This is a genomic window from Brevundimonas sp. Leaf168, assembly GCF_001423685.1.
Taxonomy (GTDB): Bacteria; Pseudomonadota; Alphaproteobacteria; order Caulobacterales; family Caulobacteraceae; genus Brevundimonas; species Brevundimonas vesicularis_C.
On sequence record NZ_LMOY01000012.1, the window covers coordinates 111,400 to 157,917 of the forward strand.

The 46,518-nt window shown below is 64.4% G+C and carries 49 protein-coding genes, 4 tRNA genes and 1 pseudogene (1 of these 54 only partly in view); 40 read left to right on the forward strand and 14 right to left on the reverse strand.

What is annotated here, in order from left to right; genetic code table 11:
• On the forward strand, nucleotides 1–248 hold the 3' end of the coding sequence (locus tag ASF81_RS12975; RefSeq protein WP_055809177.1) for an NAD(P)-dependent oxidoreductase. 613 nt of this gene lie to the left of the window's left edge; 248 of the gene's 861 nt are visible here — the last part of the coding sequence; its start codon lies off the left edge, out of view; the stop codon is at nucleotides 246–248.
• Between the two features lie 3 nt (nucleotides 249–251).
• Here the strand turns inward: ASF81_RS12975 and ASF81_RS12980 are convergent, their stop codons facing one another.
• Together ASF81_RS12980 and hemB are read right to left on the reverse strand one after the other, a co-directional pair.
• The gene (locus tag ASF81_RS12980; protein ID WP_055809180.1) at nucleotides 252–743 is read right to left on the reverse strand and encodes a GNAT family N-acetyltransferase; all 492 of its coding nucleotides are present in this window, start codon (nucleotides 741–743) and stop codon (nucleotides 252–254) included.
• On the reverse strand, nucleotides 743–1,741 hold the full coding sequence (hemB, locus tag ASF81_RS12985) for a porphobilinogen synthase (protein WP_055809183.1): 999 nt from the start codon (nucleotides 1,739–1,741) through the stop codon (nucleotides 743–745). The genes ASF81_RS12980 and hemB overlap by 1 nt, the downstream gene beginning before the upstream one ends.
• 112 nt (nucleotides 1,742–1,853) lie before the next feature.
• Here hemB and ASF81_RS12990 point away from each other — a divergent pair, with 112 nt between their 5' ends.
• From ASF81_RS12990 to ASF81_RS13050, 13 genes are all read left to right on the forward strand, one after another.
• Complete coding sequence (locus tag ASF81_RS12990) at nucleotides 1,854–2,690, forward strand: class I SAM-dependent methyltransferase (protein WP_055809187.1); 837 nt, start codon at nucleotides 1,854–1,856, stop codon at nucleotides 2,688–2,690.
• 131 nt (nucleotides 2,691–2,821) lie between these two features.
• Nucleotides 2,822–4,048 (forward strand): 5-aminolevulinate synthase, encoded by a 1,227-nt coding sequence (gene hemA / locus ASF81_RS12995; RefSeq protein WP_055809190.1) that lies wholly within the window; start codon nucleotides 2,822–2,824, stop codon nucleotides 4,046–4,048.
• A complete protein-coding gene (locus ASF81_RS13000) occupies nucleotides 4,045–4,230 on the forward strand; it encodes a hypothetical protein (protein WP_055809193.1) in 186 nt (61 codons plus the stop codon). The genes hemA and ASF81_RS13000 overlap by 4 nt, the downstream gene beginning before the upstream one ends.
• 69 nt (nucleotides 4,231–4,299) lie before the next feature.
• Nucleotides 4,300–5,583 carry a serine hydroxymethyltransferase gene (glyA, locus tag ASF81_RS13005; RefSeq protein ID WP_055809196.1) on the forward strand — a complete coding sequence of 428 codons (1,284 nt, stop codon included), beginning with the start codon at nucleotides 4,300–4,302 and terminating at the stop codon, nucleotides 5,581–5,583.
• Nucleotides 5,584–5,590: 7 nt separating this feature from the next.
• Entirely contained in the window at nucleotides 5,591–6,061 is a 471-nt protein-coding gene (gene nrdR, locus ASF81_RS13010; RefSeq protein ID WP_039245113.1) for a transcriptional regulator NrdR, read from the forward strand.
• Nucleotides 6,061–6,681 carry a RibD family protein gene (locus ASF81_RS13015; protein ID WP_055809199.1) on the forward strand — a complete coding sequence of 207 codons (621 nt, stop codon included), beginning with the start codon at nucleotides 6,061–6,063 and terminating at the stop codon, nucleotides 6,679–6,681. The genes nrdR and ASF81_RS13015 overlap by 1 nt, the downstream gene beginning before the upstream one ends.
• A 65-nt stretch (nucleotides 6,682–6,746) precedes the next feature.
• Nucleotides 6,747–7,337 carry a riboflavin synthase gene (locus ASF81_RS13020; protein WP_055809203.1) on the forward strand — a complete coding sequence of 197 codons (591 nt, stop codon included), beginning with the start codon at nucleotides 6,747–6,749 and terminating at the stop codon, nucleotides 7,335–7,337.
• Nucleotides 7,337–8,473 (forward strand): 3,4-dihydroxy-2-butanone-4-phosphate synthase, encoded by a 1,137-nt coding sequence (gene ribB, locus ASF81_RS13025; RefSeq protein WP_055753613.1) that lies wholly within the window; start codon nucleotides 7,337–7,339, stop codon nucleotides 8,471–8,473. The genes ASF81_RS13020 and ribB overlap by 1 nt, the downstream gene beginning before the upstream one ends.
• Complete coding sequence (gene ribH, locus ASF81_RS13030; RefSeq protein ID WP_017503913.1) at nucleotides 8,470–8,931, forward strand: 6,7-dimethyl-8-ribityllumazine synthase; 462 nt, start codon at nucleotides 8,470–8,472, stop codon at nucleotides 8,929–8,931. Before ribB ends, ribH begins: the two co-directional genes overlap by 4 nt.
• Entirely contained in the window at nucleotides 8,928–9,452 is a 525-nt protein-coding gene (nusB, locus tag ASF81_RS13035; RefSeq protein ID WP_017503912.1) for a transcription antitermination factor NusB, read from the forward strand. Before ribH ends, nusB begins: the two co-directional genes overlap by 4 nt.
• Complete coding sequence (thiL, locus tag ASF81_RS13040) at nucleotides 9,452–10,441, forward strand: thiamine-phosphate kinase (protein ID WP_055809206.1); 990 nt, start codon at nucleotides 9,452–9,454, stop codon at nucleotides 10,439–10,441. Before nusB ends, thiL begins: the two co-directional genes overlap by 1 nt.
• Before the next feature lie 42 nt (nucleotides 10,442–10,483).
• Nucleotides 10,484–10,915, forward strand: coding sequence for a hypothetical protein (locus ASF81_RS13045; protein ID WP_055809209.1), 432 nt, complete (start codon nucleotides 10,484–10,486; stop codon nucleotides 10,913–10,915).
• Nucleotides 10,916–11,092: 177 nt separating this feature from the next.
• Nucleotides 11,093–13,240, forward strand: coding sequence for a sodium-translocating pyrophosphatase (locus ASF81_RS13050; RefSeq protein WP_055809212.1), 2,148 nt, complete (start codon nucleotides 11,093–11,095; stop codon nucleotides 13,238–13,240).
• Between the two features lie 75 nt (nucleotides 13,241–13,315).
• Here the strand turns inward: ASF81_RS13050 and ASF81_RS13055 are convergent, their stop codons facing one another.
• Nucleotides 13,316–13,795 (reverse strand): outer membrane protein assembly factor BamE, encoded by a 480-nt coding sequence (locus tag ASF81_RS13055; protein WP_017503908.1) that lies wholly within the window; start codon nucleotides 13,793–13,795, stop codon nucleotides 13,316–13,318.
• A 91-nt stretch (nucleotides 13,796–13,886) separates the two neighbouring features.
• Here ASF81_RS13055 and ASF81_RS13060 point away from each other — a divergent pair, with 91 nt between their 5' ends.
• The 7 genes from ASF81_RS13060 (at nucleotide 13,887) to ASF81_RS13090 (ending at nucleotide 18,027) form a co-directional block, all read left to right on the forward strand.
• Nucleotides 13,887–14,411, forward strand: a complete 525-nt coding sequence (locus ASF81_RS13060) for a ubiquinol-cytochrome C chaperone family protein (protein WP_055809214.1) — start codon at nucleotides 13,887–13,889, stop codon at nucleotides 14,409–14,411.
• Nucleotides 14,412–14,416: 5 nt separating this feature from the next.
• Nucleotides 14,417–14,935: a DUF177 domain-containing protein gene (locus ASF81_RS13065; RefSeq protein ID WP_055809217.1), complete on the forward strand. Its 519-nt coding sequence runs from the start codon at nucleotides 14,417–14,419 to the stop codon at nucleotides 14,933–14,935.
• A 139-nt stretch (nucleotides 14,936–15,074) separates the two neighbouring features.
• Complete coding sequence (gene plsX, locus ASF81_RS13070) at nucleotides 15,075–16,118, forward strand: phosphate acyltransferase PlsX (protein ID WP_055809220.1); 1,044 nt, start codon at nucleotides 15,075–15,077, stop codon at nucleotides 16,116–16,118.
• Entirely contained in the window at nucleotides 16,115–17,092 is a 978-nt protein-coding gene (locus tag ASF81_RS13075) for a beta-ketoacyl-ACP synthase III (RefSeq protein ID WP_055809224.1), read from the forward strand. Before plsX ends, ASF81_RS13075 begins: the two co-directional genes overlap by 4 nt.
• A gap of 77 nt (nucleotides 17,093–17,169) precedes the next feature.
• Complete coding sequence (locus ASF81_RS13080) at nucleotides 17,170–17,478, forward strand: integration host factor subunit alpha (protein ID WP_026108237.1); 309 nt, start codon at nucleotides 17,170–17,172, stop codon at nucleotides 17,476–17,478.
• Nucleotides 17,479–17,483: 5 nt separating this feature from the next.
• Nucleotides 17,484–17,885 (forward strand): MerR family transcriptional regulator, encoded by a 402-nt coding sequence (locus tag ASF81_RS13085; protein WP_055809228.1) that lies wholly within the window; start codon nucleotides 17,484–17,486, stop codon nucleotides 17,883–17,885.
• Between the two features lie 65 nt (nucleotides 17,886–17,950).
• Nucleotides 17,951–18,027 (forward strand) — tRNA-Pro (locus tag ASF81_RS13090).
• Nucleotides 18,028–18,104: 77 nt separating this feature from the next.
• On the opposite strand, the gene ASF81_RS13095 is transcribed toward ASF81_RS13090, so the two are convergent.
• Nucleotides 18,105–18,299: a DUF2842 domain-containing protein gene (locus ASF81_RS13095; protein WP_017503901.1), complete on the reverse strand. Its 195-nt coding sequence runs from the start codon at nucleotides 18,297–18,299 to the stop codon at nucleotides 18,105–18,107.
• Nucleotides 18,299–18,550 carry a hypothetical protein gene (locus tag ASF81_RS13100; RefSeq protein ID WP_017503900.1) on the reverse strand — a complete coding sequence of 84 codons (252 nt, stop codon included), beginning with the start codon at nucleotides 18,548–18,550 and terminating at the stop codon, nucleotides 18,299–18,301. Before ASF81_RS13100 ends, ASF81_RS13095 begins: the two co-directional genes overlap by 1 nt.
• A 134-nt stretch (nucleotides 18,551–18,684) precedes the next feature.
• Between ASF81_RS13100 and ASF81_RS13105 the strand changes: the two genes are divergently transcribed.
• Nucleotides 18,685–19,785: a COX15/CtaA family protein gene (locus tag ASF81_RS13105; RefSeq protein ID WP_055809231.1), complete on the forward strand. Its 1,101-nt coding sequence runs from the start codon at nucleotides 18,685–18,687 to the stop codon at nucleotides 19,783–19,785.
• Here the strand turns inward: ASF81_RS13105 and ASF81_RS13110 are convergent.
• Complete coding sequence (locus ASF81_RS13110; protein WP_055809234.1) at nucleotides 19,754–21,139, reverse strand: alkaline phosphatase PhoX; 1,386 nt, start codon at nucleotides 21,137–21,139, stop codon at nucleotides 19,754–19,756. The two genes, ASF81_RS13105 and ASF81_RS13110, sit on opposite strands and share 32 nt — an antisense overlap.
• A 261-nt stretch (nucleotides 21,140–21,400) precedes the next feature.
• Here ASF81_RS13110 and rplM point away from each other — a divergent pair, with 261 nt between their 5' ends.
• From rplM to msrB, 5 genes are all read left to right on the forward strand, one after another.
• The gene (rplM, locus tag ASF81_RS13115; RefSeq protein ID WP_055809236.1) at nucleotides 21,401–21,877 is read left to right on the forward strand and encodes a 50S ribosomal protein L13; all 477 of its coding nucleotides are present in this window, start codon (nucleotides 21,401–21,403) and stop codon (nucleotides 21,875–21,877) included.
• 2 nt (nucleotides 21,878–21,879) lie between these two features.
• Complete coding sequence (gene rpsI / locus ASF81_RS13120) at nucleotides 21,880–22,374, forward strand: 30S ribosomal protein S9 (protein WP_017503896.1); 495 nt, start codon at nucleotides 21,880–21,882, stop codon at nucleotides 22,372–22,374.
• Between the two features lie 311 nt (nucleotides 22,375–22,685).
• A complete protein-coding gene (locus ASF81_RS15110; RefSeq protein WP_156363269.1) occupies nucleotides 22,686–22,889 on the forward strand; it encodes a hypothetical protein in 204 nt (67 codons plus the stop codon).
• A 4-nt stretch (nucleotides 22,890–22,893) separates the two neighbouring features.
• A complete protein-coding gene (argC, locus tag ASF81_RS13125) occupies nucleotides 22,894–23,829 on the forward strand; it encodes an N-acetyl-gamma-glutamyl-phosphate reductase (RefSeq protein WP_055809240.1) in 936 nt (311 codons plus the stop codon).
• Nucleotides 23,830–23,868: 39 nt separating this feature from the next.
• The gene (gene msrB, locus ASF81_RS13130; protein WP_055809244.1) at nucleotides 23,869–24,372 is read left to right on the forward strand and encodes a peptide-methionine (R)-S-oxide reductase MsrB; all 504 of its coding nucleotides are present in this window, start codon (nucleotides 23,869–23,871) and stop codon (nucleotides 24,370–24,372) included.
• Here the strand turns inward: msrB and ASF81_RS13135 are convergent.
• Together ASF81_RS13135 and phaC are read right to left on the reverse strand one after the other, a co-directional pair.
• Nucleotides 24,369–24,746, reverse strand: coding sequence for a hypothetical protein (locus tag ASF81_RS13135; RefSeq protein ID WP_055809247.1), 378 nt, complete (start codon nucleotides 24,744–24,746; stop codon nucleotides 24,369–24,371). The genes msrB and ASF81_RS13135 overlap by 4 nt on opposite strands.
• The gene (phaC, locus tag ASF81_RS13140) at nucleotides 24,743–26,683 is read right to left on the reverse strand and encodes a class I poly(R)-hydroxyalkanoic acid synthase (protein WP_156363271.1); all 1,941 of its coding nucleotides are present in this window, start codon (nucleotides 26,681–26,683) and stop codon (nucleotides 24,743–24,745) included. Before phaC ends, ASF81_RS13135 begins: the two co-directional genes overlap by 4 nt.
• A 108-nt stretch (nucleotides 26,684–26,791) precedes the next feature.
• On the opposite strand from phaC, the gene ASF81_RS13145 reads away from it, so the two are divergent.
• The 9 genes from ASF81_RS13145 to ASF81_RS13185 all read left to right on the forward strand — a co-directional run bounded on the left by ASF81_RS13145 (nucleotide 26,792) and on the right by ASF81_RS13185 (nucleotide 32,068).
• A complete protein-coding gene (locus tag ASF81_RS13145; protein ID WP_200932968.1) occupies nucleotides 26,792–27,217 on the forward strand; it encodes a hypothetical protein in 426 nt (141 codons plus the stop codon).
• A 39-nt stretch (nucleotides 27,218–27,256) separates the two neighbouring features.
• Nucleotides 27,257–29,068 (forward strand): single-stranded-DNA-specific exonuclease RecJ, encoded by a 1,812-nt coding sequence (gene recJ, locus ASF81_RS13150; RefSeq protein ID WP_055809257.1) that lies wholly within the window; start codon nucleotides 27,257–27,259, stop codon nucleotides 29,066–29,068.
• Nucleotides 29,069–29,146: 78 nt separating this feature from the next.
• Nucleotides 29,147–29,221: transfer RNA gene (locus tag ASF81_RS13155), tRNA-Glu, on the forward strand.
• Nucleotides 29,222–29,442: 221 nt separating this feature from the next.
• Nucleotides 29,443–29,982: a cold-shock protein gene (locus ASF81_RS13160; protein ID WP_045811719.1), complete on the forward strand. Its 540-nt coding sequence runs from the start codon at nucleotides 29,443–29,445 to the stop codon at nucleotides 29,980–29,982.
• A 21-nt stretch (nucleotides 29,983–30,003) separates the two neighbouring features.
• Nucleotides 30,004–30,483, forward strand: a complete 480-nt coding sequence (locus ASF81_RS13165; protein WP_055809260.1) for a DUF192 domain-containing protein — start codon at nucleotides 30,004–30,006, stop codon at nucleotides 30,481–30,483.
• A gap of 45 nt (nucleotides 30,484–30,528) precedes the next feature.
• A tRNA-Pro gene (locus ASF81_RS13170) sits at nucleotides 30,529–30,605 on the forward strand.
• A gap of 77 nt (nucleotides 30,606–30,682) precedes the next feature.
• Complete coding sequence (locus tag ASF81_RS13175) at nucleotides 30,683–30,988, forward strand: ETC complex I subunit (protein WP_039245189.1); 306 nt, start codon at nucleotides 30,683–30,685, stop codon at nucleotides 30,986–30,988.
• 19 nt (nucleotides 30,989–31,007) lie between these two features.
• Nucleotides 31,008–31,084, forward strand: a tRNA-Arg gene (locus tag ASF81_RS13180).
• Nucleotides 31,085–31,111: 27 nt separating this feature from the next.
• A complete protein-coding gene (locus ASF81_RS13185; RefSeq protein WP_055809264.1) occupies nucleotides 31,112–32,068 on the forward strand; it encodes a rhodanese-related sulfurtransferase in 957 nt (318 codons plus the stop codon).
• A 7-nt stretch (nucleotides 32,069–32,075) separates the two neighbouring features.
• Here ASF81_RS13185 and ASF81_RS13190 read toward each other — a convergent pair whose 3' ends face one another.
• The 3 genes from ASF81_RS13190 to ASF81_RS13200 are packed head-to-tail and all read right to left on the reverse strand — an operon-like array spanning nucleotide 32,076 to nucleotide 34,260.
• Nucleotides 32,076–32,882, reverse strand: a complete 807-nt coding sequence (locus ASF81_RS13190; RefSeq protein ID WP_082503572.1) for a DUF1295 domain-containing protein — start codon at nucleotides 32,880–32,882, stop codon at nucleotides 32,076–32,078.
• A complete protein-coding gene (locus ASF81_RS13195) occupies nucleotides 32,879–33,517 on the reverse strand; it encodes a ChrR family anti-sigma-E factor (RefSeq protein WP_055809270.1) in 639 nt (212 codons plus the stop codon). Before ASF81_RS13195 ends, ASF81_RS13190 begins: the two co-directional genes overlap by 4 nt.
• A complete protein-coding gene (locus tag ASF81_RS13200) occupies nucleotides 33,514–34,260 on the reverse strand; it encodes a sigma-70 family RNA polymerase sigma factor (protein WP_235559368.1) in 747 nt (248 codons plus the stop codon). The genes ASF81_RS13195 and ASF81_RS13200 overlap by 4 nt, the downstream gene beginning before the upstream one ends.
• Between ASF81_RS13200 and ASF81_RS13205 the strand changes: the two genes are divergently transcribed.
• The 3 genes from ASF81_RS13205 to ASF81_RS13215 all read left to right on the forward strand — a co-directional run bounded on the left by ASF81_RS13205 (nucleotide 34,259) and on the right by ASF81_RS13215 (nucleotide 39,099).
• Entirely contained in the window at nucleotides 34,259–35,596 is a 1,338-nt protein-coding gene (locus ASF81_RS13205) for an NAD(P)/FAD-dependent oxidoreductase (protein ID WP_055809275.1), read from the forward strand. The two genes, ASF81_RS13200 and ASF81_RS13205, sit on opposite strands and share 2 nt — an antisense overlap.
• Nucleotides 35,593–36,393, forward strand: coding sequence for a DUF1365 domain-containing protein (locus ASF81_RS13210; protein ID WP_156363273.1), 801 nt, complete (start codon nucleotides 35,593–35,595; stop codon nucleotides 36,391–36,393). The genes ASF81_RS13205 and ASF81_RS13210 overlap by 4 nt, the downstream gene beginning before the upstream one ends.
• 738 nt (nucleotides 36,394–37,131) lie before the next feature.
• Nucleotides 37,132–39,099 carry a DUF3320 domain-containing protein gene (locus ASF81_RS13215; RefSeq protein ID WP_156363275.1) on the forward strand — a complete coding sequence of 656 codons (1,968 nt, stop codon included), beginning with the start codon at nucleotides 37,132–37,134 and terminating at the stop codon, nucleotides 39,097–39,099.
• 638 nt (nucleotides 39,100–39,737) lie between these two features.
• Here the strand turns inward: ASF81_RS13215 and ASF81_RS13225 are convergent.
• The gene (locus ASF81_RS13225) at nucleotides 39,738–40,982 is read right to left on the reverse strand and encodes an MFS transporter (protein WP_082503573.1); all 1,245 of its coding nucleotides are present in this window, start codon (nucleotides 40,980–40,982) and stop codon (nucleotides 39,738–39,740) included.
• Nucleotides 40,983–41,188: 206 nt separating this feature from the next.
• On the opposite strand from ASF81_RS13225, the gene ASF81_RS13230 reads away from it, so the two are divergent.
• Complete coding sequence (locus tag ASF81_RS13230; RefSeq protein ID WP_235559369.1) at nucleotides 41,189–43,045, forward strand: glycoside hydrolase family 9 protein; 1,857 nt, start codon at nucleotides 41,189–41,191, stop codon at nucleotides 43,043–43,045.
• A gap of 229 nt (nucleotides 43,046–43,274) precedes the next feature.
• Here the strand turns inward: ASF81_RS13230 and ASF81_RS13235 are convergent.
• Both ASF81_RS13235 and ASF81_RS13240 read right to left on the reverse strand, forming a co-directional pair.
• A pseudogene (locus tag ASF81_RS13235) lies at nucleotides 43,275–44,519 on the reverse strand (cation:proton antiporter); the annotation flags it as partial.
• 31 nt (nucleotides 44,520–44,550) lie between these two features.
• A partial coding sequence (locus ASF81_RS13240) for an exo 1,3/1,4-beta-D-glucan glucohydrolase (protein ID WP_055809323.1) occupies nucleotides 44,551–46,518 on the reverse strand: 1,968 nt, incomplete at its 5' end.

Consider the following 46,518-nt stretch of genomic DNA (forward strand, 5'->3'; position numbering starts at 1 on the left):
AGGGCGCCGCGCAAAGCTGGCAGATGGACAATCGCTGGAAGACGGCGGCCAAGGGCGAGTTCGACTTCGGCTTCGCCGTAGACTGGATGCGCAAGGACCTGGGTCTGGTGCTGGACGAGGCGCGCACGAACGGCGCGCGCCTGTCCCTGACGGCCCTGGTCGATCAGTTCTACGCCGAGGTTCAGGCCATGGGCGGAAACCGCTGGGACACGTCCAGCCTGGCGGCGCGACTGCAACCCCGCGACTGACGCCTAGAGCCGGCGGTGCATGATGTGCAGGCCGACCGGGCCGTGCGTCGGGTGATCGAACGCATCAGGAACCGTGCCGACGATTTCGAAGCCCAGCTTCTTCCAAAGGGCGACGGCCACGGTATTGGTCTCGACCACGGCGTTGAACTGCATGGATCGAAAGCCGGCATCCCGCGCGAAAGCAAGCGCGGCTTCGCCCAAACTGCGGGCCACGCCGCGCCCGCGCGCTTCGGGCGCCACCATGAAGCTGCCGTTGGCCACGTGGGCGCCGTTTCCCTGCTGGTTCGGAATGATCTTGGCGGCGCCCAGCACCTGGCCGTTCTCAACCGCCACCAAGGCTCCGCCGGGCGCCGGCGGCGTCCACAGGAGGCGCGCCTGATCCTCGGTCATGTCCAACGGATAGGTATAGGTCTCGCCCGCGCGGGTGACGGTCTCGATGATCGGCCAAAGGCCCGGCCAGTCGGCCTCCGTGATCGGCCGAATCTTCACGCCCATCAGCCCAGCAGCCGCGCGGCCTGCGGTGCGAAATAGGTCAGCACGCCCGCGCAACCCGCGCGCTTGAACCCGTGCAGGGTTTCAAGGATCGCACGGTCCTGGTCCAGCCAGCCATTGGCGATGGACGCCTGCATCATCGAATATTCGCCCGACACCTGATAGGCGAAGGTCGGCACGCAGAAGGTCTCGGACACGCGCCGGACGATATCCAGATACGGCATGCCCGGCTTGACCATCACCGCATCGGCGCCTTCTGACAGATCCATCGCCACCTCCTTCAGCGCCTCGTCGGAGTTGGCGTAATCCATCTGATAGGTCTTCTTGTCGCCCTTCAGCATCGCCGAGGAGCCCACGGCGTCGCGATAGGGGCCGTAGAAGGCCGAGGCGAACTTGGCGGCGTAGGACAGGATCAGCGTGTCCTGAAACCCGTTCGCCTCCAGCGCCTCGCGCACCGCCTGGATGCGGCCATCCATCATGTCCGACGGGGCCACGACATCGGCGCCGGCGTGGGCGTGGATGAAGGCCTGTTCGGCCAGGCGGTCCAGGCTAGCGTCGTTAGCGATGCGGTCGCCCTCCATCACCCCGTCGTGGCCGTGGTCGGTGTAGCAGTCCAGGGCGACGTCGGTCATGACGCCGATCTCGGGCGCGGCGTCCTTGATCGCCTTGATGCAGTCGGGGATCAGGCCGTCGGGGTCGGTTGCGCCGGTGCCGACCGCATCCTTGATCGCGCCGTCGACATTAGGAAACAGGGCCACCATCGGAATGCCGAGGTCGCGCGCCTCGACCGCCGCCGCCGCCGCCGCCTTGGGCGAAAGCCGAAACACGCCGGGCATGGAGGCGACCGGGACGCGATCCTCGGCGCCGTCATGGACGATCAACGGCCAGATCAGATCGGCCGGCGTCAGGGTCGTTTCCGCCACCAGCCGCCGTACCCACGGGCTGGACCGCAGGCGGCGCGGACGGGCGAGCGGGAAGGGGGCGGGCTGATAGGGAAGCATGGCGAGACCTTGGAAAATCCAGCGTCGGACTAGCGCCGCAACGACCGCTGCGCAAATCGCGTGATGCGTCGGATCGTTTCGTGCGTGATGACGGCTTGCGCGGATCGGCGAAATGCGAGCCTATCTCGACAATTCGATGGAGACGATGATGATCGGGAAATTGGCGGCGGGTGCGACAGCCCTGGTTCTGGCGGCAGGTCTATCCGGCTGCATCATCATCGACTCGGACGGCGGAGAGCGGACCGTCGTCGCCCCGGCGGCCGACGCGCAGCCGGCGGGCTATTCCAGTCTCTATGCCGATGCGGTCGCCGATCCCAAGCGTCCGGCCGAAGAGGTCGCGCGTGATCCGCTGCGCCATCCGGCCGAGATTCTCGCCATCGCCCAACTCGAGCCGGGCGACAAGGTCGCCGACATTCGCCCCGGCGCCGGCTATTTCACGCGTCTGTTCTCCGACGTGGTCGGCCCGACCGGCCGCGTCTACGCCTTCGTACCTGAGCGGACGATGGCGCGCGAGAACGCCGGGGCCGATGCTCTTGTCGCCGCCTATTCGAACGTGACGCGGGTCAACGGCCTGCTGGACTCGATGACCTACGCCGAGCCGCTGGACATGATCTTCATGAGCCAGGAATACCACGACTTCCACATCCCCGGCTTCAACACCGACGTGGCCAAGATGAACGCGGCGGTGTTTGCGGCGCTCAAGCCCGGCGGCCGCTACATCCTGATCGACCATGACGCCGCGCCCGGCACGGGCATCTCGGCGGTCCAGATCCTGCACCGCATCGAAGGCGACTATCTGAAGCGCGAGGTCGAGGCGGCCGGCTTTGTCTTCGAGGGCGAGAGCCAGGCCGTCGCCAATCCCGCAGACGACCACAGCCTGAACGTCTTCGACGAGAAGATCCGCGGCAAGACAGACCAGTTCGTCTACCGCTTCCGCAAGCCGGGCTGATCAATCTCGATACTGAGAACCGTTATCAATTAAGGGTTTGGGGCGTTTTGTCCATGCGGCGGACATGGACAAGCCCGCTTCGGGAGAGCAAACAACGCAAAGACATCGCCATAAGCGAAAGAACGCGTAGTTTGTTCGACTATAAGGCCGCCTTTAATAGCTCCGTTGAGCAGGTTCGCAGCGAGGGACGCTATCGCGTCTTCGCCGATCTGAAGCGCGTGCGCGGTCAGTTTCCGCAGGCTGTGCGTCGCCGCGAGGATGGCTCCGAACAGGACGTCGTCATCTGGTGCTCCAACGACTATCTCGGCATGGGCCAGCACCCCGTCGTGCTGGACGCCATGCATAGTGAGATCGACGCGGTGGGCGCCGGCGCCGGCGGCACGCGCAACATCTCAGGCACCACGCGTTCGGCCGTCGATCTGGAAGCCGAGCTGGCCCACTGGCACCAGAAGGAAGCGGCCCTGCTGTTCACCTCGGGCTATGTCGGCAACGAGGCGACGCTGTCGACCCTGCAGAAAATCCTTCCGGGCCTGATCACCTTCTCCGATTCGCTGAACCATGCCTCGATGATCGCCGGCATCCGCCACGGCGGCGGCGAGCGTCACGTCTTCATGCACAACGATCTGGAGCATCTGGAGGCCCTGCTGGCGGCGGCGCCGGCCGATGCGCCCAAGCTGATCGCGTTTGAGAGCGTCTATTCGATGGACGGCGACATCGCCGATCTGGCCGGCACTATTGCGCTCGCAAAGAAGTACGGCGCCCTGACCTATCTGGACGAAGTCCATGCGGTTGGCCTGTATGGCGAAACCGGCGCGGGCGTCGCCGAGCGCGACGGCGTGCTGGACCAGATCGACATCATCGAATGCACCCTGGGCAAGGCGATCGGCGTGATGGGCGGCTATATCGCCGCCGACGCCATGATCATCGATGCTGTGCGCAGCTGGGCCTCGGGCTTCATCTTCACCACCTCGCTCCCGCCGGCCCTGACCGCCGGCGCCTTGGCCTCCGTGCGTCACCTGAAGGCCCATCCCGAACTGCGCGTCCAGCATCAGGAACGCGCCGCGACGCTCAAGGCCCGCTTCGCCGCCGCCGGCATCCCGGTGATGGAAAGCGAGAGCCATATCGTGCCGGTGCACGTCGGTGATCCGGTCCACTGCAAGATGATCTCGGACATGCTGCTGGACGAGTACGGCGTCTATGTTCAGCCGATCAACTATCCGACCGTGCCCAAGGGAACGGAGCGCCTGCGCTTCACGCCCTCACCGAACCACACCGACGCCATGATGGATCATCTGGTCCAGGCGATGGACAAGCTGTTCGCCCACTGCAACGTGGCGCGCCGACCCGTCGCCGCATGACGACGGGCGACGACCTCGTGGAGGTCATCGTCGAATTCACCCGCAACGGCCCCTACCTCAAATGCTCGGCCATCCACGTTGCGACGGGCCGAGAGGTCAGCGCCATGGGGCCGGTCAATGAACCCAAGTCCGTCGAACGGGTCGCGATCGCCAAGCTGCGGCGGGCTCTGGGCAAAGGCTGACCACTAGATGTTGTGGTCGCGCGCGGCTGGGGATAGATAGGCCAGCTTCTGATTTCCGGGGATTCCAGCGTGACGGCCTTCACCCACGACGCCTATTTCACCAAGACGCTCGCTGACGCCGATCCGGATGTCTTCAAGGGCGTTCAAGGCGAGCTGGGCCGTCAGCGCGAGCAGATCGAGCTGATCGCGTCCGAAAATATCGTCTCCCAGGCGGTGCTGGACGCGCAAGGGTCCGTCCTGACCAACAAATACGCCGAGGGCTATCCCGGTCGTCGCTATTACGGCGGCTGCGAGTTCGTCGACGTGACCGAGGATCTGGCGCGCGAGCGGGCCAAGCAACTGTTCGGCGCCGCCTTCGCCAACGTCCAGCCCCACTCGGGCGCCCAGGCGAACCAGGCGGTCTTCTTCACCCTGCTTCAGCCCGGCGACACCTTCCTGGGCATGGACCTGGCCTGCGGCGGACACCTGACGCACGGTTCGCCCGCGAACCAGTCGGGCAAGTGGTTCCGCCCCGTGACCTACAAGGTGCGCGAAGACACCCACCTGATCGACTATGACCACGTCGCCGAAATGGCCGAGCGTGAGAAGCCCAAGCTGATCCTGGCCGGCGCCTCGGCCTACAGCCGCCACATCGACTTCAAGCGCTTCCGAGAGATCGCCGACAATGTCGGCGCCTATCTGATGGTGGACATGGCCCACTACGCCGGCCTGATCGCCGGCGGCGCCTATCCGGACCCGATCCCGCACGCCCACGTCGTCACCACGACCACGCACAAGACCTTGCGCGGTCCGCGCGGCGGCATGATCCTCTCGAACGACGTTGATCTGGGCAAGAAGATCAACTCCGCCGTCTTCCCCGGCCTGCAAGGCGGCCCGCTGGAACACGTCATCGCCGCCAAGGCCGTGGCTTTCGGCGAGGCGCTGAAGCCCGAGTTCAAGGGCTATGCCCAGCAAGTGGTCAAGAACGCCCAGGCCCTGTCCGGCGTCCTGATCGAGCGTGGCCTGGCCATCGTCTCTGGCGGCACCGACAGTCACCTGGCGCTAGTCGACCTGCGGCCCAAGGGCGTGACCGGCAAGGCGACCGAGCATGAGCTCGAAAAAGCGCTGATGACCTGCAACAAGAACGGCGTCCCGTTCGACACCGCCCCCTTCACCGTCACCTCGGGCGTCCGCCTGGGCACCCCGGCCGGCACCACGCGCGGCTTCGGCGAGGAAGAGTTCAAGCAGATCGGTCACTGGATCGCCGACGTCGTCTCGTCGATGAACGGCGGCGACGAAGCCGATCCGGCCGTGGTTGCGGGCGTCGCGGCCCAGGTGCGAGAGTTGACGCACCGCTTCCCGATCTACGGATAACCGCCTGATGAAGTGCCCTTTTTGCGGTCATCAGGACACCCAGGTTAAGGACAGCCGCCCGTCGGACGACGGCTCGGCCATCCGACGCCGCCGGTCCTGCCCGAACTGCAACGGGCGCTTCACGACGTTCGAACGCGTGCAACTGCGTGAGCTGGTCATCCTGAAACGCAACGGACGGCGCACGCCCTTCGATCGCGACAAGCTGGAACGCTCGCTGGGCGTGGCCCTGCGCAAACGCCCGGTTCAGGCCGATCAGGTCGAGCAGATGGTCAACCGGATCGTCCGCCAGCTGGAAAGCCTGGGCGAGACCGAAATCCCGTCCAGCACGGTCGGCGACTTCATCATGAAGGCGCTGAAGGGCGTGGATGAGGTGGCCTATGTCCGCTACGCCTCGGTCTACAAGGATTTCCGCCACACTGGCGACTTCGCCAAATTCCTGGGCGACGAAGGGTTCGACGAACCGTCCGGCAAGGCCTGATGCGGGTCACGCTGAAACTGGCGACCTCCCTGGACGGGCGGATCGCCACGGCCTCGGGCGAGAGCCAGTGGATCACCGGCGAGGCGGCGCGGCTGGAGGGTCACCGCCTGCGCGCGGGGCATGACGCCATCCTGGTCGGTGTCGAGACGGTTCTGCACGACGATCCCGAACTGACCGCCCGTCTTCCGGGCCGCAGCGTGGATCAGCCCTTGCGCGTCGTGCTGGACAGTCGTCTGCGCACGCCGCAGGCGGCTAAGGTCGCAAGCGAAAACACCCTAATCCTGACCGCTGCGGAGCCGCACAGTATCGGCGCCGCCAAGGTGGTGCAGGTCGCCGCCGAGGACGGTCGTCCGTCCATCCCGGCCGTGCTGAAAGCCTTGGAAGCCGCCGGCGCAACCTCGCTTCTGATCGAAGGCGGCGGTCAGGTCGCGGCGTCTTTCCTGCGCGCCGATGCCGTCGATGTGCTGGAATGGTTCCGCGCCCCGATCCTGCTAGGCGGGGAGGGGCGGCCCTGCGTCGCCGCCCTGGCTCTTGCAAAGCTGGCGGACGCCCCCAAGTTCCGTCGCCTGGGCGTCGAGCCCGTCGGGGACGATCTGTGGGAACGCTACGCCCGTCTCTGACGCCGTCCAATTAGACGATTAGACGAATTAGACGGTATTTTTCTCCCAAGGGGTCCAGAGTCCAAATGTTCACCGGCATCGTCACCGACATCGGCCGCGTCCGCGAGGTCCGCGAGACCGATCGCGACCGCCGTTACGAGATCGAGACCGCCTGGAACACCGACGGCATCGACCTGGGTGCCTCCATCAGCCACGCGGGCTGTTGCCTGACGGTGACCGATAAAGGCCCCGGTTGGTTCGCCGTCGAGGTGTCGAACGAGAGTCTGTCCAAAACCACCCTGGGCGCCTGGAAGACCGGCGACGGCGTCAATCTTGAGCGGGCCGCCAGGCTGGGCGACGAGATGGGCGGCCATGTCGTGTCCGGGCACGTCGACGGTCTTGGTCGGGTCGTTTCGATCACGCCCGAAGGCGGATCGCACCGGATCGAGGTCGAGGCCCCGGCGCCTCTACACCGCTATATCGCCGCCAAGGGCTCCATCACGGTGGACGGCGTGTCTCTGACCGTCAACGCCGTCGAGGGTCAGGTCTTCTCGCTGAACATCATCCCGCACACCTGGGACGTGACGACCCTGGGCCGCTTGCAAGTGGGCGATCCGGTCAATCTGGAGATCGACATGCTGGCGCGATACCTTGCGCGGTGGCAGGAGACCGCGTGATGCAAGCCCAGGCCGCAAACATGAACGACAGCCCCATCAGTCCCATAGAGGACATTCTGGAAGACGCCCGCAACGGCCGTCCCTACATCCTGGTGGACGCCGAGGATCGCGAGAACGAAGGGGACATCATCATCCCCGCCCAGTTTGCGACGCCGGACCAGATCAACTTCATGATTCGCCAGGCGCGCGGCCTGGTGTGCCTGGCCCTGACCGCCGAGCGCGCGCAGCAGCTGCGTTTGCCGCCGATGGCCGCCGACAACCGCGAGAGCATGAAGACCGCCTTCACCGTTTCGATCGAGGCCAAGGACGGCGTCACCACCGGCATCTCGGCCGCCGACCGCTCGCGTACCATTCATGTCGCGACCGATGCGTCAAAGGGCATGGACGACATCGTCTCGCCGGGCCACATTTTCCCGCTGGTCGCGCGCGACGGCGGCGTTCTGGTCCGCGCTGGCCACACTGAGGCGGCCGTGGACATCAGCCGCATGGCCGGCCTGACCCCCGCCGGGGTGATCTGCGAGATCATCAAGGACGACGGCGAGATGGCGCGGATGCCCGATCTGGTCGCCTTCGCCCAGTTGCATGGGCTGAAGATCGGCACCATCGCCGACCTGATCGCCTATCGCCGCCGCACCGAACGCTTCGTCGAGCGGATCATGGATACGCCGTTCGAGAGCGTTCACGGCGGCCCGTTCCGTCTGATGCTGTACAAGAACACCATCGAGGGCGCCGAGCATGTAGCGCTGGTGAAGGGGCGCATCGATCCGGCCAAACCGACCCTGGTGCGGATGCACCAGGTGGACTTTGCCTGCGATCTCTTGGGCCACGTCGAGGCGCGCCAGGATTATGTGCCCAGCGCCCTGAAACAGATCACCGAGCATGACGGTCCCGGCGTCGTCGTCTTCCTGCGCGACCCGTCGCTGAACTCGCTGGCCGAACGTCTGGCGGGCGCGGACAAGCCGGCGGCGATGGATCGATCGCTGCGCGCCTATGGCGTGGGGGCCCAGATACTGCTGGATCTGGGTGTCAGGGATATGATCGTGATGAGTTCGACGCGACCCGAACCGACGGCGTTGGAAGGCTATGGCCTGCGCATCGTCGGCTGGCGCGACATGGATGGAGAAACCAAGGCGTGACCGAAGCCCCCCGTATTTTGATCGTTGAGGCGCGCTTCTACGACGATCTGGCCGACGCCCTGCTGGAAGGGGCCAAGGAGACGCTGAAGGCGCGCGGCGCCGACTTCGACGTCATCACCGTGCCCGGCGCGCTGGAGGTGCCGCCGGCCATCGCCCTGGCCGAGGAGGCGGGGCGCTTTCCGACCGCCCCCCGCTATGACGGCTATGTCGCCCTGGGCACAGTCATCCGTGGCGAGACCTATCATTTCGAGATCGTCTCCGATCAGTCGGCGGCCGGCATCATGGCGCTGGGCGTCAAGGGCGTCATCATCGGCAACGGCATCCTGACGACCGAGGACGAAGATCAGGCCTGGTATCGGGCCCGTCTTTCGGAAGGGGATAAGGGCGGCGGCGCGGCCAAGGCGTGCCTGGACCTCATTGCATTGAAGAAGCGGTTGCGTCATGGCGTCGGCGCATGACTGAACCGAACAGCGTCAAAGCCGTCCTCGAACAACTCGCCGAAGCCGAAAAGCAGCGCGCCGAGCCGAATCTGAGCTCCAAACAGCGTCGCGCCCGCACAGTGTCGCGTCTCGCCGCCGTCCAGGCCCTGTATCAGATGGAACTGGCGGGCGAGGGCGTGGAGACGGTGATCACCGAATTTTCCAACTTTCGCTTCGACGCCGACATCGAGGGCGAGGCCCTGGCCGAAGCCGACGAGGCCTATTTCGCCGACATCGTGCGCGGCGTGATCGAAAGCCAGCGCGACATCGACACGGCCATCAAGGCCCGCCTGGCCTCCAACTGGAAGCTGGAGCGGATCGACGCCACCCTGCGCGCCCTGCTGCGGTCAGGCGCCTGGGAGTTGATCAAGCATCCCGAGACCCCGCGCGAGGTCGTGATCGACGAATATGTCGAACTGGCCAAGGCCTTCTTCGACGACGCCGAGGCGCGCTTCGTCAACGCGGCGCTGGACGGCGTGGCCAAAGACACCCGCAAATAATGCCGGCGCTCGACGTCGCGGGCGAGTTCGAGACGATCGAGCGGCTGTTCAAGCCCCTGGCCCATCCTGAGTGGGGCAGGGGGCTGGCCGACGATGTGGCGGCGCTGCCATCACGCCCCGGCTATGACCTCGTCCTGACCAAGGACGCCCTCGTCGAGGGCGTGCATTTCCTGCCCGACGATCCGCTGGACACGGTCGCCCGGAAGCTGCTGCGGGTGAACCTTTCGGATCTTGCCGCCAAGGGCGCTGAGCCGTTCGGCTATCTGCTGGCCTGCTTCTGGTCGGAACGCTGCGGCTGGCCCGAGCGCGAGGCCTTTGCTTCCGGCCTGGCCGAGGATCAGGCGCGGTTCGGCGTTCATCTGCTCGGCGGGGACACGGTCAAGACGCCCGGCCCGCTGTCCTTCTCTCTGACGGCCTTGGGGTGGGCGGCGACGGGCAAAGCCGTTTCTCGCGCAGGCGCACAGGTCGGCGACCTCGTCTTCGTCACCGGCGTGATCGGGGACGGCCTTCTGGGGCTCAAGGCGGCGCAAGGACAGTTGGCTCTGTCGCCTGAGCGGATCAAGGCCTTGATCAGCCACTACCGGATGCCGACGCCACGCACCGACTTCGCCGACATCGTGCGCGAGTACGCCACCGCATCCGTCGATGTGTCGGACGGCTTGGCCGCCGACCTAGCCCACATTGCGCAGGCCAGCAGGGTCGGCGTGTTGCTCAATCTGAACGTCCTGCCCCTTTCCGCAGCGGCCCAGTCCTGGTTCGACGACCGGGTCGATCCGCAGCTATCGCTGGAAGATCTGGCCAGCGGCGGCGACGACTATGAGATCGCCTTCACCGCTCATCCGCGCCACGAGGACGCCCTGCGTCGCGAGGCCGAGCGCCGGCTGATTCGCCTGACCCGCGTCGGCGAGGTCACCGCAGGTCGGGGCCTGACGGTCATTTACGACGGTCAGTCCGTGCCGATGTCCAGAAACGGCTGGACCCACGGCTGACCCGGCAAGGGAATCCTAACGCCCGTCCGGCATGATGTCGTGATGGACCGTAGAACCCTGATCGCCGCCGGAACCGCCGCACTGACCGGCGCCGCCGCCAATCGCGCCGCCGCCTCCGGCAGCGAAACGGACTCTGCGCCTGCGGCCCTGAGCATCGCAGGCCTCGGCTTGCCCGTCATCGAGGGCGGGCGTTTGCGGAACTACGTGTTCGTCGCCCTCCGACTCGAACTGGGCGCCGGCAAGACCGTCGAGCAGATGAAGCCCAGGGAAGCCTTCTTCCGCGACGCCGTCGTCCGCGCGGCCCACAAGACGCCCTTCACCGTGCCCGGCGACTGGACACGGCTGGACGAGCGGGCCCTGTCCGCGTCGCTGGTGGCGGCGTCTGCGGCGATCTCGGGTCGCGGCTCCGTGCGACGCGTCGAGGTCGTCAGCCAGTCGCCGCGTCGCCGAACGGGCATGCAGACCGCCCGCTGAACGGGCTGACCGACCGCTGTTGCGTCACTCCGCCTGCCATGACAGGCTCCCTTGGCAAATCCCAAAGAACGCACTGACGCGTTCGCCGCGTGCGGGGGGACCGGAAGGCGGACAGAGGCGATAACGCCCGACCGCGCCAAGGCCTGCGCGCCTGTTTGCAAGGGCATGGAAACGCCAATGACGAACTCACTTACGCTGGTCTTCGCGGCCGGTGTGCTGGCGGTGCTGTATGGCGCCGCGCAGACCGCCGTGCTGATGAAGGCGAGCACCGGCAACGACAAGATGCGAGAGATCGCCGCCGCGATCCAGGAAGGCGCCTCGGCCTATCTGAAGCGGCAATATCTGACCATCGGCATCGTCGGGATCGTGATCCTGATCGCCGCCTATTTCCTGATCGGCGCTTACGCCGCCGTCGGCTTCCTGATCGGCGCCGTCCTGTCCGGTGCGGCCGGTTACGCCGGGATGCTGATATCGGTGCGGGCGAATGTGCGCACGGCTCAGGCGGCGTCCGAAAGCCTGTCCAAAGGGTTGAACCTGGCGTTCCGCTCGGGCGCCATCACGGGCATGTTCGTAGCCGGCGGCGCCCTGATCGGAGTGTCAGGCTACTACATCGTGCTGACCCAGCATCTGGGCTTGGCCTCGACAGGCCGTGAGGTGATCGACGGGCTGGTGGCGCTGGGCTTCGGCGCCTCCCTGATCTCGATCTTCGCACGCCTGGGCGGCGGCATCTTCACCAAGGGCGCCGACGTGGGCGGCGACATGGTGGGCAAGGTCGAGGCCGGCATTCCCGAGGACGATCCTCGCAACGCCGCGACCATCGCCGACAATGTGGGTGACAACGTCGGCGATTGCGCCGGCATGGCGGCCGACCTATTCGAGACCTATGCCGTGACGACTGTCGCGACCATGGTGCTGGCCGCGATCTTCTTCAGGGGCCAGCCCTATGTAGATCTGATGATGGTGCTGCCGCTGGCGATCTGCGCGGTATGCATCGTGACCTCCATCATCGGCAGCTTCTTCGTGCGGCTGGGCAAGTCCAACAACATCATGGGCGCTCTCTATCAGGGACTTATCGTCACCGGCGTTCTGTCCATCGGCGCGGTCTGGTGGGTGATCGACCAGATGGTGACGGGGCCGATCGTGACGGTCAGCGGTCTGGAAATCCAGCCGATGGCGCTGTTCTGGTCCGGTATGGTCGGCTTGGCCGTGACGGCGGCGATCGTGGTCGTGACCGAATACTATACCGGATCCGGCTTCCGTCCGGTGCGATCGGTCGCCAACGCGTCGGTGTCCGGGCACGGCACCAACGTCATTCAGGGCTTGGCCGTCTCGCTGGAGGCGACGGCGCTGCCGGCGCTGACGATCATCGTCGGCATCGTGGCCAGCTTCCAGCTGGCCGGCCTGTTCGGCATCGCCATCGCCACCACGACCATGCTGGGTGTGGCGGGAATGATCGTGGCGCTGGACGCCTTTGGACCCGTGACCGACAACGCCGGCGGCATCGCCGAGATGGCCGGTCTGCCCAGCGATGTGCGGCATTCGACCGATGCTCTGGACGCCGTGGGCAACACGACCAAGGCCGTAACCAAGGGCTATGCGATCGGTTCGGCGGGCCTCGGCGCGCTGGTGCTGTTCGCCGCCTATACGTCGGATCTGCAGTTTTTCTCGGCCAACCCGGCGGACTACCCCTTCTTTGCGGGTATGGGAGAGATCGCCTTTGATCTGACCAATCCCTACGTCGTCGTCGGGCTGCTGTTCGGGGGGCTGCTGCCCTTCCTCTTCGGTGGGATGTCGATGATGGCGGTGGGACGGGCTGCCGAATCGGTCGTTGCGGAAGTGCGGCGCCAGTTCCGCGAGAACCCTGGCATCATGACCTATGAGGTGAAGCCGGAGTACGGCCGGGCGGTCGACATCCTGACCAAGGCGGCGATCCGCGAGATGATCGTGCCGTCGCTGTTGCCGGTGCTGTCGCCGATCGTCCTGTTCGTCGCGGTGCTGGCCATTTCGGACAAGGCGAACGCTTTCGCAGCCCTCGGCGCCATGCTGATGGGCGTGATCGTCACCGGCCTGTTCGTCGCCATTTCGATGACTTCAGGCGGCGGCGCCTGGGACAACGCCAAGAAGGTGATCGAGGAAGGCTTCACCGACAAGAACGGCGTCGTCCATGGCAAGGGTTCGGAAGCCCACAAGGCGGCCGTGACCGGCGATACGGTGGGCGATCCTTATAAGGACACGTCCGGTCCGGCGGTGAATCCGATGATCAAGATCACCAACATCGTCGCCCTGCTGCTGCTGGCGGTGCTGGCGAGCGGGACCATCGGCTAGGCTAAACCACAGCCATTACGAAAACGCCCCGGAGAGCGATCTCCGGGGCGCCTGTCTTTTGGGGAAAGAGCCGCTTTAGTCGGGGCGGCGCTGGCCGGGTGTATCGTCCTCGGTGCGGGGCAGTTGGCCACGACCGACGTTGCCCAGCAGTTGCTCCAGAACCGTCAGCTCACGACCGCGCGTCGGCGTCTCGTTACGGTTCATGGCGATCTGCTCGCCGTCCGTCAGGCCCAGGGTTCGCACCGACGCCACCTGATCGCCCTGTGGGACGAAGGTGATTTCAGTCACCGTGCGCGTCGAAACCTTGGGCAGGTTGTAGGTGTATTTCTCGGTCGTCTGACTGATGTAGTACCAGACCTGATCCGGCTCGAACGTCGAAGTGGTCGAAGGCGAACCCAGCTTGGCGAGGACGGTTTCCTTGGTGTCCGTGCCGGCGACCACGTCTTGGGGCTTGGCGTCGATGGCCTGGAAGCCGTTGGAGCCGATGGTCGGCGCGCAGGCGGCGGACAGGCCGGCCAGCGAAACAGCGACGAAAAGCGGGACGAAACGGGACATGGTCGGGCGCCTGCGAGAGAACAAGGTCTTTGACCTAGACGGACCTGCGTCCTAGTTCAACGGCGCGGCGGAAAAGGGGCCGTTGGAACCCATGCTGAAAAACCTGTTCAAACCCCGGTCCGGCGTCCGTCTCGGCGACGATCTCTACGCCAAGGCCGTCAGCCAGGCCCGCAATCCGGCCTTCTACACGCGCCTGGCGGTCGACGACCGCATCGACGCGCGATTCGAGCTCTACACGCTGCATGTGCTGTTGCTGGTGCTGCGGCTGCGCGATGAGAACACGGCTCAGGGCCAGGATGCGGCTCAGGCGGTGTTCGACGTTTATGTCTCGGCGCTGGATCACGTCCTGCGCGAGGAAGGCGTGGGCGACGTCGCCGTCGGCAAGAAGATGCGCAAGCTGGGCGAAGCCCTCTACGGCCGGATGAACGCCTATGAGCAGCCCCTGCGCGCCGGCGATGCGGCGGCTTTGGCGGAGGCGATGGCGAAGAATGTCTATGTGGACCCGCAAGCGCCCCATGCGGACACATTGGCGCGCTATGCGCTGACGACACGCGCGGCCCTGGCGGCGCAGGATTTCAACAAGGTGCTGGCGACGCCGGCCTGGGCGGAAGTTTGAAAGAGATGAGCGCGACGCTCCCCTACAGCGAAACGGTGCGGGTCAATCAGATCGGCGCGGGCCTGAGCCGCCGGCTGGAGCCGGATGCAGACACTCGCAAGCGAATCGCCCGCAGCCTCGATCTTCAAGGGCTGGACGATTTCGCCGTCGATCTGGAAATCAAGCCGACGCCGTCAACCAGCGAATGGACGATGAACGGCAGGGTGACCGCACATGCGGTGCAGACCTGCGGCCTGACGCTGGAGCCCTTGCCAGTCGATGTGGATCGCCGGTTCTCCATTCAGCTTGTCGAAGCCAAGCCCCAGGAAACCGACGAGATCGAGGTCACGCTGGATGAAGAAGACGCCGACGTGATCGAGGACGGCAAGATCGACCTGGGCCAATATGCGGTCGAGCAGTTGGTGCTCTCGCTTGATCCGTTCCCGCGCAAGCCGGGCGCGGAGTTCGTGCAACCTGAGGAGCCGACGGAGATTTCTCCGTTCGCTGCCCTGAAGGCGCTCAAATCCAAAGACGACCAAGGCTGAGGTTGACGTAGGGGCCGGGTGGTTGCATCCCCCGGCGTCGGCGCTATCGTCCAGCGCATCCTGCCAAGCGTCGCGCGACAAGACGACGCGGCCACAAGAGGTCCATTTGCCAGCCCCAGTTACGATCTCGCTTGACGCCATGGGCGGCGATCACGGGCCCTCCGTCGTCGTTCCCGGCATCCGCAGCTATATCCGGACCCATGACGGGGAGGGGGTTCGCTTCCTGCTGCATGGCGATGAGGCCAAGATTGTTCCGGAACTGGCGCGTTGCGGGCTGCCGGCGGACCTCTGCGAGATCCGCCACACCGACAAGGTCGTGGCCATGGACGAAAAGCCGGCCCAGGCCATGCGCCGGGGCAAGGGCTCCAGCCTGTGGAACGCCATCGAGGCGGTGAAGACGGGTCAAGCCGGCGGCGTCGTCTCGGCCGGCAACACCGGCGCCCTGATGGCGATCTCGAAACTGATTCTGCGGATGTCTGCGCCCGGGCTTGAGCGTCCGGCCATCGTCGCCAGTTGGCCCACCTTCAAGGGCCATACGGCGGTTCTGGACGTCGGCGCCAACATCGGCAGCGACGCGGAGCAACTGATCGAGTTCGCCATCATGGGCGAAGCCTTCCAGTCCGCAGTGCGCGGCATCGCCCGCCCGACAATCGGCCTGTTGAACGTCGGTTCGGAAGACATGAAGGGCAACGAACAGGTCAAGGAGGCGCACGCCATCCTGCGCGACGGGCCGTTCGATCTGAACTATCACGGCTTCGTCGAGGGCGACGATATCGCCAAGGGCACGGTGGACGTGGTGGTGACCGACGGCTTCACAGGCAATATCGCGTTGAAGACCGCCGAAGGCACGGCGCGCTATATTTCCGCCCTGTTGAAAGAGGCTTTGACCTCCAATCTGCAATCCAAGCTGGGCGCCGTCATCGCCATGCCGGCGTTGAAGAAAATGCGCCAGAAGATCGACCCCAGCGCCATCAACGGTGGCCCCCTGTTGGGCCTGAACGGTATTGTGGTGAAGAGCCATGGCGGCGCGGACGCCAAGGGATTCGGCAACGCCATCCGCATCGCTGTCGATCTGGCCCGCAGCGACTATATGAGCAAGGTGGGGGACAACCTGGGCAAGCTGGATACGGTGTTCGACCATGCCGCCAAGCCCGCCTCAGCCGTGGGAGAATCCCTGCAGTGACCGTCACCCGCAGCGCCGTGACAGGCGTCGGCTCTTATCTGCCGGACGAGATCGTCACCAATGCCGACTTGGCCAAGTTCGTCGACACCTCCGACGAATGGATCCAGGAGCGCACCGGGATCAAGCAGCGTCATAAGGCGCGTGATGACCAGCCGACCAGCGATCTGGCGGTCGAGGCCGCCAAGAAGGCGCTCGCCGACGCGGGCAAGGGGGCGTCAGACGTCGATCTGATTATCGTGGCCACCACCACGCCCGACATGACCTTCCCGGCCGTCGCGTCGATCGTCCAGGCCAAGCTGGGCGCGAGCGTCGGCATCGCTTTTGACGTGCAAGCCGTCTGCTCCGGCTTCGTCTATGCGCTGAGCGTCGCCGACGGCTTCGTGGCGCGCGGTCTGTCGAAATGCGCTCTGGTGATCGGGGCCGAGGAGATGACGCGGCTGATGGACTGGACCGACCGGACCACCTGCGTCCTGTTCGGCGACGGGGCCGGCGCCGTGGTGCTGGAACCGCGCGAAGGGCAGGGGACGTCGGACGACCAAGGCATGTTGGGCTTCGCCTTGCGCGCTGACGGTTCCAAGACCGATCTGCTCTACGTCGATGGCGGCCCGGCGACCACGGGGACCGTTGGCCACCTGCGCATGGCCGGAAACCAGGTCTTCCGTCATGCCGTCGTGAATATCGCAGAGGGCATCACCGCCGCCTGCGCCGCCGCTGACATCCAGATCGCGGATGTCGACTGGTTCGTGCCGCACCAGGCCAACCAGCGAATCATCAAGGGCGTCGGCGACCGGCTGGGTCTGGATGAGAAAAAGGTGATCTCCACCGTCGCCACCCACGCCAACACCTCGGCCGCCTCGATCCCGCTGGCGCTGGATGCTGCGATCCAGGATGGACGGATCAAGAAGGGCGATATGGTGCTGCTTGAAGCCATGGGCGGCGGCCTGACCTGGGGCGCCTGCGCGCTTCGGCTCTAATCGACATCGAGGCATTGATTTTTCGGGGGCATTGCGCCCCTATGGATGCGAGCGGATCGCATGACAGCGGGGATACGATGGCAGGCCAACAGACCGTGACGCGCGCCGACTTGTGCGAAGCCGTGCATGAAGAGGTCGGCCTGTCGCGTCAAGAATGCTCCAGCCTGGTCGAGCGCACCCTGGAACTGATCGTCGAATCGCTTGAGCGCGGCGAGACGGTGAAACTGTCCGGCTTCGGCGTCTTCCAGGTGCGTGAGAAGCGCGCAAGGATGGGCCGTAATCCCAAGACGGGCGAACCGGCGGCGATCAATCCGCGCCGGGTCATCAGCTTCCGCGCCTCACAGATCATGAAAAGCCGGGTTCACGACGCCGTCGTCGAGGCCTGATCGCGGTGGCCAAGAGCGCCGACGCCTTCCGAACCATTTCCGAAGCGGCCGAAGAGGTCGGTGCGCCGCAGCATGTCCTGCGGTTCTGGGAAACAAAGTTCGATTTCGTCACGCCGGTCAAACGAGCCGGCGGTCGGCGCTTTTATCGGCCTCAGGACATCGCGGTGCTGAAGGCGGTCAAACGTCTTCTGCACGACGACGGGCTGACGATTCGCGGCGTCCAGCGTCTGCACAAGGAGCAGGGGCTGAAAAAGCTTATCGGGGCGGAGGCCGCCGCATTGATCGACGACGGCGATGTCACGTTCTCTACGGCCATTTCCGATGTCGCGCGGGCCGAAACCTCGAAATTGCATCAGGTTCTGGCCGATCTGGAGCAGGCCAAAGCGCGTCTGGACGCCGTTCTTTGACGGTAGGTGGAAAAGTCGTTTTAGCGTTTGCGGACAGCGATCCCCCCGTCTATAGGGAGCGCCTTCGGAGCGTGGCGCAGCCTGGTAGCGCACTTGACTGGGGGTCAAGGGGTCGCAGGTTCGAATCCTGTCGCTCCGACCATTCTTGAAAGAGAATGATGATGGTGGGGTCGTCCTTATGGGCGGCCCCATCGCCGTATCTGGGCCCAGGTTAGACGCTCAGCCGCGCTCGGCCCATCGCAGCAGCGGGATGAGCGGCAGGCCCCAGGCGGTCCCGCCGATGCCGAAGAACAGGAAATCGATCCACTGCGACGGCGGCAGCATTCCGCGCAGGGCGATCAGGCCCCAGACCCAGAAAACGAGAAAGAGCAGCACGCCGATCGCGGCGACGAAGCGACGCAGACGCGGCGGCATCAGCGCTTGTTCCGGAACAGGAAGAAGGCGACCAGACAGATGCCCGATCCCACGAGCGCCCACGGCACCCAGACCCAACTGTCCATCGTGCTGACCGCGAAGACCCGCACCGCCAGAAACCATCCGCAGGCCAGTCCGATCCCGGACACCAGGCTTGTGCCGCCGAAGCCGCGCCGGCCCGTCAGAAGGTCCGCGATCCAGGCCAGCAGCAGGCCGCCTGCGACGGCGGCGGCGATATCGGCGTATTGCAACCCTGATCTCCTGCGGCGACAGCGCCGTTAACTCAATCCGACTCGATCTTGTCGCTTGGGGCGGGCATACCGCACCGGTCGCGTCTGGTCTTCGTTCGACGCGACACCATATCCGGGTCAGTGTCAGGCGTCGAATGAACCGTTTCGGAAATCCAGATCGTAACCGCGCCGTCGCCGTGTGGCTGTTCGCCACGGCCGCCGTCGTCTTCCTGATGGTGGTGATCGGCGGCATCACGCGGCTGACGGGCTCTGGCCTGTCGATCACGGAGTGGAAGCCCATTATGGGCGCCATTCCGCCTCTGAACGACGCGCAGTGGGCCGAGGCCTTCGAGAAGTACAAGCAGATCCCGCAGTACGCGCAGGTCAACGCCGGCATGAGCCTGGGCGAGTTCCAGGGTATTTTCTGGTGGGAGTGGCTGCACCGGCTGATCGGGCGTCTGGTGGGTATGGTGTTCGCGCTGCCGCTGATCGTCTTCCTGCTGTGCCGTCTGGCGCCGGCCCGGTCGGTATTCCACCAGTGGGCCATGCCCAACCGCCTGATCTGGCGTTGTGTCCTGCTTCTGGCGCTGGGCGGCCTTCAGGGCCTGATCGGATGGTGGATGGTGTCCAGCGGCCTGTCCGAGCGTGTCAGCGTGGCGCCGGAGCGTCTGGCGACGCACCTTGGTCTGGCGTTCGTCCTGTTCGCCGCCCTGATCTGGACGGGGCTAGAGGCCTGGAACGGTGAGGATCACGGCCGGCCGCCGTCGGGTTGGGCCAGGGGCGCCGGCCTCCTGCTAGGCGCGGTGTTCCTGCAATGTCTGCTGGGCGCCCTCGTGGCCGGCGGTCATGCGGGGCTTGTCTATACCGACTGGCCGCTGATGAACGGCGCCGTTTTGCCGCCGGCCGACTGGAGCCTGGGCGCGGCCGCCTTCCTGCATGATCAGGCGCTCACGCAGTTCAATCACCGACTGGTCGCCTATGGTCTGCTGATCGCCGTCAGCATCTATGCTTTCCAGGCATGGCGCTGGCGCGTCGCCGAAGGGATGGGCTTGGCGGCCTTTACCTTGGCGGGTGTGATCTGGTTCCAGGCTCTGCTGGGGATCGTGACCCTGGTGCACGCGGTTCCGGTGTGGCTGGGCGTGCTGCACCAAGCAGGCGCCGCGATCGTGCTGGCGACGGCCACCGTGAACCTTTGGCTGGTGCTGCGGGCTCAGCCGCGCATCTTCATGTCCGGACCGAGGACCATGGGCCTCTAATCGCCAGGGTCATGCCGGGGTACATGATGTTGACGAACAGCACTTCGCCATCCGGCGAGAAGCAGGCGCCGGCAAACTCCGAGTTGCCCGTGAAGACGTTGCGGGCGATCGTATAGACCTTTCCCTCTGGCGTGACGCCTTTCAGGTGATTGCGCACCTCGGAGGAATAGTTGTCCTCGCACAGGATCAGGTGTCCCCAAGGCGCGATGGTGATGTTGTCGGCCATGTTCATCGTCTTTGGATCAGTGCTCTCGACGAACAGCTGAAGACGATCGGCGGCGCCGTCGAAGCTGGGAACAAGGCGCAGCACCTGACCGCGGCGGATCGGCCCGCCCGAGGTTGCGGTGAAATACAGCTCGTCATCGCCCCACCAAACGCCTTCTCCTCGGGCGACCCAGGCCGCGCCGGCTGCATGACCGCGCTTGGCCAGGTCGCCATTGGGGGATTCGACGTCGTTCAGATCGATCCATTCGATCTCCCTCCAGTCGCCGACAGCCCAAGTGCGAGCGTCCTGATTGCGGGTGTCGGCCGAGGGTGCGCCTTTCCAGGCCATCGCCTGAAGCCGGCCCCCCTCGATCAGCTTGCCGGGCGCATTGGGAATGAAGCGATAGAAGAGGCCGGCGTTGTCGTCTTCGGTCAGATAGACGACGCCCGTGCGGTGATCGACGCAGACGGCCTCGTGATCGAACCGGCCCATCGCCTTGAGAGGCACGGGATCGACCAGGCCAGTCGCGGTCGCCGGCACTTCGAAGACCCACCCGTGGGCCTTGGTCACATCGGCGTCGGCCGGCGTCTCCAGCGTCTCCTCGCAGGTCAGCCAACTGCCCCACGGCGTCGGCCCGCCGCAGCAGTTGGTCGAGGTGCCGGCCAGCGTCAGATGCCGGCTGACCATCTGGCGGGTCGCCAGATCATAGATGATGGTGGAACAGCCGCCGGGCAGGGGGCGGCCATTCTTGTAGTTGTCGTAGCCCCTCGTTGCGTCCAACAGGTCAAGCCGTTCCTCCCGCAGGCCGCCTGGACCCAGGTTGCGATGCAGGCCGCTGGAGCCCTTCAGCTCGTGATTGACAACCAGGGCCACGCGAGACCCTTCAAGCGGGAAACAGGCCATGCCGTCGGGCTGTCCCGGAGCGAACAGGCCGTCGTCCATCGTGTCGCCGCTCTGGGCCACGACCTGATAGGAAAAGCCTTCGGGCAGATCGAGCAGTCGATTGGGATCGCGCAGCAGCGGGCCGTAGCCATGGACATCGTTGACGTAGGTCTCTTCACCCGCCGTCTGAGCGGCGGCGTGACGCGCCAGTCCCGAGAAGGCGGCGGCTGCGCCCGTGGCGATCAGACCACGACGATGAAGGATCATGAGGGGCTCCAAAGCTGTCGCCGTTGCGATGCCCGCCTATAATCATGGTTTGATGACGTTTTGTGTTACGCCGTAACGCTGCTCACGTTATTTACGCTGGGTATTTTAATACCGTATTTGAAAAACTGTGTTTGAACAATACGTTGTGGCACATGCGGTGTTATCGTGTGCGTTGACGCGACCAATCGTCTCCTGTATCAGCGCGCCTTCATTCGGTTCCCTCGGGGGCCGGACCCGATTTTCGTCTCCAGGAACCCCCTCATGCTGAAGAGCACTACGGCTTCGTTGAAGCCGGCCGAGGTCGAGAAGAAGTGGATCCACATCGACGCCGAAGGCGTCGTGGTGGGCCGCCTTGCGACCTTCATCGCCAACCGTCTGCGCGGCAAGCACCGCGGCGACTACACCCCGCACGTCGATTGCGGCGACTATGTCGTCGTCACCAACGTCGACAAGGTGGTGTTCACCGGCAAGAAAAACACCGACAAGATCTACTATCGCCACACCGGTCACCCGGGCGGCGTCAAGTCGACCACGCCTGAGAAGGTTCTGGGCGGCCGCTTCCCCGAGCGCGTGCTTGAAAAGGCCGTCGAGCGCATGCTGCCCAAGGAAAGCCCCTTGGCCCGCAAGCAGATGACGCACCTGCGCCTGTTCTCTGGCAACCAGCACGACCACGAAGCCCAGCAACCGGAAACGATCGACTTCAAGTCGGCGTCGCCCAAGAACACCCGGAGCGTCTGAGCATGACCGACGTGACCAACACCGAAACCGCAACCGGCTTCGACGCGCTGAAGGGCCTGAGCTCTTCGGTCGAGAACGACGCCCCCGTCTATGTCCAGAAGCTGGACGCCCAGGGCCGCGCTTATTCGACCGGCAAGCGGAAGAACGCCATCGCTCGCGTCTGGGTGAAGCCCGGCACTGGCAAGATCACCATCAACGGCAAGGACCAAGAGCAGTATTTCGCTCGTCCCGTGCTGCGCATGATGATCGCTCAGCCGCTGACCGTCTCGGACCGCGCCACGCAGTATGACGTGATCTGCACCGTCGAAGGTTCGGGTCTGTCGGGACAGGCCGGCGCCATCCGCCACGGCCTGTCGCACGCCCTGACGCACTTCGAACCGGAACTGCGCAAGGTCCTGAAGCCGCACGGCTTCCTGACCCGCGACAGCCGCGTCGTCGAGCGCAAGAAGTACGGCCGCGCCAAGGCTCGCCGCAGCTTCCAGTTCTCGAAGCGCTGATCGCGTTTACGCGGTTTGGATTTGGGGCGCTTCGGGGAGACCCGGAGCGCCCTTTTTCTTGAGTGCATATCTAGGAAGTCACGCAAACGTGACAGATCGAATGGAATTCGAACCCATGGCCGGTCATTGGCTTTGAGAGGGAGGTTGAGGTTCCGCTCTAAGCATCAAACCCTGAAAGCACCTCGGTTCTATGGTTCTGCGCTTGACCGCTTTGCACATTTGCGCCCCCATACCCGAAGGGATTGCACATCAGTTTCGCTAATGCGGAGATGTGCCCAGTGTCCAGAAATCGCAAACTGCAAGACCGACCTATGCATTCGGTTTCGCTGAAGGTGCTTGGCCTGAGCATCGACGGCAAAGGTCTGGCAGGCGTGATAGCCGTACCTGTTGTCCTTCTGATCATCTGCTTGGCAGGCGTGACTTTGGGGAATGGCGCCGCATGGCTTGCCAGATTGTCCACACAGTCCAACGCCATTACTGAAAACGCCCCGGCAGTGGCCGGAGTGAAGGATTGAGTAGTTGACCCACACTATCTTCATCGACGGCGAGGCCGGCACCACAGGGCTGGAGATCCGTGAGCGGCTGGAGGCGCGCCCGGATCTGGAGCTCATCCTGCTGGGCGATCGTCGGCGCGATGTGGATGCGCGGCGCGAAGCCCTGAACGGCGCCGACGCCGTGATCCTGTGCCTGCCCGACGATGCGGCGCGTGAAGCTGTGGCCATGATCGAGAATCGGTCAGTCAAGGTGATCGACGCCTCGACCGCCTATCGGGTCGCGCCTGGCTGGGCCTATGGATTCCCCGAAATGGATGCGGGACAGCGCGATCTGATCGCACGGTCGTCGTTCGTGTCGAATCCCGGCTGCTATCCCACCGGCTTCATCGGCCTGATGCGACCGCTGGTGAAGGCGGGGCTGGTTCCGACGACCTATCCGGTCACGGTCAATGCGGTCTCGGGCTACTCCGGCGGCGGCAAGGCGATGATCGCCGAGTTCGAGGCGCCGGGGGCGGCAACCGCCTATCGCGCCTATGGTTTGTCGCTGAAGCACAAGCATGTGCCGGAAATGACAAAACACACGGGGCTCAGCCGCGACGTGCTGTTCGCCCCTGCGGTCGGAAACTATCGTCAGGGCATGCTGGTTGAGGTTCCGCTGCATCTGGCCGCCTTGCCGGAGACGCCTTCGGTCGAGCGCATCCACGGCGCGCTGGTCGAGGCCTATGAGGGGCGGCAGTTCGTCGAGGTCGCAGACCTGGAAGAGACCGAGGCCCTGTCGGGGCTGGAGCCCGAGGGCCTGAACGGCACCAATCGCTTGCGCCTGCACGTCTTCGGCGACCGCAACGGCGAACAGGCGCGGCTGGTCGCTTTGCTCGACAATCTGGGCAAGGGCGCGTCGGGCGCGGCGGTGCAGAACCTGAACATCATGCTGGGCCTGGATGAGGCGACCGGTCTGATCTGAGGTCTGAAACCATTCGGCGGCGTTCGTCGTATCAGGGACATGACCCAGTCCCTGATCCTGCATCGCCGGGGCCTTCTGATGGGCGCCGGCGCGCTCGCCCTGTCCGCCTGTTCGCCTGAGACGTCCGAAGCCGGGGAGGGGCAGTACGCAGCCTCGCCCTATCGTCGGGTGTCCGATGCGGATTGGCGACGACGCTTGGGCGACGCCTCCTGGCGCGTGATGCGGCACGAGGGGACGGAGCGTCCCTATTCCAGCCCGCTCAACGATCAGCATGCGCGCGGGACGTTCGTCTGCAAGGGCTGCGATCTGCCGCTGTTCCGATCGCAGTGGAAGTTCGATTCCCACACCGGCTGGCCCAGCTTCTATGACGTCATCGCCGCCAATATCGGCAAGAAGCGCGACCTGGCCATCGGCATTCCACGCACCGAATACCATTGCGCACGCTGCCTGGGACACCAGGGGCATGTGTTCGACGATGGTCCGCGTCCGACGGGGCTGCGCTACTGCAACAACGGCGTGGCGCTGAAGTTCGTCTCGGCCTAGGCGCGACGGGCGCGCACGGCTGAATCGACGGTCAGGCCGAAGATGACCGAGGCGATGATCACCAGCAGCCCATAGTCGTGACCGGCGAAGAAAACGGGCGCGCAGGCCATGGCGATGACGATCAATGGAAACAGTCCGGCCCACACCGCCGTGCCCGGCGTGCTGACGTGGATCAGCGGCTGAGCGACCGGTCGTTTCATCGCGCGCGCCATCCGTTCGTTAAGCAGGACGAAAGCGGCCGCGCAGATGACGGCCGAGATCACGTATTTGACCGTGTTGCCCGGTTCTCCGAACAGGCTGGCCGTCATGATCAGCAGGATCAAGGCGACGCCTGTGCTGACGGCGAGCAGGGCGTTGGGTTCGAGACGGTTCAAGACTTCACTTTCACATAGCTGCCCGGCGCCGGCTCGATGGGCTTGAGCGGGCCCTTGGCGGGGTCGCGGGCGGGGATTTGAGCGCCGGAACGCGCGCCGAGCCAGGCCGACCAATGCTCCCACCAGCTGCCGGGATGTTCGACGGCGTCAGCCTGCCATTCGGCCAAGGTTGCGGGCAGGGCAGGGTTGGTCCAGTGCTGATACTTCTTTGCGGCGGGGGCGTTGATGACGCCGGCGATGTGACCTGACCCGGCCAGGGTGAAGGTCACATCCTTGCCGCCAAACAGTTTGGCGGACCGGTAGACCGAGTTCATCGGCGCGATGTGATCCTCGCGACTGGCTTGGAAATAGAGCGGGATCTCGACCTTCGACAGGTCCGCCGTCAGGCCACCGATCTCGAACTGCCCCTTGGCCAGGGCGTTTGCCCCGTACATCTGACGAAGATAATCGAGATGCAGGGTCTTGGGCATGCGCGTCTGATCGGCGTTCCAGAACAGCAGGTCGAAGGCGGGCGGATCCTTGCCCAGCAGATAGTTGCTGATGAAGAAGGACCAGATCAGGTCGTTGGACCGCAGGGCGTTGAACGTTTCCGCCATGGCCGCGCCCGGCAGGACGCCGCCCGCGGCATCCATCTGACGCTCGATCTCGGCGATCCAGTGCTCGTCGGTGAACAGAAGCAGGTCGCCGGCCTCGGCGAAGTCATGCTGAGCGGCGAAGAAGGTGGCGGCGGCGATGCGCTTGTCGCCCTTGGCCGCCATATGCGCCAGACCAGCGCCAAGCAGGGTGCCGCCGATGCAATAGCCCACGGCATTCAGCTGCTTGGTTCCCGCCTGCTCCAGCGTCTTCTCGACCGCGCGATAGATGCCCTTTTCCAGATAGTCGTCGAAGCCGAAGCCGGCCTTGTCCTTGTCCGGATTGACCCAGGAACAGACGAAGACCGTGAAGCCCTGAGCCGACAGCCAGCGGATCAGCGAGTTCGCCGGCTGCAGGTCCATGATGTAGAATTTGTTGATCCAGGGCGGGAAGATCAGCAGCGGGATTTCGTGCTGACTCTCAGTTGAGGGTGCGTACTGGATCAGTTCGAACAGCTCGTCGCGCCAGACGACCTGGCCCGGCGCCGTGGCGAGGTTCTCGCCGACGACGAACTTGCCATAGTCGGCCTGGCTGATGCGCAGCGATCCGCCGCCACGTTCCAGATCGGCGGCGAAGTTCTGCATGCCCTTCACCAGCGATTCCCCGCTGGTCTCCGCCAAGGCCTTCAGCGCGACGGGATTGGAGGCCAGGAAGTTGGACGGCGAGAAGGCGTCGGTCAGCAGGCGGGTGAAGAACTGGGCGCGACGTTTGAGAGTCGGATCGACGTCCTCGACCCCAGCGATCAGGCCGTTCATCCAGTCCGACGTCAGCAGATACGACCGCCGCATCATGTCGAACATCGGGTTTTCAGACCAGGTAGGGTCTTTGAACCGCTTGTCGACCGGCGCGGGATCGGGCTCCTTGCCGGCCGCCTGACGCGCCGTCGATGACCAGAGCTGCATATAGCGGCCAAACAGGTCAGCCTGGGCCTGAATCATCTTGTCGGGCTGGGCGGCTAGGCTGGTCATGACTGACGTCATGGCCGGCGCGACGTTGAAGGGATCGGCGGAAAGGGCGGCCGGGCGATCGGCCTGGGTCAGCGCCGCCTCGGCGATCGCGCTCTGGGCCATCATGGCCGCCTTGGCCAAGTTCATCGACAGGGTTTCGATCAACTCGGCCTGGTTGGGCGTCGCAGCAGTCGGCTCAGGGGTCGGCTGTGCATGGGTTTCAGAGTTAGCTTCCCGCGTTTCGGCAGGTTTCGACTTGGGTTGACGAGGCGGGCGGGGCTTGGCGGACGTCGGACGTCCGACCTTGCGTGCGGGGCGGTCGGGGGCGTCTGTCGGCGTTCTGGGAGTCTTGGCCATGATCGTCCTTCGCGCATCCTGCGCCAGAGGGTGGTTCATCCACCCTTCCGCGCACCGCGATGATGGCATAAGACCATCAAGGAAATGAACGCGTCGCACTCGAAAAAGATGATCCTGATCGCCGCAGCCGCGATCGCGACGCCACTGAGCGGCTGTGTCGGCGCATCCGCCTCCAAGACTAAGGCTGTCTCGCCGCTTGCGCCACGTATCCAGGAACTGGTCGACGCCAATCGGCGCTATCCGCGCTGGGAGGACTTTCCGGCCGCGCCGACCGATCTGCCGCCGGTCACGCAGGTCGCGTCGAATGTGCAGCGTCTCCAGGGCGATAGCGCGACGCTGACCAGCGAGATCGCACGCATCGACTGGACGCTCGGCGACGCCGAGGCGCTCGCCGCCGAAACACGGGCGGCCGTGAACGCCATTCCGGTGTCGCCTGACGCCGTCCGAACCCAGGCGGATATCGAGGCCTTCGCTCAAAGCCTTCGTGACAGGGCCAAGGCTCCGCCGCCGCTCGACCGCCGCCCGACGCGATGACCGGTCGCGCGGGGGGCAGAATCCCGCGATAATGCGCTGATGGCAGACGACTGCGGCGCAAAGACCCTGAACGCATTCCTCGGCGTGTCTCGATCCCTGTCCGGGCGCGCCTGGCGTCAACGTCCGGCCGACGCCGCAACGACGCGCGCGCACATGCAGACCCTGAACTTGGAAGAACCGCTGGCCCGGGCCTTGGCCTCGCGGGGTGTTCGCGCCGACCAGGGCCAGGATTTCCTCACCCCGACCCTGCGCGCTCTGTTTCCCGATCCGTCCAGCTTTATGGACATGAACGCAGCGGCCGATGCGATTCTGAACGCGCTTCAGGCCAAGGCAAACATTCATGTCTTCGCCGACTATGACGTGGACGGGGCCTCTAGCGCGGCGCTGCTGGTGCGTTGGTTTCGGGCGATGGGCCACGAACTGTCGATCTATGTCCCGGACCGCCTCACCGAAGGTTACGGCCCCAGCGCCAAGGCCTTCGACACGCTGAAGGCGTCGGGCGCAGACCTGATCATCACGGTGGATTGCGGGGCTGCGGCGAACGAAGCCCTCGCCCATGCGGCCGCCATCGCCCTGAACGTTGTCGTGATCGATCACCACCTGATGCGCAGCGAGCCGCCGACGGCGTTGGCGGTCGTCAACCCGAACCGGCCGGGCTGCAACTCAGGTCAGGGAAATCTGGCGGCGGCAGGCGTCGTCTTCGTCCTTCTCGCGGCGCTGAACCGGGAGGGGCGGCGTCGGGGCCTGTTCGCCGAGAGGCCTGAACCGGACATTCGCCAGTGGCTGGATCTGGCGGCCCTGGGCGCCATCTGCGACGTGACGGGTCTGACCGGCTTCAATCGTGCCCTGACCGGCCTTGGCCTGAAGGTCATGAGCGACTGGCGTAATCCAGGTCTGCGCGCGCTGCTGACGGCGGCCGGCGCCGAACCGGGACCGGCCAAAAGCAATCATGCCGGTTTCATCCTGGGGCCGCGCATCAATGCCGGAGGACGCATCGGTCGCTCCGACCTCGGCGCACGGCTGCTGTCGACGGACGACCCGGCCGAGGCGGAGGCCCTGGCGATCGAACTCGATGCCCTGAATCTATCGCGGCGCGATGTGGAACGGGCCGTCACCGACGCCGCCATTCGTCGAGTCGAGGCGACCGGCGCCCATGCCGACGAGAGCGCCGTCGTCGTGGTCGCGGGCGAGGACTGGCATACGGGCGTCGTCGGGATCGTCGCCGGCCGTTTGCGCGAGCGCTGGCGCAAGCCGGTGATCGTCATCGGCGTCGATCCCGTGACCGGTCTTGGGAAGGGCTCGGGCCGGTCACAGCCAGGCATGAACCTGGGACGCGCGATCCAGGCGGCCTGGGAGAGCGGTATCCTTCTCGCTGGCGGCGGTCATGCCATGGCGGCAGGCCTGACGATGGACGGTGCGCGCGTGTCCGAGCTGACAGCCTTCTTGAACGAGAGACTCGCTACCGAAAGGGTCGAAGCTGTCGCACAGGACGTGCTTGAGATCGACGCCCTGATCGACCCAGCGGCGGCGACGCGCGATCTGTTCGAATCGTTCGAGCGTCTGGCCCCATTCGGCCCCGCCAACCCCGAACCCAGCTTCGCCTTGAGCGGGGTTCAGGCCCGCGAACCCGTCGCCATGAATGGCGGTCACGTGCGGTGCCGACTGGTCGGCCTGGATGGCGCTTCGGTCAAGGCCATCGCCTGGCGCTGCGCCGATCTGCCGACGGGCCAGGCGTTGCTGTCGGGGCAGGGCGGGCTGAGCGTCGTGGGCCGGCTGAAGGCTGACGACTGGAATGGCCGCAAGGGCGTGCAGTTCGAGATCGAGGATGTCGCCGATCCTCGAATGATCTGACGACGGCTTCAAAAAACTGAAAATCCACGCTTGCACGGCCCCGAGGGCGCGGCTATATCGCCGGCTCTCCCGCGCAGCGGTCCCTTCGTCTATCGGTTAGGACGTCAGGTTTTCAACCTGAAAAGAGGGGTTCGACTCCCCTAGGGACTGCCACGCGGGCAGGACGATGATTGAGCCTTTTGAGGCTCCCGAGAAACAGCCCCAATCAAGATTGCAAACGAACAGGCCGCCATTCACCGGCGTCCACGACGCGCGTCTGCGCGCCCCCCAAACGCAAGCTTCTGCATAGACGCGCATTTTCCGCTTTTCAAAATTTCGCGGAACGGTGTTAAATATAGAACGAGTCCGCTGGAGGCGCGGGCGGGGGTTTTTAAGTGTCTGACTTTAGAGAGACGGAAACGGCGCAGACCGTTCGCGTCACTGGGCGCGTGAAGTGGTTCGACGCCGTCAAGGGCTATGGGTTTATCGTCCCTGACGATCCGACCCTGACCGAAACGAGAGACGTCCTGCTGCATATCAGCAGCCTGCGCGATCTCGGCCGTGACGCGGCAGATGAAGGCGCGACCATCACCTGCGACTGCGTCAAGCGCGCCAAGGGCTGGCAGACAATCGAGATCCATGACCTGGGCGAGGGCGAAGCGACGCCCGCCGTGCGTCGACCCGTGACTTCGCCGCCGCCGCGGCCGGTCGCCGAAAGTGACGAACAGCTGGAGACCGCCTTGGTCAAATGGTTCAATCGGACCAAGGGCTACGGATTCGTCGTGCGTGATCGTGAGCCGGGCGATATCTTCGTCCACATCGAAACCCTGCGTCGCTGCGGCCTGGATGATCTGATTCCTGGCGATGCGGTGCGGGTGCGATTCGCCAACGGGCCCAAAGGTCTGGTGGTTGCAGACATCAGAACGGGCGACTGATCGAGCGCCCAGGAGAGGCGTATGATCAAGGCGACGAGACGTTTTGCACTGGCGGGCCTGGTTATGCTCGCTCTCGCAGGATGCGCGGCCAAGGCGCCTGTCGGCCCCAATGGCGAACCGCTCCAGAAGCTGGCCGTCGTGACCACGTCGGGCGAGCATCAGTTCTGGGTCGAAATCGCCGACGAAGAGCCCGAACGTCAACGGGGATTGATGTTCCGTCCGCCGCTCGAGGCAGACCGCGGCATGCTGTTCCAGTGGCCGGGCGAAGCACCGCGCGAGCAAAGCTTCTGGATGCGCAACACGCCGAGCTCCCTGGATATTCTGTATATCGATCCGCAGGGCCGGATCGTCTCGATCGCTTCGCACGCCACGCCCTTCTCCGAGGCGCCGATCCCTTCCAATGGCGCCGCCAACGGCGTCTTGGAACTGCGGGCAGGGCGGGCGGCCGAAATCAACGCCAAGCCCGGCGACAAAGTTTTACATCCTTATTTCAAGCCTTGATTGCGGATCGCCTCGCGAAGTGCCAATAGAGCGCTCCGTTCGGTCCGGGGTGTAGCGCAGCCTGGTAGCGCATCTGGTTTGGGACCAGAGGGTCGGAGGTTCGAATCCTCTCGCCCCGACCAACGGAAGGCCGCTGGATCATATGTCCAGCGCGCGTTATGGCAGGGTCACAGACCCCGCCGTCACTGAGGATTTCGCCATGTTGGCTCGCATCTACCGCCCGGCCAAAACTGCGATGCAGTCGGGCAAGGCCAAGAGCCGCGACTGGCGGCTGGAGTTCGAACCGGCGTCGGCGCGCACCATCGATCCGCTGATGGGCTGGACCAGCTCCACCGACATGAACGGCCAGGTTCGTCTGAGCTTCGAATCAAAGGAAGAGGCGATCGAATACGCCGAGCGTCACGGCATCGCCTTCCGTCTGCACGAGCCGAACGATCCGCCGGTGATCATCAAGGCCTATGCCGACAATTTCGCCACCAACCGCAAACAGTCCTGGACGCACTGACGCCTGACGTCTTGCCAGAGCGCCCATAGCTCAACCGGATAGAGCACCCGCCTTCTAAGCGGGATGTTGCAGGTTCGAGTCCTGCTGGGCGCGCCATCTCCGGCGCCTTCGAGGGGCTGATCCATGACCGACCATCAGACCTCGTGCGATCAAGCCGTCCGTGTCGCCGCACTCTACCGGTTCGCGCCGGTGGCCGACCCCGAAGCCGTACGCCAGACGCTTCAGGCGGTCTGCGACGCTGGGCAGGTGAGAGGGACCCTACTCGTCGCGCCGGAAGGTCTGAACGGCACCATCGCCGGATCAGAGGCGGCCATCGCAGCGGTGCTGTCCGCGATCCATGCCATGCAAGGCTTCGAGACGCTGGAACTCAAATACGCCTGGACAGACGCCCTGCCTTTCCACCGGATGAAGGTGCGCGTCAAACGCGAGATCGTCACCATGGGACAGCCGGATCTGGACCCTGCGAATCAGGCGGGAGTCTACGTTGCGCCCACGGACTGGAATGCCCTGATCGCCGATCCCGAGACCTTGGTGATCGATACGCGCAACGACTACGAGGGCGAGATCGGCGCATTCGAACGGGCTGTCCAATCTAATACCCGCAGCTTTCGAGACTTTCCCGACTGGTTCAGGAGCGAAGGTCGCGCCCTGCTTGAGCAGACCGGCGCCAAGCGCGTGGCCATGTACTGCACCGGCGGCATTCGCTGCGAAAAATCGACCGCCTTCCTGAAGGCCGAAGGCGTGGAGAACGTCCACCATCTGGAGGGCGGCATCCTTCGCTATCTTGAGACGGTGGATGAGGATCAGAGCCTATGGCATGGAGCGTGTTTCGTCTTTGACGAACGCGTCTCGGTCGGGCACGGGCTAAGCCAAGGTCATCATACCTTGTGTCGGGGATGTCGTCTGCCAGTGGACGAGGCCGGTCGTGCTTCGCCTCACTATGTCGAAGGCGTAAGCTGCGAGCGCTGTCACAACGCCCGCGACGAGGTCCAGCGGCAGCGATATGCCGAGCGGCACAGGCAGATGGAGATGGCCCGCGAACGCGGAGAAACGCATCTGGGAAAAGCCCAGACGGACTGAGATCGCCTCAACGACGGGGCGGGCGAGGGAAGAAGGCGCTGGTGCGGGCGGCATAGGCCTCGAACGCCTTGGGTCGCGACTGTCGCATATGCTCTTCCAGCAAGGGCACGCCGGACACTTGGGTCAGCAGCCAGTACATATAGGCTGGCCCTGTCAGCGCGAGCCAACCCCAGGGCCATTCACCGCTCAGGTTGATGGCGAACACAGGCCAAGCGCACCAACTTACCCATTCGAAGAAATAGTTCGGGTGGCGTGACCAGGCCCAAAGACCGACATCGCAGATTCCACCCTTGTTGGCCGGGTTGCGTTTGAAGGCCGCCAGCTGGCGATCGGAAACGGCTTCTCCAACCAGGGCTCCGACAAAAATCAGTGTCGCCACGGCATCTTGCAGCGTCAGGCCCGGCGCCGGGTTGCGCGCCGCCGCCATCACACTGAGCGCTAGGAAGGCGGCGGCTCCGGCTTGCAGCATCAGGAAGCCAAACATCTTGGCCTGAAAGCCGGCGCCCCAGTTCTCTCGCAGACGCGCGTAGCGAGCGTCCTCGCGCTCCTCGTGGGCGGCGCGAACAGCGATGTGGGATCCCAGCCGCAATCCCCAAAGGCCAATCAGAAGCGCTGCGAGATACTGGCGCAATGACGGAGCGGCGCCGTCGATCTGGAAGAGCGCGACGCCGACACCGGCCGCTCCCAGTCCAAGCGACCAGAAGGCGTCTGCCCAACCGCCCTGGCCGGTTCGTTTCTGAACCAGCCAGGCCGCAGACATGACGACAACGAGAAATAGGGCGGCGACACCCCAAATGGCCGCGAGAGCGGTCACAGGCGAACGAAGGGCTGGATCAGCTTGCCGACCCATCCATCCAGTTGAATCTGACCGTCAAGCGCGACGACGCACAGGCACGGCTCGTCCGACACCACACGGGGTTGGTGCAGCACCTCCGGATCCGCCTCTTCGAAATCCCCCACATCGAACCGCTCGGTTTCGGTCGCATAGGCGCCGGAGATGACACAGGTCAGCTCGACGCCGCCATGCGTGTGCTTGGGCGTCTCTCGACCTGATCCGATCTTCAGCAGAATGACGCGGCAATCACCATCCCGCGGCGCATGGACGTCACGCACGCGCATGCCGGGCCCGACCCAGCGCCATGGACCCAGCGCATAGCGTCGCAGCGGCTCGGGCAGCTCGGGCATGTCGTTCAGGGGCGCGATGTGCCTGGCATTGCCGGCATCCGTCTCGATCCGCGCCATCGCCAAGGCGAGCGCATCATTCGACAAGGGGGAGGGGGGCGTCTCGTTCAGGAACTCGCCGCCGACGGACTGCAGGTCGCGCACCCAGGCGTCATTGGCCGGCCGCATCGCCAGATGCGCCGCCATCACCACCGCCTCCGGCGGGCTGAGCGTGCCGGCCGCATAGGCCAGCAAACGTTCCTCGGAGGGATTGCGCTGAGGTTTCATCGCGCAGCCTCCTCAGACGGCGCGAGGATCAGACGAAGCTTGGTCATGGCGTTACGAATACGGGATTTGACGGTGCCGAGCGGCAGGCCCAGATGTTTGGCGATCTCGGAATGAGAGTTGTCCATGAAGAAGGCCAGACGCAGAACCTCGACATGGTCGGCGCTGAGCCGCGCCAGAGCGTCGCGCACGCGGTCCGCGTCTTGCGACATCGACAGCAGTTCATCGGGCCGGCGGACGTCGTCCCCCGCCAGCTCGATTTCGGGCGTCGGCAGGGGACGCGCGTCACGGCGTAGCATGTCAAGCCGACGGTTGCGAGCGATGGTGAAAATCCACGTGGCGGCGCGCGCCTTGGACGAATCAAACAGATCGGCCTTGCGCCACACGGTCAGCATGGCGTCCTGCGCGAAGTCTTCCGCCGCTCCGGGCGTCGCGCCCGACTTGATCAGCCAGGCCTTCAGCCGCGGTGCGAAATAGGCGAAGAGCGCAGCGAAGGCGTCACGATCGCGCCTCAGGGCGATCTGTTCGATCAGCCGATCGTGCAGCAGCGGATCAGGCAAGCTGTCGAGCGCCTTCACGCGGTTGGACCGACATGGCGTTGATGCGAAGGATAACGGCTCGGCATGCATGAACACTAATACGCTCAGCGGAAATGTCTGGATCAATCGCGATCCGAACATGACGGCGACCCGTAATCTGTTCATGCCGTAGCGATTGCGTTGCGGCGTATCTTTCGGAGTTTTCATGTCTCTGTCGTCCGCGACGCCCTGCGCCGAACGTCAAAAGATCGCTGTGGTCGGATCTGGCGTCGCCGCCCTGTCTTCGGCCTGGCTTCTGTCGAAACGCCATGACGTGACGCTTTACGAGAAGGGCGATCGCCTGGGCGGGCATTCGAATACGGTGATGGCCAGCGTGCCTTCTGGCGACATCGCAGTCGACACTGGCTTCATCTGCTTTAACGACGCGACCTATCCCAATCTTATAGCCCTGTTCGAGCATTTGGGGATCGCGACACGCGCGACGGATATGTCGTTCGCTGTCTCACTGGATGACGGACAGTTCGAATATGCCGCGCCAGGCTTGTTTGCTCAGCGTCGCAATGCCCTGCGTCCTCGCTTCTGGTCTATGCTGTGCGAAATCCTGCGCTTTTATCGCGACGCGCCAAAGGATTTGGCTGCGATGTCCGATACCTCGCTGACGCTCGGTGACTATCTAAAGCGGGAAGGGTTCAGCGAGGCGTTCCGCGACGATCACCTGTTACCTATGGCCGCCGCGATCTGGTCATCGCCGGCGCACACGCTGATGGACTATCCGGCCGAGTCCTTCATCCGCTTCTGCGGCAATCACGGCCTGCTGAAGCTGGTAGGGCGGCCGCTCTGGCGAACCGTCGAGGGTGGCAGCCGCGTCTATGTCGAACATCTCGCTCGTGCCATCCAGGACATTCGGCTGGACCACGGCGTCACTTCCGTGCGGCGTAGCGACCAGGGCGTCTTCGTTCACGACAGCCAAGGCGGGGTCGAGTGCTACGACCAGGTCGTGATCGGGTCCCATGCCGACCAGGCTCTGGCGATGCTGGCCGAACCGACGGCGCGCGAGAAGGCGCTGCTCGGCGCTTTCCGGTACAGCCGAAATCTGACAGTCCTGCATACCGACTCCGGGCTGATGCCGCATCGTCGTCGCGCCTGGGCCAGCTGGAACTATATCGGCGCGGACGACGGCCTCTGCGTCACCTATTGGATGAACCGTCTGCAAGGTCTGCCGGGCGACGACCTGTTCGTCACCCTGAATCCGCCGCGTCCGCCGCGCGCGGACACGATTTTGCGTAGCGAACTCTACGAGCATCCCATCTTCGATCCCGCCGCCATACAGGCTCAAAAGCAGTTGTGGAGCCTGCAAGGGCAAGGAGGCGTCTGGTTCTGCGGGGCCCACTTCGGTGCGGGCTTCCACGAGGACGGCTTGCAATCGGGGCTTGCGGTCGCGGAGCAGCTTGGCGGCGTGCGTCGCCCTTGGTCCGTCGCCAACGAAAGCGGGCGCATTCATTTGACGACGCCGATGGGCGCGCAGCTGGAACGCGCCGCGTGAAACTCAGCTCGGCCCTTTATCGCGGCCGGGTCATGCACCGACGCCTTCGCCCCAAGATCCATAAGCTGAACTATCGCGTCTTCTGGCTCCTGCTCGACCTGTCGGAAATCGATGATGTGGACGCGCGCCTGCGCCTGTTTTCGCGCAATCGGTTCAATCTTTTGTCTTTCCACGACAAGGATTACGGAGACGGTTCTGGCGCGCTGCGTCCTCAGGTGGATGCGTGGATGGCTCAAGTCGGCATCGACTTAAAAGGCGGAACTGTCCGCCTGTTAACCATGCCACGCGTCCTCGGATACGTTTTCAACCCGATCAGCATCTACTATTGCCATTGGCCCGAGGGACGGTTGGCCGCCATGGTGTACGAGGTGACCAGCACCTTCGGCATCCGCCACGCCTATGTCATTCCGATCCCGATCGAAGATCAGGCCGCAGGCGTCATTCGTCAGGGCGCAGCCAAGGCGATCTATGTGTCGCCATTCATGGGCATGGAGATGGATTACCAGTTCCGTGGCCATACGCCGGGCAATCGGCTCGACATGACCATCGACGGGTTAGATGCCGAAGGCGTGCTGATCACGGCCGCCATGGCGGCGAAGCGAGAACGTTTGGAAGATCGCAACATCGCCGCCGCGACAGCCGCGATCCCGCTGATGACGTTCAAGGTCGTCGCGGCTATCCATTGGGAGGCGCTGAAGCTATGGCTCAAGGGCGTCAGGCTGACACAGCAGCCTAGACCGGCAGACACGCCAGTGACCATTCAAAGCCAAGCTCAAGAGAGCCGTTTACGACCTTGAGCAGCCAGGTCACTCCGTCGCCTAAGATATATTATGTGAAGGCCGCCCAAGTTCGAAAGTTTTGCAGAGCTAGCTTGCCCTGGAGCGCAAAGCCCCGCAGCGCAGCTATCAAAACGCGCAGCAGCGGGGCTTTAAGCGGTCCGCATCCACCGCTTTTCGCTTGATTCAAACTCTGCCTTACGGGACATGCCGGCTACCTTGCCAGCATGTCTTTTCCTTGATGCATCTCGATCTTCCCGCGACCCTCACGGGTCCGTTCTGTGCCGATCATCGCGGATTACCTCGATACTGCTCGACGATATGGATCGACGTGCTGAACGGCCATCTCGCCCCAACAACTCGTAACCGATACGCCAGCGCTGCGAATAGTCTCTACCTGCAAGCGGCCGCGCTGGTACCGAGTGTTGATCTAGACGCCGTGTTGTTAGCGCCAGATTTCCCGGAGATTGAACGCGTCCTCTCAAGTAGCCTGCTGGCCCGACAAGCCGATCAGAATCTACGCCAATGGCAGCTGGCCTGCGGTTTCGCGTTTACCATTCTCGAAAACTTGGTTGGCGTCGATGACCTTGCAATGAAGCAACGTCTGAGGGTCATGCGCCAACGCTATGCCCAGTTGCGGATTCGTCCCAGGCGCCCTTCCAACCCGGGCCGTTCACTGCCTTCGCTAGTAGTCGAAGATCTCTACGAAATCTTTGATCCAACCTCTCACCGCAACCCTTTCCGAACCCCGTCCAATCGGTGGCGAAACACTCACTGGGCGTCGTCGCGTTCTCATCAGCGCAACGCAAGGCGATCATGGAGCAACTCGAGCTTCTGCGCCGTCAGCTTTCCCCAGAGGAGGAGGCGTTCTTCCAGTCCCACCCCTCAGAGCCGTTCTTCGTCAAGAACCTTGAAAACGTTCAGGGTGACGAGCGAGACGTGATCCTGATTTCGATCGGCTACGGCCCGACCACACTTGGCGGCAAGCCGCCGATGCGGTTTGGGCCGGTTGGCCAGGACGGAGGCGAGCGGCGGCTGAATGTCCTGATCAGTCGTGCGAAACGGCGGTGTGAGGTCTTCTCGTCCATGACTGACGAAGACATCGACCTAGAGTTTGCCTCGACACGGAAAGGCGTTTTCGCGCTGAAGCTCTTCATGCATTTCGCGCGCACGGGCCGGATGTCTCTTGCCGAATCCGTTGGGCGGGACACCGATACCGTGTTCGAGGCTCAAGTCGCCCAAGCGCTGCATGAACGGGGCTACCAGGTTCACCGTGATGTCGGCGTGTCCGGCCTATTCATCGATATCGCTGTGTCGGACCCCGATCAGCCAGATCGCTATCTTCTTGCCATCGAATGCGACGGACCGTCGTATAGCAAGGCCCGGTCTGCGCGAGACCGTGACCGTCTGCGACGCAGCGTTCTCGAAAGCCAAGGTTGGTTCGTCCACCGCATCTGGAGCGGTGATTGGTTCCAACGTCCCCAGGAACAGTTGGAGCGGGTTGTCGCTGCTATCGAAGCGGCGAAGGTTGAGTTGGCTCGGGACGAGCATTCGCAGGAGCGCTTGCCTGCCTACGAAATCGTTTCGGTCGAGCGCGAGACGGTCACCGAAATGGGGCTGGCGGGCGTAGAGGAAACCCATGCGCTCTCCGTCCCCTACGTCGAAGCAGAGCTGCTGAGACCAAGTCATCTTCTCGGGGACCTCCACGAAGCGCCCACCGGAGTGCTCTCACAGCTGTCGGAAAAGGTTATCGCGACAGAAGGCCCAGTCCATTTCGACGAGATTGTTGCAAGGCTGCGTGGCGCATGGGGGCTAGGCCGGGCAGGGTCGCGGATCCGAGACGCTATACAACGGGCATTGGATGTTTCGCAAAGACAGGGCCGGGTGCTTGAAGACGGCGGGTTCTACAGTCAGCCCGGCTCGCCCGTGATCGTCAGAGACCGTAGCGGCGCTATTTCTCCCACGCTTCGCCGTCCGGAAATGTTGCCGCATGCCGAGATCGAGACCGCCCTGCTGAGCGTGGTGTCGAAGAATTTTGGTGCCACCGAGGATCAGGCGGTTCAAGCCGTTGCGCGAGCCTTTGGGGCGAAGTCCACATCGGCGCAGCTCAAGGATTTGATCTGTGCGGTTTTGAACTCAGCAGTGGAACGAGGCGTGCTCGCGCGGCGTGACTCGTTGATTGATGCGGGGCCGAACGCCCCGAAGCTGGAACGAGAGCCTCAGAAGCTGCCGATCGAACTGCTTGTCGCCCAGGGCGAAGGTGTGATGCTTGAGTTCAAGGAAACCTTGCGCTGGGATTTGCGTCAGGGCGTCCTCAACAAGAAGATCGAAGACCAGTCGCTGAAAGCCATTGCAGCGTTCACCAACTACAAGGGTGGAACTTTGCTGATCGGGGTGCGTGACGACGGGACTGCGCCGGGTCTTGATCCCGACCTCAACACGGTCGGCGCAAGTCGGGACAAGTTTGTTCTTCACCTCACGAACCTGATCAAGCACCGGTTCTCGGAGAGCTTCAGGGCCGGCTGCGTGTCGGTGTCCTACCCGGTGATCGACGGCAAGCTCATCTGCCGAGTGGACGTCAAACGCTCACGCAAGCCTGTGTATTTGAAGATCGCAGATGGAGCGGGAACGCCGACAGACCGACTTATCGTAAGAGCGGGAGCTTCGTCCCCCGAAATTCCGCTAAGCCAGATCGCGACCTATGTTCGCGAGCATTTTGAAACCTGATGGGGAACCGCATTTATGGTCACCGGCCATAGATGCGGTTGCATGCTGCATGTGCGCTTCATGGCATGGGTAATTCGCCTCAGAGCAGACTTCGCGAACCGCCCCTTTGAGTCAAAAGCGGCGCTTGGAAGCGAATGTCTGAAAAGCGCCAGAAGCGGACGTTGGCACCCACGCGCAAAGCGGACATCCTATCCGTTCGGGGGCCGATGTTGTTTCCCGTGCCCTAGTGGTATCGGCGAGCTGTCCAAATGGGTTCCACCCACTCTGTGATCAAGCTTCTGAAGGAGCGGTTCTCACGATCAGGCGGAACGCTAAGCTTCGATGTCTTGATCCGTGATCTCTCCATACTTCTTCAGGACGAGTCCCTCTTGAGGATAGTCAGATCCTTCTGGATTCAATCTCCCCCTGAGAGTCAAACACGCGATCAGACGTGGATGTCGATGATCGACCGGATCTCTATCCGTCTGCAATCCTTGAGACATCTGATGACCTGCCCCACCCTTCGTAGCTGCCGCGCCGAAGCTCAGGCAGCATCGGTGGCGGCCACCACCTGAGATTTTATGTGTAGGGGCAAAGTGTGTCCTGCCTTGGTCAGCCTGACAGCACGCTTCAGCCCGTGCAGGTTAATCCGACAACGCTCATGTCCGGGCTGACCGAAATAGACTCATGACGACCGCAGCAGCAGCGAAACACGCTGCCGCAGCGACGTAGAGGCCTCGGATATCGAAGCCCACCTGTTCCAAAATGAGGGCGGCGATCGGGGCCATCGCCTGAGGTAAGGCGACCGCCAGATTGTTGAGGCCCATATCCCGACCACGATTGTCTTGTGTGGGAAGGGCATCCGCCATCAAACCCATTTCCACGGATCCATAGGCCCCTTGCCCCAAACCGTAGATCGCGAAGGCGAAAACCACGACTGTCCATGACGGGGAGATCGCCAAGGCAACGGTCGCCACACAAAGGGCTACCGCTCCCGCCAGAGCAATGGGTTGCCGCCGCGAAATACGCGTCCCAACAATCGCCAGTAAACTAGCGATGATTACGACACTCACGAAGGCGACGCCCGTCAGCACGGCATGTGACCGTTCCGGACTACGCCCTGGCCATCCAACGGCATCGGTGACGAAATACAGCAGGTAAGTGCTGACGAGAGCATAACCGGTCGCAATCAGGAGGCGAGCAGTCCAGACCGTCGCGAAATTGCGGGATTCGAACGGGGCTAGCAGATGTCCGGTCCTGCCAGAGTAGGCTGACGGCGCACTGCCTTGTCGTTCCGAAGACGGCTCGTCGAAAACGATGAGGAAGAAAGCGGCCGCACCGATAAGAATACCCGCCAGAAGCGCTAATCTGCCGGGTTCGTGCTGCGGACCGAGCGCCATCAGACTGGAGCCCAGAGCGACAGCGAGCGGATACGACAGTCCCAGCATCGCCGAGACTGTACTTCTCAGCAAAATCGGTACGCGATCCGCAAACACAGCTGAGAGCGGAGCCATGAGCACGTTGAACGCAAGTTGAAATCCGACCAAGGCCCATACGAATTCGTCCGGCGTCGACGACCGCCATATGCCAACGTAGCTTAAAACCGTCAGCACCGCTCCGAGCGCAATCCAAGGTCGGCGACGCCCAAACCGCGAACGCGTCCGGTCGCTGATCGCGCCCATGGCGATATTCGCCACGGCGGCCGTGATCGCGCCCCAGACCATGGCCCGGCTAAGGATTTCCGTTTTACCTCGGGCGTCAAGAGCGGCGGCGTGGAGCGGAGCGACGATTTGGAACAGGGGCGCTAGACCGATGAAGGCGGCAAGGAACAGCACCAAATACGCCGCCAACACCAGAGACGTGCGACGGGTTTGAGAACGGTTGGAAACTTCACCCTCCTCCATCGAGCGGCGCCGCCTCTATGGCACGTGGCCCGACGCGCTTGCTAGCGCGATCATCGCGTCATCCGGTGTGAGTAGCTGCAACAGAATGCGATCAGCAAATCACTTGTGACAACGCTGTCAGATGCTAGGGTTTTTGCGAGGATCGTGCGGCACGTCGGCGTATGGGCGTCGCTCATGAAAGTGCACAGGCCTTGAGGGAGGTTGGGGTGAGAAAGAGATCGAGCGCGAGCGTCGCGGCCGTGGCCCTGGCGGCCGCCTTCGGTGCGGCACAGGCGGAGACGGAGACCAGCGCCGTCCGGATGAGCCAGATCGGGTTCGAAACCCAAGGGCCGAAGACGGCAACGGTCGAGGATCGGGCCACCCGCCCCCTGCCTTGGCGCGTGGTGGACCCGGCGGGCGCTAACGTGGCCCAAGGCACGTCCAAGGTCTTCGGCCAAGACGCCGCCTCGGGCCAAGCCGTGCATACGGTTGACTTCCAATCTCTGCAGACCGTTGGCGAAGGCTATCGGCTGATCGTGGGATCGCACGAGAGCCGCCCCTTTTCGATTCAGCAGCATCCGCACGCGCGACTGAAGTACGACGCCCTGGCCTATTTTTATCAGAATCGAGCGGGTGTGCCGATCCTGGCGGATCATGTCGCGCGGCCGGATCTGGCGCGTGCGGCCGGGCACCAGCACGAGGTCGCGGCCTGCTTCTCGGGCGCGGACACGGCCGGCGTGGTCTGGCCCGGATGCGACTATACGTTGGACGTCACCGGCGGCTGGTATGACGCCGGCGACCACGGAAAATACGTCGTCAACGGCGGCATCTCGGTCTGGATGTTGTTGAACGCCTATGAACGCGCCACGGCCAAGGGCGGCCCCGGCGCAAGCGCCTTTGCGGACGGCAAGGTCGACATTCCCGAGGCCGGAAACGGCGTCAACGATCTGCTGGACGAGGCGCGTTACGAGATCGAGTTCCTGCTGAAGATGCAGATTGCCGACGGCGTGAAGCTGAAGGTCCCGGTCGGCGCCCAGGTGCCGGGTCAGCCGCTGACCCTGACCGAGATCGACGCCGGCGGCATGGTCCATCACAAGGTGCATGATGCGCAGTGGACGGGCCTGCCTATGGCCCCGGCGGACGATCCACAGCCGCGCCTTCTGTATTCGCCCAGCACGGCCGCGACGCTCAATCTCGCTGCAGTCGGCGCCCAATGCGCGCGGATCTGGCGTGACATCGATCCGGCCTTCGCGCGCCGATGTCTGACGGCGTCGCAACGGGCCTTCCGCGCGGCGCTGCGCAATCGCGACGTTCGGGCCGGAGAGAATTTCGCCGGCGGCGGCGCCTATGGCGACAACGACTTCTCGGACGAATTCTATTGGGCCACGGCCGAGCTTTTGGCCACCACGCGCAATCCGGCCTATCTGACCGCGCTGAAGACCTCGCCCTATTATCTGGGCGGACCGCTGTCGGGCAAAAGCGCGACTGGCGATCCGGGCTTTTCTTGGACGGCGTCGCTGGGATCGCTGACGCTGGCGACTGTGCCGGACGTTCTGCCGCCAGAGGATCTGGTCACCGTGCGCGCCAACATCGTGGCGGCGGCACGCGCCTATGTCGACGCCGGCTATGGTCAGGGCTACGGCCTGCCGGTCGCGGGCGAGAAATACGAATGGGGTTCGAACGGCGCCTTGATGAGCCGGGCTGTGATCCTAGGCTCTGCGTTCGACTACACCGGCGACTGGAATTTCCGCAACGCGGTGATCTGGTCACTGGACTATGTTCTCGGCCGCAATCCGATGGATCGATCCTATGTGACCGGCTATGGTGATCGTCCGGTCCAGAACCCGCACCATCGCTTTTGGGCGCATCAGGCCGACCCTGCCTATCCCCTGCCCCCGGCGGGCGCCCTGTCGGGCGGGCCAAACAATCAGGCCATGATCGACGACGTGGCCAAGACCCTGGTCGGCAAGTGCGCGGCCCAGACCTGCTGGGCCGACGACATCAACGCCTATGCCCTGAACGAAGTGGCGATCAACTGGAACGCGCCCCTGGTCTGGGTCGCCGCCTTCATCGACGATTACTGACGGGATCGATGGCCTAGATCGAGGCGCCGAGCCGCCCGTCCCGATTCCGTGGCGGGCGTGCGGTCTTCAGGCCTTGGGCACCAAAAAGGACGTCTGGGCCAGATCGTGATCGGCCTCGTTGACCTGCCCCAGTTCGCCCCGCTCTCTCGCCTTCCTGCCGTAAACCCACTCGAACAGGGGTGAGGCCATCAGGGTGGTGATGATTGCCATCAGCACCAGGATGGAGAANCAGTTCGCCCCGCTCTCTCGCCTTCCTGCCGTAAACCCACTCGAACAGGGGTGAGGCCATCAGGGTGGTGATGATTGCCATCAGCACCAGGATGGAGAACAGGGCCGGGCCGATGACGCCTTTTTGCAGGCCGATGTTGATGATGATCAGTTCCATCAGACCGCGCGCGTTCATCAGAGCGCCGATGCCCATGGCCGTGGCGTTGTCCTGACCGGTCAGGCGCGCGGCGGCCCAGCAGGCGCCGCCCTTGGCCAGGATCGAGCCCAGCAGGATGACGAAGGTCACGGTCAGCAGCCCCAGGCTGTTGACCATGGTCAGCTGTGTGTTCAGGCCTGAGAAGGTGAAGAACATCGGCAGCAGCACCAGCACGGCGAACGGTTCCAGCTGCCGCTTGACCTCGTCGCTTAAGAGACCGCGCGGCATGGCGACGCCCAGGATGAAGCCGCCGAAGACGGCGTGAATGCCGACCGCGTCCATGGCCCAGGCGCTGAGCATGAACAGGATCAGCACGATCCCCAGCACGGTCGGGCTGAGCCGCCCTTCCCGCTCGACGATCCGGCCCAGCGGCGCCAGCAGCTTCGGGCCCAGCGTCAGCATGAACAGGGCGAAGGCGCCGCCTCCAGCGATGGCGGTCACCGCCACCATCGGCCCGGCGCCGAAGCTGGCCAAAACGATGGCCAGGACGCACCAGGCGCCGGCGTCGTCGATGGCGCCGGCCGCCAGCGACAGCGAACCCAGCCGCGTGCCGCTGAGCCCCCGCTCATGGATGATGCGCGCCAGCATCGGGAAGGCGGTGATCGAAATGGCCGCGCCCATGAACAGCATGGCCTGCCAGGTCTGGATGCCCTGCCCGAACAAACCCTCAGCGACCAGCCAGGGCGCAATGGCGACGGCGACCAGGAAGGGCGCCGCCATGCCCGCCAGCGACACGGCGGCCGCGCTTTTCGCATTGGCCCTGAAGTGATCGCGACGGAAGCCCAGCCCGACCAGGAACATGTAGAGGCCGACGCCCAACTGGGCGCCGACGAACAGGATCGACCGCGACTCCTTGGGGAACAGGGCCGCCTGCAGATCGGGCGCGAACAGGCCGAACAGCGATGGGCCCAAGATCACCCCGGCGATCATCTCGCCCACCACCTGCGGCTGGCCGAGGTAGCGTTTGGCCAGCCAGCCCACGATGCGGCAGGCGGCGATGATGATCGCCATCTGCAGGAAGAAGGCCACGCTCAGTTCAGCATTGGTCATGCGGCCGGTTCCCCCCTTGGCGAGCGCCAGCCTACTGCGTCGGACAGACGGCGTCGCCCTCGTTCGACGCCAGGCGGATATCCTCGACGGTGACCGCAAAGTCGGCAGCGGTGCGCAGGCCCCAGGGTTGGTCGACGGCGGCGATGTCGGCGCCACGGTCACGTAGGCACGACAGGCGCACCTTCAACGTGCGCCATTCGCCGACGGGGGCTGCGCCGATCAGGCCGGAGATGTCGACCGAACCGGCGCCCAGGGTCAGGAACACCGGTCCCTTGGGTCGCGCATCGACGCGGTAGCGGAAGGCGATGGCCATCTCGCCGTTCGACTGGCGCGTCAGATCGACCGGCTGCGCCACGATCATCGCCTGGCCGCCGCCTTGCGAGAAGATCAGGGCGCGGGCCGACTCCTGGCCTGCGCCGTCGGTGGCGCGCGCCGACACGCCGCCGCGCGGACTGGCGCCGCTCTTTTCAGCACCCAGACGGAACTCGCCGCCCGCGTCGCGCAGCATCAGCGACCAGGGAGCCACGAAGCGGCCATCGACGAAATAGCGATCCAGATTGCTGCCGGACCCGACCACGCCGCTGTCTTCGGACAGGGCGCCGACGCGGGCGTTGCGTGCGTAGGTCAGGCCGTAGCCATAGGCGAACTGCGGGTCATAACCTGGCTGGCCCACGTTCAGCGGCTCGCCCCTGGCGGTCTTGGGCCAGCTGAAGGACAGGGTTCCGGTAAAGTCGTTGCGCGGCTTGCCCGCCGCATCGCCGACCAGCACATCGGCGATCCCGCCGCCCTCCGTGCCCGGCAGCCAGGCGGCGACGAAGGCGTCGGAGGCGTTGATCTCAGGGTTGGTCCACATCGGGCGGCCCGACAGGAAGACCGACACGGTCGGAATGCCCGCCGCCTTCAGGCGCTTCAACGTCTCAAGCGGTTCGGTCGGCAAAAAGTCCAGCGTGTCCACATCGCCCTGGAACTCGGCATAGGGGGTTTCGCCGAAGACGACGATGGCCACGTCGGGTTTCTGGGTGAAGGAGCCGTCCGCGCTGAGCGTCGCCTGACCGCCGCCGACGGCGACCGCCTCGCGGATGCCGGCCCAGATCGACTGGCCGTTGAGGAAGTCAGCGTTCGAGTTGCCCGTGCCTTGCCATGTCAGGGTCCAGCCGCCCGAGGCCTGGCCGATATCGTCGGCGTGACCGGCGACCAGCACCCGCGCGCCCGAGCGGATCGGCAGGACCGAGCCCTCGTTCTTCAGCAGCACCAGCGACTTGCGCACCGCCTCCCTCGCTAACGCCCTATGTTCGGGCGAGCCCAGTTCGTTCAGATGACCCTCGACCGGGCGGCTGTCGTTGAACAGGCCGGTCTTGACCTTCACGCGCAGGATGCGACGCACCGCCTCGTCCAGGCGCGCCATCGGGATTTCGCCCGACTTCACCTGGGCCAGGGTCGAGGCGTAGAGCGGCTTCCAGCTGTCGGGCGCCATGAACATGTCGATGCCGGCGTTGAAGGCCAGCGCGCAGCTTTCGTTCGAACAGCCCGGCAGCTGGCCATGGGCGTTCCAGTCGGAGACCACGAAGCCGTCAAAGCCCAGCGGGCCGCGCAGCACGTCGGTCAGAATGGTCTCGTTGCCCGAGTGTTTGACGCCGTTCCAGCTGGAGAAGCTGGCCATGATCGACAGCACCCCGGCGTCGATGGCCTGGGGATAGCCGGACAGATGGGTGCGGATCAGCTCCTGTTCCGATCCTGCGAAGTCGCCCTGGTCCTTACCGCCCGTGGTGCCGCCGTCGGCCAGGAAGTGTTTCGCAGAGCCAGCGATGTGGCCCGCGGCCAACGGACGATCGGCCGACAGCGCGCCTTGCAGGCCGAGCGTCATCGGACCGGCGTAGCTTTTGGCGACCTCGGGGTTCTCGGCATAACCTTCATACGTCCGGCCCCAACGGTCGTCCTGCGGTACGGCCAGGGTCGGGCCAAAGGTCCAGTCGGCGCCGGTCACAGCGACTTCCAGCGC

Excerpts from the sequence above, each read along its gene's own strand:
- ASF81_RS12980 (WP_055809180.1), bottom strand. The coding sequence starts at position 743 with ATGGGCGTGAAGATTCGGCCGATCACGGAGGCCGACTGGCCGGGCCTT.
- hemB (WP_055809183.1), bottom strand. The coding sequence starts at position 1,741 with ATGCTTCCCTATCAGCCCGCCCCCTTCCCGCTCGCCCGTCCGCGCCGC.
- ASF81_RS12990 (WP_055809187.1), top strand. The coding sequence starts at position 1,854 with ATGCGAGCCTATCTCGACAATTCGATGGAGACGATGATGATCGGGAAA.
- ASF81_RS13000 (WP_055809193.1), top strand. The coding sequence starts at position 4,045 with ATGACGACGGGCGACGACCTCGTGGAGGTCATCGTCGAATTCACCCGC.
- nrdR (WP_039245113.1), top strand. The coding sequence starts at position 5,591 with ATGAAGTGCCCTTTTTGCGGTCATCAGGACACCCAGGTTAAGGACAGC.
- ASF81_RS13015 (WP_055809199.1), top strand. The coding sequence starts at position 6,061 with ATGCGGGTCACGCTGAAACTGGCGACCTCCCTGGACGGGCGGATCGCC.
- ASF81_RS13020 (WP_055809203.1), top strand. The coding sequence starts at position 6,747 with ATGTTCACCGGCATCGTCACCGACATCGGCCGCGTCCGCGAGGTCCGC.
- ribB (WP_055753613.1), top strand. The coding sequence starts at position 7,337 with ATGCAAGCCCAGGCCGCAAACATGAACGACAGCCCCATCAGTCCCATA.
- nusB (WP_017503912.1), top strand. The coding sequence starts at position 8,928 with ATGACTGAACCGAACAGCGTCAAAGCCGTCCTCGAACAACTCGCCGAA.
- thiL (WP_055809206.1), top strand. The coding sequence starts at position 9,452 with ATGCCGGCGCTCGACGTCGCGGGCGAGTTCGAGACGATCGAGCGGCTG.
- ASF81_RS13045 (WP_055809209.1), top strand. The coding sequence starts at position 10,484 with ATGGACCGTAGAACCCTGATCGCCGCCGGAACCGCCGCACTGACCGGC.
- ASF81_RS13050 (WP_055809212.1), top strand. The coding sequence starts at position 11,093 with ATGACGAACTCACTTACGCTGGTCTTCGCGGCCGGTGTGCTGGCGGTG.
- ASF81_RS13055 (WP_017503908.1), bottom strand. The coding sequence starts at position 13,795 with ATGTCCCGTTTCGTCCCGCTTTTCGTCGCTGTTTCGCTGGCCGGCCTG.
- ASF81_RS13060 (WP_055809214.1), top strand. The coding sequence starts at position 13,887 with ATGCTGAAAAACCTGTTCAAACCCCGGTCCGGCGTCCGTCTCGGCGAC.
- ASF81_RS13065 (WP_055809217.1), top strand. The coding sequence starts at position 14,417 with ATGAGCGCGACGCTCCCCTACAGCGAAACGGTGCGGGTCAATCAGATC.
- plsX (WP_055809220.1), top strand. The coding sequence starts at position 15,075 with ATGGGCGGCGATCACGGGCCCTCCGTCGTCGTTCCCGGCATCCGCAGC.
- ASF81_RS13080 (WP_026108237.1), top strand. The coding sequence starts at position 17,170 with ATGGCAGGCCAACAGACCGTGACGCGCGCCGACTTGTGCGAAGCCGTG.
- ASF81_RS13095 (WP_017503901.1), bottom strand. The coding sequence starts at position 18,299 with ATGCCGCCGCGTCTGCGTCGCTTCGTCGCCGCGATCGGCGTGCTGCTC.
- ASF81_RS13105 (WP_055809231.1), top strand. The coding sequence starts at position 18,685 with ATGAACCGTTTCGGAAATCCAGATCGTAACCGCGCCGTCGCCGTGTGG.
- ASF81_RS13110 (WP_055809234.1), bottom strand. The coding sequence starts at position 21,139 with ATGATCCTTCATCGTCGTGGTCTGATCGCCACGGGCGCAGCCGCCGCC.
- rplM (WP_055809236.1), top strand. The coding sequence starts at position 21,401 with ATGCTGAAGAGCACTACGGCTTCGTTGAAGCCGGCCGAGGTCGAGAAG.
- rpsI (WP_017503896.1), top strand. The coding sequence starts at position 21,880 with ATGACCGACGTGACCAACACCGAAACCGCAACCGGCTTCGACGCGCTG.
- ASF81_RS15110 (WP_156363269.1), top strand. The coding sequence starts at position 22,686 with ATGCATTCGGTTTCGCTGAAGGTGCTTGGCCTGAGCATCGACGGCAAA.
- msrB (WP_055809244.1), top strand. The coding sequence starts at position 23,869 with ATGACCCAGTCCCTGATCCTGCATCGCCGGGGCCTTCTGATGGGCGCC.
- phaC (WP_156363271.1), bottom strand. The coding sequence starts at position 26,683 with ATGGCCAAGACTCCCAGAACGCCGACAGACGCCCCCGACCGCCCCGCA.
- ASF81_RS13145 (WP_200932968.1), top strand. The coding sequence starts at position 26,792 with ATGATCCTGATCGCCGCAGCCGCGATCGCGACGCCACTGAGCGGCTGT.
- recJ (WP_055809257.1), top strand. The coding sequence starts at position 27,257 with ATGGCAGACGACTGCGGCGCAAAGACCCTGAACGCATTCCTCGGCGTG.
- ASF81_RS13165 (WP_055809260.1), top strand. The coding sequence starts at position 30,004 with ATGATCAAGGCGACGAGACGTTTTGCACTGGCGGGCCTGGTTATGCTC.
- ASF81_RS13175 (WP_039245189.1), top strand. The coding sequence starts at position 30,683 with ATGTTGGCTCGCATCTACCGCCCGGCCAAAACTGCGATGCAGTCGGGC.
- ASF81_RS13185 (WP_055809264.1), top strand. The coding sequence starts at position 31,112 with ATGACCGACCATCAGACCTCGTGCGATCAAGCCGTCCGTGTCGCCGCA.
- ASF81_RS13195 (WP_055809270.1), bottom strand. The coding sequence starts at position 33,517 with ATGAAACCTCAGCGCAATCCCTCCGAGGAACGTTTGCTGGCCTATGCG.
- ASF81_RS13205 (WP_055809275.1), top strand. The coding sequence starts at position 34,259 with ATGTCTCTGTCGTCCGCGACGCCCTGCGCCGAACGTCAAAAGATCGCT.
- ASF81_RS13200 (WP_235559368.1), bottom strand. The coding sequence starts at position 34,260 with ATGAAAACTCCGAAAGATACGCCGCAACGCAATCGCTACGGCATGAAC.
- ASF81_RS13225 (WP_082503573.1), bottom strand. The coding sequence starts at position 40,982 with ATGGAGGAGGGTGAAGTTTCCAACCGTTCTCAAACCCGTCGCACGTCT.